This is a genomic window from Tenacibaculum sp. 190524A05c, assembly GCF_964036595.1.
Lineage (GTDB): Bacteria > Bacteroidota > Bacteroidia > Flavobacteriales > Flavobacteriaceae > Polaribacter > Polaribacter platacis.
In genome coordinates, this window is record NZ_OZ038523.1 from 1,132,915 (window position 1) to 1,190,585 (window position 57,671).

The following is a 57,671-nucleotide window of genomic DNA, read 5'->3' on the forward strand; positions in this document are numbered from 1 at the left end:
ATCAGTAAAACTTTCTAAACCTGTAAAATCTGCAATGTTAAGATTGTATAATCTTAGTACCAATACCGAATTAATAGCAGCAGTAGTTACGTAATTGTCATCTGCTATTCCGTTCCCCATACTTGTAGGATCTCCAATAGTAACAGTACCACCAGTAGCGTTATGGGTTTCTAAATAGTTTTCAAAATTATCATCTGGTACATACGTCCAATTACAATCGTCTCTAAAAACAGCTGTAGCATCTTTTAACCAAACTGGCGCAACTAAATAACTAGCAGTTGGATCATCGACTTCAATACAAGTTAAATTAGGACAACCATCTACTTCAAATTCAGTAAAGTTACTATTGTTTCCATTCTTTGCATTTAACTCCACTAACTCATTGATATCCTTTGCACTGAATTTTACTAAATTGGTATTATTACTAATATCAATTGAAGTGATATTAGTTTCATCTAAACTTAAATCTTGAAGATTTGCTAAGTGACTTACATCGTAAGAACTTAATGGGTTTCTACCTAAACTCAATGTTTCTAATAGTGTATTATTCTGAGTGTTTAAGGTTGTAAATTGATTCAACGAAGCGAAAATTCTTGTTAAATTTACATTTGTACTAATATCAATAGAACTTAATGTTGTTTCATGAATTTGTAAGTCTTCTAATAATACATTGGCACTAACATCTAAACCAGATAAATTATTTATTGAAATAATCAAATCTTTAAGAGCTGTGTTTGTAGACAAGTCAATAGAAGTTAAGTTATTTCTTGATACTTCTAATCTTTCTAAGCTTGCTAAGCCAGTAACATTGACACTTGTTAATCCCATTCCACTTGCTTCAATTCTTTTTAGATTTGTATTTGCAGTAAGATCTAAATCTGTATCAGTTAACATATTATTGAAAAGAAACACAACTTCTAAAGCAGAGAAAGCGTCTAAACCAGTAATATCAGTAACTCCTTGAAATCCGATAAATAAACTAGTAACGTTTTCAATATTAGCGGTTTTCACAAAATTATCATTCGCAATCCCGTTACCCATACTTGTTGGATCACCAACAGCAACATTATTATTATTAGCATCATGAGTTTCTAGATAATCTTCAAATCTATCATCTGGAATGTATGTCCATTTACAATCATCACTAAAATTAGCTGTAGCATCTTTTTCCCAACCTGATACATAACTGGCTGTAGGATCATCAACTTGAATACAAAATAAGTTAGCATTTCCCGTAGCGTATAATTCAATATCGCTACTATTATTTCCATTTTTAAGATTCAAGTTAGTTAACTGAGAATTTTGACATTCTACATATTCTAAATTGGGACTTGCACTAAAATCAAGTTCAACAATGCCAGTATTATTCGCATATACCTCAACTAACTTCGTAAGACTACTTAATTCTAGAACTGATAAACCAGTGTTACTTACTCCGATATCTTCAAGGTTTGTATTACTTGAAAAATCTAAAGAAGTTAATGTTGGCATATCTTCAAGAAATAAATCCGTCAAATTGTTTAATCCAGTTACATTAATAGTAGCTAATTGATTTTCTCCCGCACTTATTGTTTCTAATAAAGTGTTGTTCGAAACATCTAAAGTTGATAAGGAGTTTCCTCCCAAATACAAACTAACTAAATTCGTATTATTCGATATATCTATTGTAGCTAAAACAACGTTGTCTCTGATTCTTACATCCGATAATAAAGCATTACCGCTTATATCTACTGCAGTAAAATTATTACCATCAATATTGAAATAACTAAGGTTTAAACTCGAACTTATGTCAATACTAGATAAATTATTGTTTCGGAATTCAAGACGTTCTAATTTTAATAACCCAGAAACATCAACGGTATTCAATCCCATGTCTGAGCAATAAACTTCTCTTAAGTTTGTGTTCGCTGATAAGTCTAAACTTCCAGAAGTGATTGCATTGTTAAACGCTCTTAATTCTTCTAAACTTGTAAAATCTGCTAAACCAGTTAGATTTGCAATTCCCTGGTTTGAAATATTTAAATACGTGATATTTTGAATATTTTCCGTTGCAACTTTATCATCATTTGCAATTCCATTCCCCATACTTGTTGGATCTCCAACGGGAACAATTCCTCCTGTTGCATTATGAGTCTCTAAATAAGCTTCAAAATTATCATCTGGCACACTAGTTTCAGTACAGAATAACTTATACTCTGTTTGTGCATCTTTTCTCGGAAATGTTGTATTTGCGTAGGTTACATCATCAACAGTAACACAAGTTAACCCAGGATTATTACGGATATCAAAATCATTAGGATTTAAATTTGTATTGTTTCCATTCCTAATATTTAAATACGTTAATTGATTAAAAGCGATAGATAAATCCTCTAGAACAGTGTTTTTTGAAACATCTAAACTTGTAATACTATTACTCTCAGCAAATAATTCAACTAATTTTAAGTTGTTACTAACATCTAAACTCGTTAAGTTATTTTCATATACCTGTAATTCTACTAGCTCAGGGTTTTGCGAAAGATCTAAACTTATTAATCCATTACCTACACAATCTAAATCTTCTAATAAAGGAAGCCTAGTAACGTCTAAACTTGTTATGTTATTTTCATAACAGGACAAGCCCGTTAGCTTTACATTGTTAGAAACATCTAGGCTACTTAATTGATTTTGTGCACAATTTATTGAAGTTAATTCTAAGTTTTGAGAAAGATCTAATACAGTAATTTGGTTATTGAAAACATCAATACGAGTTAGTTTTGTGTTATTACTCACATCTAAAGAAGTCAACTCATTTCTAAAACATTGTATAAGTGTTAATTCTGTATTTTGAGAAATGTTCAAACTCTTTACACCAGATTTATAACAATCTAATCTTTCTAATGCTATGTTTTGTGAAAGATCTATATTTTCAATGGTATTATCATGGCAGAATAATGTTTTTAACGCCACAAATCCTTCAATACCTGTTAAGTCTGAAATTGATAAATTATCGATATCTAATTCTTCAACACTAGAAATATTAGACGTATATACTTTATTATCATTTGCAGTTCCATTACCCATACTACTAGCATCTCCTATTGAAACTACATTTCCATCCGCATCATGTGTTTCTAGATAATTCTCAAAATTATCATCAGGAACAGTTGTTTCTCCACAATCTAAGCGAAAAGTAGCTTCGCTATCAATATTCCAAGTATTTAAATACGATGCTGTTGGATCATCAACTTGAATACAAAACAATGTTGAATGGTTTTGCTCTGTATCAAAAAGTGTGATGTTTGAATTATTCCCGTTCTGGATATTAATACCAGACATATCCGAAGTTCTTGCTGAAAAACTTGTTAGAGCAGTGTTATTTGATAAATCTAAATAAAAACCAGAGGCTCTATCCATTGATAACTTTTCTAGTAATAAATTCTGACTTACATCTAAGTTTTGTAAGCTAGTATCATTAGCACTCAAATCCGTTAAATTAGCAAGGGGACGCACATTTAGGGGGAGGATTTGATAATTATCATCAATATTAAGAACCTCTATGGTTGTATATGCAGAGACATCGAAAGACGTAATATTATTTCCTCCAATGTTCAATTCTTTTATAACTGTATTGTTTCCTAAATTTAGTGTAGTACTATTGGCGTTATTATAAATTAACTTCTCGATTTTTAAATTACTCGATAAGTTTAATACCGCGAAAAATAAATCATGGATATATAATTCTTTTAATTCTGGAAGTTTAGAAAAATCAAACTCGTTAAAATTATTTTCAGAACAGTCTAAAATCTCTAGCGATTCAAAAGCTTCTAAACCATCTAATTCATCAATACTATTGCTTGAAATATTTAAATAAGTAACATTTTCAATTCTTGAAGTGAATACTTTTCCATCGTTTAGAATTCCGTTCCCCATACTATTCGGGCTTCCCACTGAAACTACATTACCATCAGCATCATGATTTTCTAAGTGATATTCAAAATTGGTATCTAATATATTTGTAGTACTACAATCTGATTCAAAAGAAGCTTTATTATCTTTTTGCCAAGTACTTAAATAACTTGCCGTTGGGTCATCTACTGCAATACAAGTAAACTGATTAAATCTAGCATCGAATGAAGTGATATTGTCATTATTTCCATTCTTAATATTTAGGCTGTTTAGATCACTACTGTTGGCTGAAAAACTGGTTAGAGCAGTATTACTAGATAAATCCAAATAAAATCCAGACATGAAATCTATAGTAAGTGATTCTAATAATACATTACTAGATAGGTTTAAACTTCCTAAGTTCGTATTACTAAAGTTTAAATTTACCAAACTTGTTAGTGGACTAAAATCTGTAACATTTAGATTATAGTTGGTATCACAATTTAAATCTGTAAGGTTTGAAAGGTTAGTTAGATTTAAAGTTGTTAAATTATTATTACTAGCATTAATGATTTCTAAAGTAGATACACTTCCCAAATTCAAAGAAGTGGTTCCATTAGCTGAAATATTTAGTTCTTTCAACTTTACATTTGTACTAACATCAATTGTAGTATTGCTGTTATCAGTACAATTTAAAACTTCTAGATTCACATTTGCAGCAACGTTTATCGAACTCATTCCGTTTGTTGCACAATACAATTCTTTTAAAGCAATATTGTTAGAAAGGTCAAAATTACCTACACCATTATTCGAGAAATCCAATACTTCTAAAGCTGTAAAATCTTCGATTCCCGTAATATCAGCAATCATGCTTGAAGAAATATTTAAAGAAGTTACAACAGAAATTTTTTCAGTTGCGACAAAACCATCTGAAGGAATTCCATTTCCTAAACTATTTACATCTCCAACTAATACAACGTTTCCATTAGCATCATGGGTTTCAAGATAATTTTCAAAATTATTATCTGTTACTGCAGTTAATGCACAATAATTCCTGAAAGTTACACCTGAATCTACTCCCCAACTTGAATAGTAACTTTGTGTTTCATCATCTACTTGAACACAAGTAAGACTTGGATTATTGGTTACATCAAAGGTATTTACATCGAAATTATGACCATTTTTAATGTTCACTTCAACAAGATTGTTGTTGCTTGCAAAAACATTAAAAAAACGTTTAAAGGATAAATCTAATTTAGTAATGCTGTTTCCGCTACAATTAAGACCAGATAAACTTGTAAAATCTTGTAATCCTGTTAAATCACTAATTCCTTGATTATTTATAATTAATGTTGTTACTGATTGTATGGCACTTGTTGTAACATAATCATCATTTGGAATTCCATTTCCCATTCCGTTCGCTTCTAAAAAAGCTTCGAAATTATCATCAGGAACATAAGTTTCCTGTGCAAAAAGAAATGTTGAACTAATTACTAAAAAAAAGACAAAGGATAATTTTACTTTCATTAATAGTAGCTTTAAAATTATGAGTACAAATAAACTTACATATCAACGATTTTGTAGTAAAAAGCACCCGACAAAAACCAGACAAATTAAACTACTGATTTTCATGTACTTAAAAACAAAACCGTTTCTATAAGCAAAACTCTTATAACTAATTTTAAATCCTATTTTTTTGAGGTGGCAAAAAGTGGCAAAAACAAATTAATTACTGATTTACAGTAACATAAATATCAAAGAAGATAGACATGATTTTTTTAAGAAGCTTCCAAATATTCTAACAAAGAACTTCCCTTTGGAGCATTAATTTTTTTACGAAGTCGTAGTCTACTTCTCGAAACACTATCTTGAGAAATGGCCAACATTCTTGCAATTTCTTGAGTATCTAAATACAACTTTTCCATTGCGATTAATCTTTCTTCAGCTTTTGTTAATTGAAAACCTTTATTCTTTATACTCGCGAAGAAATTAGGATATACCCTTCTAAACTTTTCTTTAAAATCATACCAGTCTTCATTGGTAAGAATTTTAATTGCTGTAAGATCTTTTAGTTTCTCTGAAGATTGATGAGCTCCTAGTTCATCTTTCAATTTTTCAATCTCAGAAGTTAATACTTCTTGTGCTTTACTTCTTTCTAAAAGTTGTTTTGTATATGCCTCAAGTTCAGCTTTATTTTTTTCAATTTTAGCTGCTAAAGCTGCCCTTTTTAATTTTCCTTGTTTCCAGATCACAGAAGAAATTATAACAGATAAAATAACTACAAATAGTAAAAGCATCCATAATACGTTTCTTTTACTTTTAGCTAATTGTTTGTCTTTTTCTAATAGTGCTATTTCAGATTCCTTTTTATAAATTTCATTATCTTTTCTTTCAGTTTCAAATTGAGACTGATAAAATAAAAATGTGTTCGTTTTTATTTCATTATCCAAAGAATCTTTCGCTTTTAAATACTTTGTAGTATGAATATGAGATTTTTCATATGCACCTTTAAGAGCATATAGTTCTGCAATCTCTTTCTCTGCTTCTAAATAAGTATTTACGTCATTGATTTTACTTTTTTTGCTGAGAATCGTTTTCAGTATTTCTTCTGACTTAGCATACTTTTTTGATTTGCTGTAAAACGAAGCTCTTGGTAACAATAAAATCGTATTGTAGTATTCAGGAGCACCAGTAAATTCTTTTTCTTTATCAGCAATATTTAGGTATTTCCTAGCATTTTTAAGATCATTTTTTTCTAAATAATAATCAGCATAAGCCGCTGCTCCATGTGTTTTTATTCTAGCAATATGAATTTTATGTGTAACGCTATCTAAGCGAATGAAGGCAGAATCTATATATTTTTTTGCAGTCTCAATTTCTTTCAAGCTTTGATAATTACTTGCTAGTTGAATACATGTTATACCTACTCCACTATGATCTCTTATTTGTTTTTGCTGTTCGAGAACCTTCTTTCGTTCTTCAATAGCTTTTTTGAAAAACTTATTTCTTCCATATAAACTAGCCAATTCTGACAATGAATAACTTGCATATCGCTGATCTCCTAGTTTATCATATAACACATAAGATTCTTCAAGACGATCAATTGCTAAAAGGAAATCTTTCAAATTCGTATATACTTGACCGGCGAAAAAACGTGCATCTGCGGCAAATATGGAATCACCTGATTCTAAAAATAAATCTGCAGAAAGGTCGTAATCTTTTGCCGCTTTATTTAATAATTCTTTATTGAAATAAGCTCCTCCTCGTTTTAATAATAAATGAGCCTCTGATTTTTTCTTTGTGAATTTCGGCTTGAATTTCAACATTTCCTCAATTATATAAATTGCGGAATCCTGATCGCCACCATATATATACTTTTGCGCAATAAATCTGGTCCTAGAAGCTGCTAAATCATAATCACCTAGTTTTTTTGATAAGTTTACTAGATCATTTAAATACTGGAACTGTTTTGGATGATTACTCTTAATCATTTCTTTCGCCAAGTTGTCTAAAATAGTAAGTCTATCCTTCTCAACCTTTGTTTTGGCTAATACTACTTGTAAGGAATCTATTTTGGTTTGTGAAAAACCTAAAAAGCAGTTTAATGTTATTACAATAACTATTAGAAGATTATTTTTATTCATGGGAAGATTTATGATTCAATAAAGTTAAATAGATTGAATGAAACGTTCTAATTCTTCTCCCGAATTTAATCCCATTTTTTTACGAATTCTATATCTAGTAGATTTTACGGCATCTAATGAGGAATTTCTCACTGTCATAATTTCTTTAATAGATAAATTGACACGCAAAAGTGCGCACACTTCTCTTTCAGTCTTTGTTAGTTTTGGATATAATTCTCTTAATTTAGCGTCGAATCCTTGATTAATATCCGTTATTTTCGACTGAATTTCCGATAATTTTCCTTCGGTAGTAACCTGTAACTGTAACTCTGAAATGAGTGAACTAAGTTTTACTTTTAATTCATCCTTAGCCTCTGGAAGAATATGCGTTTTAATTTGATCCAAAAGTTCTTGTTTAAACTCTAATCTCATGGTATTGTCGGCCACAAGCTTTTTAGTTTCTTCTTCTCCAACTTTTACCTTTGCATCTAATAACTCTTTTTGAGCTTTTTCTCTTTCTACCTTTTCCTCTAATATGATTGCTCTGTTCTTATAAATTCTGAAAATTAAATATGCTATTATTAATCCACTTACAAGAACCAATAAAAACAAAATTCTATATAATTGTTTCTTAGATCTTTCTTCTTTAGCTAGCAATTCAACTTCCCTTTTTTCTTGCTGAAATTTATAATTTAACTCAGAAGCTTGTATCCTTTTGATATTCTCAATATTAAAAATTGAATCAGAATACCTATTGAATTTTCTATAGTCAAAATAAGCAGTTTTATAATCTCCCATTTTATGACTTAAGAAACTCTTTCGTAAATACGCTTTTGAAATTCTTTTTCTAAAATTTTCTTGTTTAGCAACTGCTAGTGCCGAATCGGCATATAACATAGATTTTTCATACTCTTTTAACAACTTGAATAGCGTTGACATGTTGTAATATGCGCCAGTAAGAGAAAATAATCTATTCGCTTTTTTTGAAACAGTGATATTTTTTGAGGCTAGTTCAATAGCTAAATCGTATTTTTTTTGATCTCTATATAACGTAATCATATTGTTATTTACGCGTTGTATATCATCAAAACTATTTACAGATTCTAATAATTCTCTAGCTTTTTTATAGCAAACCAAAGCTGAATCGAGCTTTTTACTCTGTCTATAAGAAACTCCCATCATATTATAACCAATAGCTACTCCATGAACATCATTAATTGCTTTCTTTATAGCTATCGATTCTTTGTATAAGGTTATTGCTTTTTGATGTAATTTTTGAGACCTGTACACCATTCCAATATTATGCATGATGTCAGAACCTCTTAATGAGTCATTTAATTCTTCATAAATAGACTTGGCTTTTAAATTAAACTCTAAAGCTTCAGGATACCTTCCTTCTCTTCTATTTATAATAGCTTGTATAGTAAAGGCTTTAGCTAATTGTTCTTTATTAACATCACTTTGATTATTAATTAACTCGACTGCTTCCTCAACCATTCTTTTAGCGAAAGAAAAATTGTATTCATATTGCTTCTCAGCAAAATCAAGCATCAAATCTATCTTCTCTTTGTCACTTTCAGAAACATCAATTTTATCTTGAAATTTGATAAAAATTGAATCTCCTTCTTGAGCACAAAGCGAAAATATTAAAAGATTAAAAAAAACAAATATTATACCTCTCATTAGCATCAAATGTAATCATAAATTAATACATCATAACATATAAATTTTCTAAGTAAAAAAGCGATAACTTACATTAGGTTATCGCTTCTTTGTATATAATTTGACTACTTATTTTATTCTATTACCATTTTCTTTGTAGCTACTTTATGACCTCTTACATATAAAGTATAGAAGTACACTCCTACTGGTAAAGAAGAACTATTAAAGTAAATTTCTTGCTCTCCTAATTTTTCTAAATTAACTGTATCAATTACTTGTCCTGAAGTATTGCTAAATACAATCGCTGCATTTTCCATAGTTTCTGGAACGTAATATTTAATAGAAGTTGTACCATTAAATGGATTTGGAATATTCTGGTATAAAATTGGTTGATTCTTACCAGCTGTTAATCCTCCGTCAGAACTTAAAGTTCCATTACAAGCACAATTTTCTAATTGATCTAATCTTGATAAAACAGTATTCATCTCTGTCTTTAACTGAGCAACCTCCGCTTGAGCAGTTGATAAATCGCTTTGTAAAGTAGAAATTAATGGAGCTAAATCTACACTAACAGAAGAACCATTTTGGATTGCCACTGTTAAATCAGTTCCTGATAACGTAGCTGATGTTAAATCTTGATTATCTGTATTTACATATGCAGATAAATCCACTGATGTAGCATCATTTGTTAGACTTAAAGTATTTCCTGTTAAAGTTAAATCTTGGTTATCTGTTCCTGTACCATCTTGTAAACTTGATAAATCTACAGAATTACCATTCGCAATACTTAAGTTAGATCCTGATAGACTTAATGTTTGAGCATCTGTATTGTCCAAATATCCTGATAAATCAACTGAAGTCGCATCATTTGTTAAACTTAATGTGTTTCCTGATAAAGCTAAATCTTGGTTATCAGTTCCTGTACCATCTTGTAAACTTGATAAATCGACAGAATTACCATTTGCAATACTTAAACTAGATCCTGATAATGCTAAGGTTTGAGCATCTGTGTTATCTAAATAACCAGATAAATCAACGGTAGAAGCATCATTAGTTAAACTCAATGTATTTCCTGATAAAGCTAAATCTTGATTATCTGTTCCTGTACCATCTTGTAAGCTTGATAAATCAATAGAATTTCCATTTTCAATACTTAAACTAGTTCCTGTGAAAGTCAAGTTTTGTGAATCTGTATTATCTAAATATCCAGATAAATCAACTGTAGAAGCATTACCTGAAATACTTAACGTATTTGTAGATAAAGAAATTGATTGTGCATCTGTATTATCTAAATATCCTGATAAGTCAACCGAAGTAGCATCGTTGGTTAAACTTAAAATATTACTTCCTGATAATGATAAATCTTGATTATCTGTATTATCTAAGTATCCCGATAAATCAACTGTTGAAGCATTTCCAGAAATACTTAAGGTATTTGTCGATAATGAGATTGACTGTGCATCTGTATTGTCTAAGAAACTGGATAAATCAACAGACGTAACATCATTAGATAAACTTAAAGTGCTTCCTGATAACGATAAATCTTGGTTATCTGTGTTATCTAAGTATCCAGATAAATCGACTGTTGTAGCATCATTTGTTAGACTCAAAATATTACTAGCTGATAATGCTAAGTCTTGATTATCTGTATTATCTAAATATCCTGATAAATCAACTGTAGATGAATTTCCTGAGATTCTTAAGGTATTTGTAGATAAAGAGATTGACTGTGCGTCGGTATTATCTAAATATCCAGATAAGTCAACGGTTGTGGCATCATTAGTTAGGCTCAAAATATTACTGGCTGATAATGCTAAGTCTTGATTATCTGTGTTATCTAAATACCCTGATAAATCCACTGTAGATGAATTTCCTGAGATACTTAATGTATTTGTAGATAAAGAGATTGACTGTGCGTCAGTATTATCTAAATATCCAGATAAGTCAACGGTTGTGGCATCATTCGTTAGGCTCAAAATATTACTGGTTGATAATGCTAAGTCTTGATTATCTGTGTTATCTAAATACCCTGATAAATCCACAGTTTTTGCTGCTTCTCCATCTCCTTCTAACGATAGACTTAATGTATTTGTTGTTAATGAAAATGCATCTATCTTTTGATCATCTGTGTTATCTAAGTAACCTGATAAATCAACAGTTTTTGCTGCTTCCCCATCCCCTTCTAGAGATAAACTTAATGTATTTGTTGCTAATGAAAATGCATCAATTTTTTGATCATCTGTATTATCTAAATATCCTGATAAATCAACGGTAGAGGCATTACCTGAAATACTTAATGTGTTTGTAGCTAAAGAGATTGATTGTGCATCGGTATTATCTAAGTATCCTGATAAATCAACAGTTGTTGCATCATTTGTTAGACTCAAAATATTACTGGCTGATAATGCTAAGTCTTGATTATCAGTATTATCTAAATATCCTGATAAGTCTACAGTTTTCGCCCCTTCTCCGTCTCCTTCTAACGATAGGCTTAATGTATTTGTTGTTAATGAAAATGCATCTATCTTTTGATCATCTGTGTTATCTAAATACCCTGATAAATCCACTGTCGTAGCATCATTTGTTAGACTCAAAATATTACTAGCTGATAATGCTAAATCTTGATTATCTGTATTATCTAAATACCCAGATAAATCGACAGTTTTTGCTGCTTCTCCATCTCCTTCTAAAGATAAACTTAATGTATTTGTCGCTAATGAAAATGCATCAATTTTTTGATCATCTGTATTGTCTAAATAACCTGATAAATCAACTGTAGATGAATTTCCAGAAATACTTAAGGTGTTTGTAGCCAAAGAGATTGATTGAGCATCTGTATTTGCTAAAGCCGAAACATCTACTGTATGATTATCTGCAAATGTTAATTGATTTGTTGCTCCATTGAAACGAACTTGTTTAAAAATAGCTCCAATATCAAACAATCGGCGTTCACCATTAGCGAAGTCTATTCTCAATGAATCTAATCCTGAAATACCACCACCTGAGATGCTATTTAATCTTACAGTATTACCACCACCAATTGATAGATCTCCTGTATCTGTATCGTATGATAAATTTTTAGAAATCCATGTCATAGTTCCAGCTCCATCTGTTGTTAAAACCTGATTTGCCGTACCATCGGTAATAGGGAATTCATAATTCCCACCAATATTTAAGGTATTTGAAAGTTGCATTTTACCGCCAACACTAATTGCCGCAACCGGAGTTCCTGATGGTGTTCCCCAAGTCCAACCATTTGATGTATTAGTACTCATTGAATTTTTTATACTTACACCAGTTACCGGACCATAATTATAATTAGCACCAGAACCATATGAAATTTTATAGGTACTACGATTATTAAATTCAATTCCGTTATCTTCTCCACCAGCAAAACGGACTACATTGCTTCCCATATTCAGCATTGTTGTAGCTGTATGGTTTCCTAAATTATCAGCAGTAGCAGATGACCATTCAGTTCCTGTCCAAGTGTATAACTTTTTCTCGTCTGTATCATAAACTATTAAACCTGCTTCTGTTTCTCTAATTCCAGGCGAAGATGCATTTGTTGGAACTGCTGGCACCATTGCATTTCTCTGAGCCGTTGTCATTCTATTTACTAAAAACCCTTTATTAGTTCCTGTTAAATCCAAAGAAGAAAACGCGTTAGGACTATCAGTTCCCACTCCAACGCTTACTGGGTTTGTAGCCCCACCTAAAACTAAAGTATTGTCACTTGCCGCTGTTGCTCCGTTACCAATTGCAATAGAATTTGTTCCACTTACAATTGCATTATATCCAATTGCGATATTATTTGTTGCTTCAGTTGCACTTGGTGTTGGGCCACCAGGAGAACTATCAACTAAATCATTAGATCTTGCACCGTAACCTATTACAATAGCTCCATTATTTTGAGTGGCAGCATTTGCTCCTATTGCAACAGATTGATTACTAGAAACATTAACCACATCACCAATACCAATTGAAAATGGTTGTGAAATAACCGTTTGATGTCCCATACCAATAGAATTATCAGCATTAGCATCCATATTAATTTCGTTACCTATACCTAAAGCTCTCGTTCCTCTTACGTCATGATTCTGTCCTATGGAAATCGCATATTGACCTTCATTACGACCATTATATCCAAACATGGTAACATCATTCTGACCTACATAAGAATTTGCTCCAATAAATGTTGTTCTATATCTTCTTGTTGCATTACTTCCTCCTCCTCTATAATCTGCAAAAGCTCCCATCCCTACATTATCTTCACCTTCTCTGTTTGTGAAACCTGCTTGAAAACCAACATAGGTATTTCTATTCGCATTCGATGTTGAGTTAGTTCGGTTATTATCCCAACCAGACATACCACCAACAAAAGTATTATAATCGGCATGTTCAGTTGCCACACCAGAGGCTGCTCCAACCATAGTATTCCATCGTCCAGCACCTACATCTATACCTGCAGAATCACCAAGCGCTGTATTATGATCTCCTGTTCTAACATCACTTAGTGCTTCATCTCCAATACCCGTATTTCGAAATCCTGTTTCTGCAGAAATACCTGCTTCATTACCTACAAAAGTATTTTTATAACCTGTAGTATTTCCCATTCCTGCATCTTCTCCAATAAAAGTATTCTCATACCCTGTAGTATTTTTGGTCCCTGATTCTTCTCCTACAAAGGTATTATCGTAACCTGTAGTATTATTCTCTCCTGATTCCGTCCCTAAAAAAGTATTATCACCTCCAGTAGTAGTTAATCTACCTGCTTCAGCACCGATGAAAATATTATCGAATCCAGTTGTTACTGAGTAACCAGCATCATAACCAATGAAAATACTTTCATAAGCACCTCTTCCTGCTACTCCATCAACAACAGATCTTCCTGCTCGATAACCGATAAAAACCATTCGACTACCTGTGGTAATGTTAGCTCCTGCACTATCTCCATAAATTGTATTAAAATCTCCAGAAGTAATATTAGTCCCTGCAACAGAACCTGAGGTCTCATTAAAAGTTTGCGCATAAGATATGCTGGTATATAGCAATGCTATTACCATTAAAGAATGTAGGTTAATTCTCATTTGTGTATTAGTTTAGTGAGTGCAAAAATGTGATAAATTGTTCTTTTTGTGGCCTATTAGTAGGTGTCAAAAAGTGGCAAAATGAAATAATTTGAGTTTTATTAACTTTTCTATTAAAAGCAGTATCAAAAAAATGATACTGCTTGCAAAACTAAATAGTACATTACTATAAACCCTTCTTCTAAAGTTTTTAGAAAAAGTTCGTTGTAATTAAACTATTCAAAAACTATCTTCTTAGTTTTTATAACTCCTTTTGTTTCCAAACGAACTATATAAACTCCTGTTTCTAATGAATTAGCTTGAACAACTACTTTTGAACTTCCTTCATAGGTTCCGTTGAAAACTTCACTTCCTAACACCGAAAATATTTGAACTTTTGCAGGGTCAAGAGCTGAAATACCTAAAATTGTTACTTCTTGCTTGTTAGACTTGAATATTTTAATTGCATCTATATTAACAATTGTATCATTTAAACCTAAAGTTTTCGAAGTAGAATGTATGTAAAAGCGTCCAACTCCATTCATTTTTGAATCAAGAACTACTTTATATTCTTCCCCATCATTAAGAAGAATAAAAGTATTATTTGATTTATCTTCTAAGTATAGCTTTACTCCTTCAGGTAAATATTCACTTTGTAGCTTTATTCTTAGTTCTTTATTTTGTTCTGAGGTGATTCCTATTGGAATGATTATGTTTTCAAACTCATTATTTGGTAAAGATTGAATTGTATAATCTTGACCTTTTGAATTCTTTATCAAATGTGTATATATATCAAAAGAAGCTCCTTTGAAATTTCCAATATCATATCCAGGATCTAAGTCTTTAGTTGCTTTATCTGAGAAATTAATTGTTGTTTCGACTTGAACTCCATCTTGTTCTCCATAAACCTTAATCATTGGTGAATTTGTTCCTCTAGAAAATACTTGTACTCCAGTTGCATCCGATAAACGCTGATTTTCTTTAAAGCTTATTGAGGTAACTCCAGTTCCTGTTTTCATGAAGAACCCTTGTCCTACTGTTAATGATAATTCTGGATCTAATAATGATTTTGCAACATATTTGTTCTGTCCATTATCCCAAACATAAACACCAACATTAACAGGATCAAATTTGCTTAGGTTTTCCTGTAAAAAATTCACGTTAGCGTTATTATTTATTGGTAAATATGCAGTATATGGATTTCCTACTGCATTCCATTGATCTGCTGCAACAGAAATAGTTTCATCTTGTGTTGTTAAACTACCTGTGAAAATTACACTACCGTTAGAACCTCTTGAAATAATGTAACTTTTACCTTTTTCGAAAGTTATTGTATTTGTAATAATATCATCTGCGGTATAATACACCCATTTCGAACCAGCAGCTCTACTATCATCATAATATGCCACTGCATATCGATTTGGAGTTACCGTTGGATTTACTCGTATATCATTGGCTGGATTTTCAATAAAATCTTTAACACTTTGACCAGAAACTGGTGCAGTTACCAAACTCCACTTATTAGCTTCAAATCCAGTACGCTCAAAAGAAACATTACCATTAGATGTTCCTTTAACTATAAAAGTACCACTGGTAGAAGTTGATGATGTTAAAGAAACGGCTCCACTATTATTAAAGTTTCCATTTACAATTACAGCTCCATCCGAACTTACATCTAGAGAAGATGATGCTTCTACTAATAAATTCATGGTTTGAACTTCAATTCCACTTACTATTGGAGAATTCGTAACATTTGGAATTCTAACATTATTCGTAGTTAGAGGTAATGTATCATCCGTCCAGTTTGTTCCTAAGTTCCAAACTGTACTTGTACTTCCATCCCATACCGCTTCAAATCTTGTATGTAAATAAAATCGTCCAACTCCACTTTCATTATTTGTTAACTGAACTGTATATGTTGAAACTCCATCAAGAATAACAAAGGTATTTAATTCTCTATCTTCAATAATAACTTGAAGATTCGTTGGTAAGTTAGAGTTAGTAGTGCTAAACACAACCTCTTTACCAGAATTAGCAGTCAAACCAATAGGAACAACCATTGTTTCATAATTTGAATCTGGAAGGGATTGATAAGTAAAATCACTTGTCGAAGAACCATCAACTAAATGGGTATAAATATCAAAACTTGCGCCTCCAAAGTTTCCAACATCAAACCCTGGATCTAAACCAATTGTTGCTGTACTTCTGTAACCAACCGTTGTAATTACAGTAATACCATCAGCACTAGCCGATAATTCAATTGTAGGAACTGAAAGTCTTCCTTGCTGAAAACCTTGAGTTATAGCTGTATTTTCATCTTTTACTGTTGAAGTAATTGCTTGTCCTGAAGTAAATTCCATACTAGCAGAACTATTCGATATTATATTTCCTGATACTCCAATTACAGATCTTTCTATTGATTGTGCTCCAATAGATATAGCTGTTAATGTTATTAATGAGAATAATTTTTGTTTCATATTTTATTCTTAATACGTTGTAAAAATACTATTTGTATTCAAGTTTTATTGATTACATGTTCTAATTATTGTACAGGTAATTTTCTATTTACCCTATTTTATTTTTTAAAAACATAAGTCAAAACATTCCGTTCCGACCTATGCTTTAAAGAGTGTAATTTGAATGAACTAGAATCTGTTCCCCCTATATTTCTAGTAAGCTTATTTACTTTAAACATTCAAAATTACTCCTCCTTCTTTGTTTTTTCTTTAATCAATTCTGAATGAGACTCCATCTAGTGAAACCCAATTTTGTCCTCCATTATGTGATGGCCCATTAAAAACAACATTCCCATTAGCAGCAACATCTATTCTTACAATACCTGCTTCTGTTGAAACTGTAAAAATTCTTTGTTTTTGTGGTCTGTAACCAACAGGTAATGTTATCATAACCTCTCCTGAAGTAATTACGGAAGTTTTACGAATTAATCCTCCCAAATACACTCTACCATTATCTACATAATATCTTGCGTCCTCAAATCCGTTTCCGTGAATCACACTATAGTTTTGCCAGCCTGAACCAAATGTCGGACTTGAAACAGCTTCTAATCCATAGTTTATCCAAGTTATATTCCCTGCACCATCTGTAGTCATGACTTGATTTGCCGTTCCATCTTGTGCTGGTAACGTGTAACCTCTGCCAGTTCCAGTATTATCTCCATCAATAGTTAATAATGCGTTTAAGGTAGTATTTCCATTTTTAAGCATTACCAATGCATTACTTGGAGTTGATAAAGTTCCGTTACCAATTACAAATAAAGGATCTGTGTTAATAAACATATGATCACTACCAGCAATTGGCACATTATTAATTCCTAATGTGATTTGTGAACGAGAACTTGTTGAAACATTATCTCCAATTGCTATTGATGCCGCTCCAGAAGCAACATTTGATCCTCCAATAGCAATAGCTCCTAATGTATTTGCTTGATTAGAAGATCCAATAGTAACTGAATTATCTCCTGAAGCAGTATGATATCGACCTAATGCTACAGATTCATCTCCACTTGCAACACTCCCAATACCAGCTGCAAAAGAGGCAAATCCTACATTAGTATCATTCCATTGGCTTGCTATTTCTCCATCCTCAATATCATCTGGTGTTACTCCAACACGAAAAGCTGCCTTACTTTTATCGAAAAACATACGATTGTCATCATCATTAGTTGTTCCATTATTTGCCAATTGGATGCTACCAAACACAAAGTCATCAGTTGCTGTATTTCCAGAAGAATTACTCGTAACATTTGTAGCTGTAGAAAAAGCTCCATTTGAACTTGCATTTGTCCAACTCACATTTCCAGATCCATCTGTACTCATTATTTGATTCGCTGTTCCATCTTGAGCTGGTAAAGTATAAGAAGTTCCTGCTCCTTGGTTATCTCCGTCAATAGTTAGCTTACCATTTAAAGTTGTATTTCCATTTCTAAGCATTACTATAGCGTCGCTTTTATTATCGTATGTTCCGTTTCCGATTACAAATAATCTATCTTCAGAATATCTTAAAATATTACTATCTGCTTGTGATCCCGAATCAGGTGTATTATTATGTCCTAATGTAATTTGACTTCTAGTTTCTGAAGTTAAATGTTCTCCATGAGCAAAGGCATAATTCCCGGTTACTAAATTTTGATCTCCAAAAGCTACTCCATTTGATGCTCTAACAGTTAAGTTAGAACCTGATGCAAATCCATTAAAGCCATCTGTCACTATATTTTGGTACCCAAATGCTGCAGATCCAATTCCTAAATTCGCTTCATCCCAAGAAGAATCATTTGAAGTACCTGACCTAAAAGCACCCTTACTTTTATCAAAAAAGAATCTTCTATCATCATCATTAGTGGTATTATCACTTGAAAGTTGTGTACTTCCAAACACAAAATCGTCAGTAGTTAAATCTCCGGATGAATTACTAGTTACATTGTTTGTGGTTGAAAACACTTTACCTCCACTTTCAGCTGCATAACTAGCGTATGGAACTCCTTGAATTTGAGAACTTCCTAAAACGGTATACGCTGTTCCACCAGAAATATCAACTGCAACCTCTAACCAATGATTTTGAACTGACCAATTGATGCCAGTTATTGTTCCTGAAACAATATTTCCTGTTCCAACAAATAGGTTTATTACACCATATTCGTTTGTAATTGTTGTATGAGTTTCAGTAAAAACCGAATTTCCTGAAGCTCCACCTTCTAAAATTTTGAATTGAACACCAACGGACTGATTTTGTAAAACGTCACCAGTAGCATTTCTTAAAACTCCTTGATAACTAAAACTTTGCCCAAATAATTGAGTAGTTGAAATTAGTAGTATGAAAAAACTTATCGTTTTTATTTTATTCATGATTATTGACTTTCTAATTATTGTACAGATGATTTACTTTTAACCCTATTTTTTTATTGTAAATCATAAAAAAACACAAGTCAAAATTTGAATTCTGACCTGTGTATTAAGTAATTGCATAACTCTTTTTAGAAACCATCACCTGGTGCTTCTGGAGAAGCTGCCTGAGCTTTTTTTGGATTTAAAATTAAATACGTTCCTAAAGCTGTTAATGCTGTATACTTACCATAATCCCCTATTTTTTGTAGTGCTTCTTTTCTTGTAATATTTTTATTTTCTGATGTATTAGTTTTCATACTTTACTTTTTTCTCTAATTAAAATTTGCTTATATACTTTGTACAGTTGAATTTTAAATCACCCTAGTTTTTTTTTGAAAAAAATAAAAAAACACAAGCTGAGTAAAATTTCTCGACTTGTGTTTTTACTATTAAAGCAAACTTAATTAGAATCCATCTCCTGGTGCTTCAGGAGAAGCCGCTTGTGCTTTTTTAGGATTTAAAATCATGTAAGTTCCTAAAGCTGTTAGTGCTGTGTACTTACCATAATCTCCTATTTTTTGCAAAGCTTCTTTTCTACTAATTGTATTTTTATTTTCTAATGGTTTTTTACTTTCCATTTTGATCTTCTTATTTTTTGATAATGATTTTTTTATCTTTTACTCCTACCTCTGTTGCTATTTTAACAAAATAAACTCCAGTTTCTACTTGTGGTAAATTAATTCTGTTGTTTCCATTTCCTTGATAATTACCTTCAAATATTTTTGAACCTAAAGCATTATACATCGTCATATCAAACTTCATATCTTGAATTCCTTCAACAACTAATTCTGATGTTGTATTATAAATTCTGATGTTATCTAGAGTAAGCGTTGGAATGGTAAGTGTACTTGATTTTGCGTGTAAGTAAAATCTTCCTGTTCCATTTTGCTTTTCACTTAAGCTAACTGTATGAGACATCGATTCTTCTAATTTGATGAATTCATTGGTTAACTTATCTTCCAGATAAACTTCAATTCCGTTTGGTAAGCTCACAGATTTAGCGCTGAATTCAATTTCAGACCCAGCATTCGCTTTAAGTCCAACTGGAATAATGTATTCTTCAATATCATCATTCGGTAATGTTTGTTGAACAAAGTTTTGTCTTGATGTTCCATCTATCAAATGTGTGTATACATCTAAACTAGCTCCATCAAAGTTCCCTAAATCATATCCAGGATCTAATCCTAAAGTTGCTTTCGAGTTATAGTTAACTTTAGTATTTACTTGAACTCCATTTGAAGCTACAGTTAACTCTATGCTTGGATTTGGAGTAGTTCCTCTATTAAATACTCCACCAACACTTTGAGCAGATCTTAATGATTCTTTGAATAACACATCTGTTACTCCTGTTGTTGTACGGACAAAGAATCCTTGACCCGGAGCAATTGACTTTGCTGATCCTACTAATGAATTAGGAACATATTTATTCTGAGCACTATCCCAAACATAGACACCAACATTTACTGGATCGAACTTCGAAATATTATCCATTATAAAGTTATCTCCTCCATTACCATTTGCAGGTAAATATGCAGTATATGGATTCCCCACTGCGTTCCATTGCGAAGCTGCAACTGTTTTAGTTACGTTATCCGTTTCAATTGTACCTGTAAATGTTACCGCTCCATCTGTAGCTCTCGATACAATGTAACTTCTACCCTTTTCAAATGTTAACGCATTTGTTATGATATCATCCGTTGTATAATACGTCCATTTTGATCCTGCTGGTTTACTATCATCATAATATCCAATTGCAATTCTGTTTGGCGTAACTGTAGGATTTACTCTAATATTATTTGCAGCATTTTCTGCAAACTCTTTAATGCTTTGACCTGTAACTGGTGCTGTAACAATGCTCCATTTATTAGCTAACAAACCTCCACGTTCATAAGTTACGGTTCCATTTGCTGTTCCTTTAACAACTAAAGTTCCACTTGTAGCTGCTGTAGATGTAATAGTTATCGTTCCGCTGTTATCAAAGTTATTTTCTATAACTGCACCGCCATCTTCAGAAATAACTAATGATGATAAAGCTTCAACCGTTAAACTATTCATTTGTGCAACAACACCTGATGCAATATTTGGTGAAGTTGTAACATTTGGAATTACATAATTATCTGTTGCTAATGGTGTAACATCATCCTCAAAGTTTGTTGCTACATTCCAAACAGAACTTGTGCTTCCATCCCATCTTGCAACAGCATCTCTGTTAATAGTAAATGTATTTCCTACAAAAGTGATTGTATAATTAGCATTTAAGGCTAATGTTCCTTGAGAAATTGTATAATCTCCAAAAGTTTCTCCAGTGGCTCTAGTTAATGCTCCTGTGAATGCATCACTTCCAGCCAAAGTTCCTGAAGTGATTTGATACGTTAATGCTGGATCAACTTCTCCTTCAACTTTTGTCTTGGCATCCGCTGTTACTTCGATTTCTCTTTCGAAAATATCAAAAGTAGGAGATACAGGAAATGATATATTATAATTTGGTCCTGCAGTAAGTGTTCCTAAGTTAATAGCATAATCCCCCACATCTTCTCCAGGTTCTCTAACTAAGTTTCCTGAAAATGAATCTCCTGAAACTAAGCTTGAACCAGGAAATAAACTGTATCCAATATTAGGTTCTGGCTCTCCATATTCTTTTGATCCTGATGCAATTAACAAGACATCTTTTTTATTTACAGTTAAAGATTGTTGAACATCAGTAGCTGGATTGTAAGTAGCATCACCTGCTTGACTTGCCGTAATAGTTACTGTACCATTTCCAACTACAGTTACTACATCTCCTGAGACAGTAACAACTGAGGTATCAGAGCTAGCATAAGTAACTACTAAACCAGAATCTGATGTAGCATTTAAACTAAAATCAGCATCTCCATAAGTTACATCACTTAAACTATTAAATGTAATAATTTGATCTTGTAACGATACATAAGTAGCCGTAACTGTATTATTCATATTTACAAACCCACAAGGACTATCCGTAAATAAATCTTTAACCCAATTTGTAGCATCTCCTACAGCATTTTGTAATGTTCCAGTATTTGAATTACTTGACTCATCTGTAACGCTTGTTCCAGAAGTTTGATTGTAATTATAGTTTAACACTAAATTTGTTTGCGGAGTTGTATATTCGGCACCCATATTAGATGAAATTTCACTTTGTGTACGAACTCCATTCCAAATTCTTGTTTGTGCTAATTGTCCTCCAAATAATTTAGTACTATTAGATGTAGCCTCATAATTTCTCCCTAAACGGATATTAGATATTAAAGCAAAGGTCTCAAATGAAGAACTAATACCATTTGATCCTATTAAAACTCCATTTACATAAAAATTAATAGATGAATTATCCATAGTAGCAGCTACATGAATCCAAGTATCTACTGGATACGTATAACCTGGAGTATTTAAAGTTCCCCCATCGTCAGGATCAGCATTGTAATTCCCAGCAAAAATTTGCCCTCCTGAAATATTGATATAAAAAGGAATAATTGTTACGCCAAAAGCACCTGCATATCCTTCAGATGTAATAATTGAGGCATTTACATCGGTTGCATCTGAAGCCGGAATTTTAACCCAAGTTTCTATCGTTGCTTGCCAACTATTTGTTAAATACGAACTAATTGATGGTATACTTACATAATCATCCACATTATCAAAACTTAATGTATTTCTCAATCCGTTACTTGAGCTTGCATCTGTACCAATTACTTTATAAGTTTTATCTGCAGTTATCGCATCTGAATTAAATGAAACATCTGCTCCAGTTCCTGCTAATGGACCTTGTAACACTTCATTAGTAGTATTATCTTGTAAATAATAAACAACACCTGTTTGAGAATTCTCAACTGACACTACTGCGGATTGACCGTTTGGTTGAGATAAGTCAACAGTTTTTACATCTAAAGTTTGTACACTAGCTGAAGGTATAGTTGTCATTTGTAATGTATTCGTAGCAGTTGGTAACGTTTGATTGTCCTGTACTGCGATTACATTATATGCTTTATCGCTTGATAACTGTTCTGTAGCAAATGAAACGGCATTTCCAGTTCCCGCTACTGGTCCTTCAATAATAGAATTATCATTATTATCTCTTAAATAATAATTAACGCTTGTTTGCGAACCATCAATAGAAACTGTTGCACTAGTATTGCACAAAACAGATCCTGTTGTATCTAAACTTACATTCTGATTAACAATTGTAATAGGATTTACTGTTAACGATTGTACTACATCTGAAGCTGGAAAATATATACCACCACCAACTTGAGAAGCAGTAATATTAACAGTACCCGCTTTATGAATAGTTACTGTACTTCCAGAAATCGAAGCCACAGTTGGATCTGAACTTACATATGAAACCGCTAATCCTGAAGAAGCTGTTGCCGTTAAATTAAAGTTCGCATCTCCGTAAGTAACATCACTCAAAGCATTAAAAGTAATTGTTTGTGACGTACCTTCTATAGTAATAGTTACATCTTTAGAAGAAGCATTGTAGAAGGTACCGTCAGGTGAAGTAGCTCTTAAAGTTACTGCACCTGGATTACCCGCCGTAAAAACATTAGTTGTATTGTTTACGCTAGAACCAGTAGCATCTGGAGCAACTATAGTATATGTTACAGGAGCACTATTTTGAAAACTCTTAGCTTCTTGTAATTGTAATGTTTCTCCTGGTTGAAGTGTAGTATCAAAAAGATTGAATACGCGATCAAATTTAAAATTAGTTCCGTCCCAAATTAGTACCAATGTATAGAACTCTGTAGCAGCATACTGTGGTGTTGCAGCTTGAGAAACTTTTAATATAATACCACCCGGAGTACCTCCAGATGTTAAAATATTACCATTAATACTTGAACCCAACGGTTCACCTACAATAGAATAAGTTATAGGGCCATTTGAATTAGTAGTTATTTGTGTACTTAAATCTAGGGTAGAATTAATAAGTAAAAAAGGATCTCCACCTATTGTAGCATCTGGTGCCGTAATAGTAAGCGTAGCTGTTGTAGTTCCTCCAGCAAAACCTCCTGAAGGTTCTTGAGTTGCTTCTACTGTAACAGTTCCGGCTGTTCCTAAACTAACTGTAGCATTATTTGTTCCACTTAATGTAGTAGCCTGTAATCCAGTTTGATTTAAAATTTGATATGAAATAGCACCTCCTGAATTTGACGTGGCAACTAAATTAAAGTTTGCATCCCCTACAAACTTATTGATATCATTAAAAGTGATTGTAGGAGTTACTAAACTTGTATCATTGGTTTTTGAAAAAGTATAACCAGATTGTTGGTATAATATTCCATTTAAATGACACGAAGGATAATAAGCCACAATATTGAAATAATATGTTGTATTTGCACTTAGCCCTGTAATATTAAGGTTTGGAGAAGTTGAGTTTCCTGAATAAATAACTTGCTCTCCATTTCCTGAATAATTTGTATCTCCTGAAGGTACAGCTGTTCCGTTTGATATTGAAGAAAAACTGTTTGTCGTATTCATTCTGATTATATAACCATCTGGTGTTGTTGCAGGAGCAGAAGGCGATAACTCTGTAAAAGAATTTAACTCCATGCTACTATCTGTTATACTTCCAAAAACTGGGTTAGAAACTAAGTTATCTGAATAATTACACGTAGTTAGAGTAATCTCTTTGTAATCGTTCAGATTTACATAACTAGTTCCTCCACAAGTATAATATGCATAAGACCTAAAATAATACGTAGTATTAGGTATCAAATTATTAGCTGGTGCGAAAAAATTAGATGGCCCACCAGAAAGAATCAATTGTTGACCAGATCCTACATAGTCTGCATTTCCAGTGGGTATTGTTGTATATGATGATTCTGGATGGGTAAAACTGTTAACATCACTAATATAAACTAATATACCAGAAGGGTTTAAAGTATTCTGCCTATTGTAAATAGGACTTAAAGAAGTTGCAGTAACACTACCTCCTCCTGTAGCCATATACACATTATAACCATTCGGTGGTGGCCCACAGCTTAATAACGTAGTGCTATATCCTGTAGATTCAAAGTAGTTATTTCCACTACAACTATTGTAGGTATAAACTTTTACATAGTAATTCGTAAGTGAAGATAGTCCTGTAACAGTAAGATTTGGTGTAGCAGAATTCCCTACATATAACACTTGTTCTCCACTTCCAGCATAAACTGAGTTTGCTGTTGGTAATGTTACCCCATTAATAGGATTTGTGAATGAATTCACTGTGTTAATTTTAACCACATAACCCAAAGAACTACTTGCATGATTAGCAGATCCTCCAGTAAATGAGTTAATTCGAAATTGAGTTTCCGACTCTGGACTTAAATCTATCGAAGTAATTGGTGATGGAACAACTCCACATGTTGCTGCTGATAAAGTTTGACCTGTAGAATTTATATAATACCCTGTACAGTTTCTTGCAACCGTAGCTTTAATAAAATATTCTGTTCCTGCTGTTAATCCTGTAACAACAATATTTGGGTTTGTAGTAAGTCCGTCTGTTGATCGGTATACGACTTGGTCGCCAGAACCAGAATAAACTGTATTAACTGTATCATCCATAAAACCATCTTGATGATTTGTAAATGTATTTGAATCAGAAATACTTACTACAAACTGTTGACCAAAAGCTGCCATAGTAACATTATAACTTAAACCATTTAAGGTTAAGCTATTATCACTGGTTGCTGTTACAGAAATCCCTGTATCAAAAAACAATGATGAACAAGCTGTAAACCCGCTAAGTCCATAATTATATGAATCATAAAAATTAGCATGATCTATCCTTAATACATAGTAAAAATCACCTCCTGAGTAATCTATATTTAAATTATAATTAGAAGTACCATGACCTATATAATGTATTTGAGTTGTTGAAACTAAAGTACCATCATAAGCACCTTCTCTTTTTTCTAAAAAAACTGGTGCTCTATTTGAAGTTCCAAAATATGTGTTTAATACATAAGTATATACTCCTGTGTCTCCAGTAACTTTACTAATTTGCCAATAATCAGTATCTCCAGAGGCAACATCACCACTAAAACCAGTATCTGTATAAATTTTTTGTACACCTGAAGCTCCAGGTGTATTATTATTTTCACTCTCTACTAACTGACCGTAGGATAATACCGACGTCAAAAGAAGTAATAATAACAAACTTCTTGTTCTTAATAAGTTTGATATAGTGTAAATTCTTTTCATAAATGGGGTTATTAAATAGTTTAAAATTGGGTTCTATTCTTTGTACAGGTAATGTTTTGATTACCCTATTTTTATTTTGAAAAAAATTATGCTTTTTGAATATTGATGATCATCATCTTATAACCATTGAAGGCTTTTTCTAATTTTACATTTGACAACCAATGAAGTCTTCCTCTATGAACAATAGGAAGAAATAAAAATTTAATACTTGAAGTTCTTGCGCTGAATTTTTTCTTTAATTTATTTTTAAACATCATAATAGTATTGTTAGAATTATACTATTACTACAGTTCAATTTTCAGTAACCCTATTTTTATTTTGAAAAATATTCTTTGAAGTAGAATTTAATTATATGCTTTCTTGGACTCTAGAAAATCAATTATTGATACCTCTTTAGGAGCATTAATCTTTTTACGAAGTCTATATCTATTAACAAAAACACTATCTAAAGAAATCCCTAAAACTTTAGCAATTTGATTATTATCTAACCCTAATTTTTCCAACGAAACTAATCGTTCTTCTGAGTTTGTCAATTGCACTCCACTATCTTTTATTTTCTTAAAAAACAGTGGATAAACTTGATTAAACTTTTCTTTAAAATTATACCAATCTTCTTTAGTTAGAATTTTATTGGCTATACTATTATGTAATTTTTTATTTAGCGTATTTTCGTCTCTTTCCTGGTTTTTTTGAACCAGCTCTAACTCTTGCTCTTCAATTTTAGTTAATAACGATTGGGTATATTGTTTAAGTGCAATTTCTTTCTTTTCAAAACGCTCAATTATAAGCTCATTTTTTTTCTTGAAGTATATTCTCAGCAAAATACTTCCTAAAATAGAAAGTAACACAGCAACAATAAATAATAAAAAATACACTTGCTTTTTGCTCTCCTCCTTTTCTTTAGTTAATTCAAGTTGGTTTTTCTCTGCCACAAATCTTAGACTATCGGCCTGTTTTTGTTTATTGAATTTATATGTTAATTCTAACTTCTGTAACTTTTTTACAACTGAAACATTATATACAGAATCTGAATATTTTTTATGCTTTTTGTAATACTCCAATGCTGTTTTAAAATATCCTAAGTCCGACTGAAAAACACTTTTTCGTAAATAAGCTCTAGAAAGTTTATCTTTTAAATTTAACTTCTTGGCAATTTGGATAGCTTCATCAATATGAAAATTGGCTTTATTATATTGTTGAATTACTGAGTATGTTTTTGAAATATTATAATGACTACTAAATAAAGATGTTAGTTTGTTTATTTTACTGTAATACTCAATATTCACTAAATGAAGTTCTATTGATTTTTTATAGTTTTTTTGATAATGATATAATGCTGCTAAATTCGAATCGACTCGTGGTAAATTTCGTTTACTTTTCTCCTGAATAAAAAGTGTTTTTGCTCTATTGTAGGAAATCTCAGCCGAATCTAATTGTTTGTTTTTTCTGTAAACGACACCTAACATATTATAAGCTATTCCCTCTCCTACTTTGTCGCCTAATTTTCTTTTAATTCCAATTACATTCTTAAAATTTTTTATAGCTTTTTTATATTCTTTCTGACTGCGGTAAATCATAGCAATATTATGCATCAAATTGGCAACATTTGAAGAGTCTTCTAACTCTTTATAATATTGTTTAGACTTGAGATAGTACTCCATTGCTTTAGCGTAATCACCCTTTCTCTTGTAAATAACACCTAATTGTCCAAATACATTAGCCTTGTGAATACTTAAAATCTCCTTAGAATTTTTAAGCTCTTCTATTGCTAAATTGTAGGTCTTCTCTGCTTCATAAAAACTAGTGGTTAAAAAATAGTTCCCTAAGGATATATAAGATTGAATTCTAGCAGAATCATTAACCGCATTACTAATGTCTTTTTCAAATTTATCTACAATACTATCTCTTGACATATTTTGAGAAAAACATGGCTGAATTAATAAGCTAAACGTATAAAAGATGAAAATAAACTTAGTATTCATATAACAGTAGTTGGAGGTAGTATTTGACACAAAACTAGTGTATTTTTAAATAATCGACTTCAATAAACAATGAATAAACACTATACAAAACCATATACACAAAACAACACAAATCACTTAAAAACAACAATTTAACCTTAAAACCACAATGTATAAACATGTGAAACTCAAAGTAAATAAGCAATTCACCATTGATATTATTCTTAAGTTTTTATTTTTGTCATATATACCAGAAGTAATAATTCTATTGATTATATTGTAGGTAATTAATGTCTGATCAAAAAAAATCTCTTTGCGTAGAACGTAATTTCGATTCGCTGTTTAATTCACATTACGAAACGGCGAGAAATTATATATATTATAAATGCGGTAATTTACAGCAAGCTGAAGATATAGTGCAAGATGCATTTGTAAAAATGTGGAAAAAATGTGCTGAAGTAATTTTTGAAAAGGCTAAATCGCTTTTATATACCATTTGTAACAATGCAATGCGAAATGAATTTGATCATCAAAAGGTAGTTTTAAAGCATAGAAATACAGCTGTAAAAGCAGAAAAAAATAATGAAAGTCCTGACTTTTTATTAGAAATGGAAGATTTTAGAACCAAACTAGAAACTGCAATAGCTAATTTATCTGATAAAGAACGAGAAGTTTTCTTATTAAGTCGAATTGATAAAAAGAGTTACAAAGAAATAGCAGCCATTACAAACATTTCGGTGAAGGCTGTAGAACGTAGAATGAGTAATGCATTTATCAATTTAAGAAAAGTGTTAGGAGACCATTTAAAATTTTAAAATAGGGTAAAGAGCAATTATCCTGTACAATAATAAAGAGACATCATCCCATTATTGTATCAAATAAATTCTATTTTAAAAAATGAGCGAACAAAATACATACGAATCAGATTCTTCTTTTTTAGCACGTTGGGCTGAAAATAAGTTGAGTAAAGAGGAACTTTCTGAGTTCCAGAAAACTGAGGCTTATAAAGATTTTCAACGTATTAATGAAGTAGCTCAGCAGTTTGAAGCTCCTACCTTAGATTTAGAAGCTGCTTTAACTAAAACGAAACTTAAAACACATCCTAAAACAAAAGTTATCTCCTTAAAAAAATACTGGTATGCGGCAGCCGCATCTGTTGTTATTTTACTTGGAACAATTAGCTTTTTAAACTCATCAATATCTTACACCGTTCCAAATGGAGGAACTGCACTCGCTGTTAGTTTACCAGATGGCTCAAAAGTGCAATTAAATGCAGGCTCTAAATTGTCGCATAAACGATTTTTCTGGAAGAACAATAGAGCTCTTAATTTAGATGGTGAGGCTTATTTTGAAGTAGAAAAAGGAAAGAAATTTAGTGTTGAAACTACCTATGGTACTGTGTCTGTTTTAGGAACAAAATTCAATGTAAAAGCAAGAAAAAGCAATTTTGATTTAAAGTGTTTTGAAGGTGCCGTTAGATTTGATCAAAAAAATACAAACAACTACAAAATATTATACCAAAACGATAGAATTTCTATAACCAATAGTACTACTATCAAAGAAGAAAAATCAACTGAAAGCTTACCGAATTGGTTACAGCAACTAAGTATTTACAAAGCGCAATCTTTACAAATTGTATTAGATGATTTAGCTATTCAATATGCAATTAAGATTGAAAATAAATCTACAGATTTATCTCGCTTATTTTCAGGAAGTTTTATTCATAACAATCTAGAAACGGCTTTAAAAACTACCTTGACTCCTATGGGGATTTCGTATACCTTATCAGAAGACAAGAAAACTGTTTATTTACCCTAAAGATTATTAAAACAACTAATGCACATACGTATATTCTCCCTACTATTCTTATTCATTAGTCTTTTTGCGAATGCACAAAAAGAAATTACTGTAAACTACAACGATACTCCTTTAAGTAAAGTTTTAAAAGATATCGAGACAAAATCAGGTATCTTATTTTCTTTTGCTCCAGAAGTTATTCTAAATCAAAAAGTAACGTTAACAAAAAAAATCACCTTAAAAGATTTACTCATTGAAATTGAACAACAAACGGATTTAAATTTCGAAAGAATTTCAGATCAACAGATAATAATTACAAAAGAAGTAACTATTTGTGGTTATGTTATTGATGCAAATACAAAAACTCCTGTTGCCTATGCTGATGTGATTTTAGACGAAAAGAACTATACAACAACAGATGAAAAAGGATATTTTGCATTCAACAATTTACCTTATACCAAATCTTCTGTAACACTAAAATTCAATTTAATAGGATATCAAAACACCGAGATTCCTTTAAAAACTGGTACTAATTGTCCCACTATAGAACTTCAATCACAAATTAACGAGTTAAACGAGGTTGTAGTTCTTGGTTATGTGACGTCTGGAATTGATAGAAAAAAAGATGGTTCTATTGCTGTTGACAGTAAACGATTAGGAATTTTACCAGGATTGGTAAGTCCTGATATTTCTCAAAGTATTCAATTAATTCCAGGGATTTCTACATTAGACGAATCTGCCACGGGAATTCAAATTCGAGGAGGATCACCAGATCAAAACTTAATATTATATGATGATATAAAGCTATTCAATACTGGATATTTTTACGGAATGTTTTCTTTGTTTAATCCATTTGCAACACAAAAAGCAACAATCTTCAGATCTGGTACAAGTGCAAGTTATGGGGATAGAATTTCGGGAATTATAGATATTTCTAGTGGAGATCTTATTCCGAAAAAAACAGAAGGTGGATTTGAAATTGATGGTCTTTCTGTAAACGGTTATATCAAAACTCCTTTATCCGATAAACTTGCTATTTATGCATTCGCTAGACGTTCGTATAACGATATTATAGAAACACCAACTTACAATAGTTATGAAGACAAAATATTCACCAATTTTGGTGTTGCTCAAGATGTAAATGGTAATATTTTACTTTTAGAAACGGATGATGATTTTAGTCCGGATAGTAGTAATAATGACTTTTCTTTTGCTGATGTAAACTCAAAGATTATTTATAAACCAAACGATAAAAATACACTCGCTGTGAGTGGTTTATACACAAGAAATCGTTTAGATTTTGATTTTTTAGGAGGTGATGAATTAGTAATTGATTCATTAAAAACTCAAAATAAAGGTTTAAGCTTCAAATGGAATCATATCTCAAATGAAAAGCAACAAGAGAAATTAACTGCTTATTATTCAGAATATAATTCGTTTTACCAAAATAACGAGATTAAAGACGAAACTGGAGATAATATTCCTGAATTGGCTGAAATTAATATTCGTAAAAACGATATTCTGGATGTTGGTGTAAACTTCACCTCTACTACTCAAATTAAAGATTTTCAAAAGTTAACTTTGGGATATCAATTCTCTTATACAGATTTAGATATCTTATTAAGCAAAGAAAACCCTGTTGATGCAGAACTTGAACAATCAATTCAAGATGATGAAAACTATAAAAATGCACTATTTGGAGAATACACTATTAGCTTTGCCAATAAGGGATTTATAAATGGTGGATTACGTTTTGTACATTATAGTTCTTTGAACGAGTTTTTAGTTGAACCACGCGTAAACTTTGAATATCCATTAAGCAAAACATTACGTTTTAAAACTGCCATAGAAAGAAGAAACCAACCTATCTCTCAATTGGTTGAATTCAATCATACTGAATTACGTCTAGAAAATGAATTATGGCGTTTATCTGACGATGGACAATTTCCTTTATTAACTAGTAATCAAATATCGGGTGGATTATTGTATCAATCAAAAAATGTAACTATTGATGCTGATGCTTACTATAAAGAATTGGACGGATTAACAACGTTTACTAACGGTTTTAGCAATCCTTTAGAGAATTTAGAAAATGGAGAAAGTACCATTAAAGGTTTAGATGTTTTACTAAAATATAAGTACAATAATTATAAAGTTTGGGCTGGTTATACTTATAACGACATTACTTTTAAGTTTCCTAATTTAGAAGATACACCAGACCGTTTCCCAGGAAACAACGACATTACACACCAATTTAGAATATCTAACACATTAAAGTTAAAGAACTGGCAATTTTCTTTAGGTTGGCAATTTCGTTCAGGAAAACCAATTACTCCTGTAAATAGTTATACGATTGAAATTGATGCAGATGGAGAAAATGCTGGAGTGGTAGATTTTGGAGCTGTAAACAGTGATCGTTTACCAGACTTTCACCGATTAGATGCTTCTATTCTCCATGACTTTAAAATTAATTTAGGAAGTAAGAAATTAAATGCTCAGTTCGGGTTGTCGTTTTTAAATATTTATAACAGAGTTAAGCCTTTAAATTTAATTTACAAAGCTGAACGCAAACCTTTAGATGATGGAGGAATTGCTATTCCTGGAACTACAGGATCTAACCCAGATGAATTAGAGGTTATTTTAGAACAAGTGATACAACGATTTTCTTTAGGCTTTACTCCTAACGCGGTATTTAGAATTCAGTTTTAAATTATAAGAGAATTATATATAAAAAGGCTACACTTTTTTAAGGTGCAGCCTTTTCGTCTAATTTATAATAGACTTGATTTGCTTCTTAGTCTCTACTTCTTACCATTCTAGATCTTGATGTTTTTCCCTTCGATCTACTTGAACTTACATTTCTACTTGCTCTTGAATTGTTTGATCTTGAAGAAGTACTTCTTGACTTGTATCTGTTATTTTGAGCTCTTTTTGTTGAACTGGCAGAACGATTCTTTGTGTAGCTTCTCGTATTTTTAACTTTAGCATTTCTACTCGTTCTACTTTTCGTAGCTCTGTTATATGTTGATGTTCTATTATTAGATCTGTTTACAACAGAATTTCTATTTCTATCCCTAGTTTGAGTTCTGTTTCTAGTAATATTTCTAGTTGTTGATTTATTCTTAGAAACTGTTCTTGAATTTCTAGCTACTGAACGATTTCTATTTACACTTCGAGTATTATTACTTGCAACTCTCGATCTGCTTCTATTGATTTTTCTATAGTTACGATCGTTTCTTTGATACATTGTTCTTCTGCTATCTCTTGATCGGAATCTAACATCTCTTGCATTTGCTACTCTTCTTCCTCTATTAAAGTTATGAATACGAGCTCCTGGCCTATAATAAGTACGGTTTCTATATGATCTTCCATAATATCCGTTATAATAGTTGTTTCTATATACGGCATATGAAAATCTATATGGTGAATAGAATCTTCTATATGGACTGTTCCAAACTACACATCTATCAACCACTGGAACTGCGAAAAATCTGTGATATGGTCTGTATACATAACGTCTGTTTAACGTATTGATATATCCTGTACAGTTTAAAAAATTACCGTAACTATTATAGTTTACAAATAATCCACCAACTCGAGAAACACGTCCCCAACGGTTATATCTGATAAAAACATCACCAGCCTGCACAATTCTACCATAGTGATCGTAAAAAACAGGAACATCTTCAATTTGAACTACTGCTCCGTAATCGTCATATTGTACAAAAGCATCGTAGTTATACCCCGAGTTAAAACTGATATTAACTCCTGGCGTATTGAAATTAACGCTTACTCCATTTCTTGGACCATTTAAATAAAAATCAAATTGTCCGTCTGGATATACAGCAAACTCCACTCCACATTCTGAGAAGATGAATGATTTACCGTAGTTGTAATAACGCGCTGTTGCCTCTGTACCTGTTTCTGCTGCATTTACTGAAAATGTAGCGAACATAAATCCTGTAAGTAGTAAAACAAATTTTTTCATAATATTTGATTTTAGATGTACATCATTTTTTTGATACACACTTACTGTATAACAATCAGCGTGCCAAAAATTAGAATCTCTAAAAATCAAAAGTTAAAATTGATAGACTTATAAGTCCAAAATATTAGAAAAGACAACAGCTCAGAAATGATTTCTGAGCTCGTGTTTTTAAAATTATTTGAATATTGTTTCTCCTTTTTTACAATATCGATCCCAAGTGGTATTAGGATTTCCGTCTACATCTCCAGTACAAAGTTTTGGTAATTCTGGCGTCCAAGGTTTATGGCCACCTTTACCTTTTATGTCTTGTAATTCCCTTTTACTTAAAACTTTGAAATTTTGAATATTTATCATTTGTATTGAGTTTAAATATTAATACATTAACTATCAACACGTTCTTCCAACTCATTAAATGTTACTACTATTGTTTCAATCTCAATAATATTATTACAAAAATCTTTTCAGCGTAAAAAATACAATTAGTACTATTATTATGGCTAATCCTATTTTAGTATATAACGAAAACTGAAATTGCGGTTTTATAGTAGATGTATTACCAATTACAATTAACGACGCCCAATAATATGGCGAAGCTTCAGCATCTGAGTTATTATTTAAATAATTCAGTTTTGCGTTACGTAGAGCTTCTGATTTTGATTTTCCATTACTTAAGTTTTTGTAAAACTCTGAAGTAATATTAGTTGTTGCTTTATCATTTACTTCCCATAATGAAGGAATAACAGTTTTAGCTCCTGAAGCAAAAAAGTTTCTAGCCAAACTTAATACTCCCTCTCCTCTATTTAGCTTTCCAAGTGAAGTATTACAAGCACTTAATACGACTAAATCAGCATTTATCTTTATGGAGTCTAGTTGTGAGGATTTTAATTTAGCATTTCTAAACGCAATCCAAGGATTAATCGTATCCGATGCATTCGCATGAGTTGCTAGGTGCAATATTCTATAATCTTTTGCTTTTTCTTTAAAGTTTTCAATCGTTGCTTTATTTCCTGATAAAATTTTCCCAGAATATAAATCTTCACCTAATGAAACTTCTTTTTCACTTTCTTTTAAGGATACTAATTTTCCAAAAAAATCAACGGGTGCAATTCCAATAAAATCATTTGAAGCAGATGTTTTAATGATCTTATTTTCCTTTTTAAAAGTTAATGAATAGTCATAGGCAATCTCATTAAATTCAATCAGATATTGCTGCTTATCTCGAAAAGGAACTAATGATTCAAAAGGAATAAAATTAATCACATGATCTCCTAAAATCGTTATCTTTTTGTTTGAAAGTTCTCCTTGTACTTCTTTAGGAATTACCAAGTTAAATAATTCATTTCCTAAGCTGAAATACGTCTGTTTATCATTTTCAGTTTCGAAAGGTTTATCTAATAAAAGTCTAAACGCTTTAACTTTATTCGTTAACTTATCTGTCTCCTTAATTTTGAATAATTGCCGCTTATTATCAGATAAAAAGATTCCGTAAGCATCAGGAATTTTACCAGCCAAACGCTCTGCCATTATATAGTTAATTACCACTTCATTTTCATTTAAACTTACGTCCTTTAATTTTATTATTTCAATAGTATTTGGGTTATTAAAGTAGCTCTTAGTAATGACTGTTGATGAATCTTTTGAGACGTTATTTCTTTGTTTTTTTAATTTTCCTATTAAAAGAATTGCTTTGTTTTTTTCAATAAAATAAAAAGCATCCTCCACATTATTTGTTCTATAACAAGCCTCTAATGCCAAAATATAGACTTCAGATAATAAATCTCTTAATAGTAATTTAGAATTATATGATAAATCATCTCTTAACATAATGCTTACTAAATCATCTGATTGTTTTGCCTTACGAATAATCAATTGAGAAATATATTCATCATTTTTTTTCTCTAACATTCGATCCCAATTTTCCATTTGAGTTCTAAATAACTCTAAAAGAAGTTCTTTGTTACCTGCTTTTTGTAACTCTTCTTTGGTTATAGTTTGTGGTTCATTATCAAAAGTTTTACCAAGGAATTGAGATAATGATTTTAAATAATATTTTTGAGAGTCTTTATAAAACCCATGTAATGATGAAGTTTCGCCTAAGCCCAAAAATATTCTCGTTCTGAAAGGATCATTTTGGTCTGAATACTCTAATGATTTTAAACAGTACTCCTCAGCCTTTTTATAGTTTCCCTCCTTGTAAGAGTAACCCAGATTAAAGTAGAATTTTTTTATCTCCTCTGTATTGGTAACTTTATGAACCAGCTTTAGAGCTTTGTCATAATACAAAGATGCCTTATCCAATTCCTTCCCGTTCTGTAAATACTGACCTGCTATGGTATAATAAATTCCGAATTTATCTTCTTCTTTAAACTTTGGAAGTTGATCATAAAACGATTCTGCAATAAAGAAATTTTCCAATGCCTTTTCACCTGACTTTTCTCCTCTTAGAGACTTATATACTCTTCCTAAATTTAAATGTGTGTTGATTTTTAATACTAATCGTGTAGAATCTATATATGGTATTGCTTTTTCATAATTCTCCGCAGCATAAAAATAATCCTCTTTATTCACAAAATCTTCTGCTATAGCGCTATATGAAAGAGCAATATTTCTTCTAGAGCTTCTATCAAAATTCCTACAATCAGGAAATTCTAAAGATTTTTTATATCCTTCAATTGCAATTTTATATGCTTTTTTTCTCTTGTTGTAATACCCTACATTAAAGTAGCTAGTTTTTAATAAACAAGTATCAATAGGAACAACTTTACTTTTAGCTTCTAATCCTATCTGATTATAATAAATAGCTTTATCTAGATCCTGCTTAAATATTTTCTTTGCTAGTTCGTGAGCATCATTACCGAGGAATTTATAATCTTTTTTCTCTTTATGAGAACTTAATAGCTGATCGTATAATTCTAATTTCTCAATATACGCTCCAGGTAAAGAAACTATAGAGTCAAAAGCTTTAGAAACTTCTTGACTATATGTATTAGTGAAACTATATAAAAGCACAAAGAGGAAAATTACTTTTCCTCTTGTAAATATTGTAGTATGATTTGATTTTATATCCTTATTCGATTGGTGTATTAGCATTATTTCCCTTATTTGGGTCTAAGATAACAACATTTGCTGGTTTTAGAAAAGGATCAAATGTCAGCCCATCATATATCGATGGTAATGGCACTTCATCACAACTAGAATAAGTCTCCGTTTCAACACCTCCAGGACCACCATCCTCTTGATCCAAATTATCTAAATCGGTATTAGTTGTTGTAGCGGCTACTACATTTTTAGATTTGTTTTTCCCAAAAGGAAACGTTCTAATTACTTGTATATACCATGTATCTACAAACTGACAATCATCCGTAACTACAAAAACTTCACGGTGCTGTCTTACTTGTTGTAAATAATTTAATCTTTGAGCCATCCCCCAGTCTGGAGGGTATAATACAAAATACTCTTCATATACATACACTAGATTCGGCTCTAAACTTTTTGATTTTACAACAATTTCTTCTTGTTTTTTATTTAGAGTAATTCCATTATCCATTAAAATCTTTTCTGCACTAATTGCATTTTTTGGGAGCTGATCAACCTCCAAAATTTGAGATTCAATAGTAATGTCATCTTCTGTAATGGTTATGGTTTCTCTTTCTTTTGAACAACTAGCTAAAAGTAAAACAAACATAGCCTTTGCTACATATTTGAATATATTTTGATTCATTTTGAAATTTATTTTAATTAAAATCTAACTCAACTTCTTGACATGAGTTATAAACAATTCTCTCTCCTTTTGGTCCATCTTCTTCTTCATCTTCTTCTTCATCTGATACTTCCTCTGTTGTAGCTACAATTATATTTTTATTCTTATCCTTTTCAGGAACGAAAGCATTTTGTGGAAAATACCAGGTATCAACATCATCACATGAATCTTGAACCATAAAAATATGAGGAGTTACAGCTCTCACTCTTGAGAAATAACCAATTCTATCGGCTTGTGTCCATTCAGTTGGAAAAACAACAAAGATTCTTAAGTAACCTGAAAAAGTGACTTCATTATCTTCATCACCTGTATTAATAACACCATCACTTAATCTACGACTTGAATTTTCGAATACTTTTGAATTGGGTACTATACCATTGTTTTTAAGAACATCATCAATATGTACTGCATTTTTAGGCAGGCTATAAATAATGCTTTCAGATTGTTGATTTGAAGTTGAAACTTCCTCAATAAGTTCTCTTTCGTTTGAACAACTTGCTATCATTATTGTAATAATAATTAAGCATAAACTTTTCACTATCTTTTTCATATTAAAGCATTTAATTTAATATCAATATTAAATTTTATTGTTGAGGCTCATTAATACCATCACCAGATCCCGGTCCTGGTCCACTCGGACCATTATTTGAGTCATCTTCAGTATATAACGGTGGTAAAGGTACCTGACTACAATGCGTGTAATATCTTAATCCATTATTATTAGATCCAGATACTTCACCAGGACCTTCATCTGCACCAACATTTGTTTCTTGTGGATCTACATTAGTTGTAGAGGCTACAATTACATTCTTCTTTTTATCCTCTATCCCAAATGGTGGAGTATTTTTTGAAATCTCAACGTACCACGTATCCACAAACTTGCAAATATCAAGTACTGTATAAATATCTTTACCCGTATGAGTTCTTACCGAATTTAAATAATTAAGCTTTTGAGTTTCATTCCAATCATAGGGATATACTACGAAGAATCTTTTGTAATAAATGATCTCTTGTAAGTCGCCACCAAGTCCTGATTGAGTATCAATCTTATTTGATTTTGACTTAGTTTCATATCCATGGTCAGATAAAACCTTATCAGCATGAATTGCATTCTCTGGTAATTCTGTTACAATATTTACGAAACTATCAACATCAATTTGATTATTATCTATTACCTCTTTTTCTTCAGTGCAGTTGACTATAGTCAAAGTCAATAACACTAAAATCATTTTAGCATAAAACTTTTTCATTTTAAAAATTATTTAGGGTTTTATATTATTTAGGTTTTATTGTTGTGGACCGTTTGAATCTCCATTCGGGCCATCATTAGAATTATCTGAACCAGAATTACCTGAATCAGTATCGAAAATTATTCCCGAATAGTCTGATGACAATGGAATTTCATCACAGTTATTGTAGTATCCAAAGCTTTTCAAAATAACCGTATTATCACCAGTTGCTCCTGGGCCATCATCACTTTCCATTGAATCATCAGGGTCTACATTAGTCGCGGACGCTTCAATAACATTTTTTCTCTTATTCTTATCTATTGGATCAGTTGTTAATACCTCTATATACCATGTGTCAACATATTCACAAATATCTACGGCTAAATAAATGTCTCTAACAGTAAAATTTTTGGCTAAATTCAAATAATTTAACCTTTTACTGTAATTCCAATCCGGAGGAAAAACAACAAACATTTTCCTATATGTACCAGTTCCTAAATCTCCTCCATCGCCTAATCTTTGAGATTCTTTCGGTGTATTTTTCGATTTGAAGGAGTTTTGAGCTAAAAATTCTGTTGCTGAAATGACATTTTTTGGGAGTTCTGTTATAATGTCTGATGATGTCTCTGTAGTTATATCTTTTTCGGTTACTACTTCGTTTTCATCGGAACAGCTTATATTTGCTAATAGTAATGCTGTTGTAGCAATTTGTACGATTATTTTTTTCATTTTATTTTGCTTTATATTTATGGAGTTCCCCAACCCATTAAAATGTTAATGTCAAAACTAAAAAAATTAATATAATTTTTTGTTTTTTAATTATATGAGTGATGTCACTATAGATCAACTTAGCGAGTTAGCCAAAGGAAATAGAAAGATTATAAACAATCTTTACATTAACGTATTTCCAAAAATTAAAAGCTATGTAATGAAAAATAACGGCTACAGTGAAGATGCAGAAGATATTTTTCAAAAAGTACTAATTCAAGTTATTGCTAGGTATAAAAACAAACCATTTGAAATAAAAAGCACTTTAGATGGATTTTTATATGTAGCTGCGAGTAATTTATGGAAAAGAGAATTAAATAAAAGAAAAAGAGAAGTAACAAATGATAAAGTTATTGAACTACTAAGTGAAGAGGATGATATAGTAATGGCGTCTTTGGAGCAAGAAAAATGGGAGCTTTTTCAAGAAAAACTGAATGATATTTCAGAGAATTGTAAAGCTCTTTTAAAACTTTTTTTCAAGAAAGTACCTTACAAAGAAATTGTTGTACAACTAGGTTATAAGACTGATAACGTGGTAAGACAGCGTATTTTCAATTGTAAATCACAATTAACAAAGGCCATTCAAAATGATGCAAGGTTTAACGAATTCAATTAAAAAATGGACACTAATTTTTTAGATATTGACAAATATCTTGATGGAGAAATGGACACTAGTGAAGAAAGAGATTTTAAAAATCGACTTCAAAAAGATCCTGATTTATCAAAAGCTTTTGAATTACAAAAAGAAATGAGACAGGTATATAGTGATGATGAATGGAAAACATTAGATCGTGCTGTACTTAATACTGAAAAAGCAAAAGCTTTAAAAACTTATTTAAAAAGTGATGAATTAGCCGCAATCAAAGAGACTATTTCAGAGGTAGTTTCAGAAAATAAAAGTACTTTTTCTAGAAAGAGTTTTATTCAGAAATTAGCAATTGCCGCCTCGATAATATTGATATCCACAATCTCCTATTTTTCAATTAAAGGTAATAACGATTTATTTAGTACAACCATTCAGGGAGAATACGAAAATTTACCATCGTTAGTTAATAGGAGTGAAAATGCTGATGAATTACTAATAAATGGGCAACAATATTTTGAGAGTAAAAATTATAAGCAAGCAGTTATTTCTTTTAGCGAATACCAAAAAATAAATAGTGAAACTAATAGTATAAATTCATTAAGCTACATATATAACGGTTTGTCGTATTTAGCTTTAGATAATTTTTCAAAGGCTATTGAACAATTTTCTCTTTTAGAAAAATCCGAGTCTTTACAAGCCAAAAAGGCCAATTGGTATAAAGTGCTAGTTTATCTTAAACAGGATAATAAAGAACTACTTAAAAGTAGCTTACAAGAAATTACTTCTGATTCTAAGAGTTATAATTACGGTAAAGCTAAATCACTATTATCAGAACTGTAATACTGAAAAGCATAAAAAAAGAGTACTGTTACAGTACTCTTTTTTATTTCTATTAATTTGTAGTTACCGGTTCTGGAACATAAATTAAATCTTCAAATGCTGGTTGCCAATCTACCTCAACATTTCCAATACCGAAATAAACATTTCTAATAATAATTGTTGGTTTAGATTCTGGAACATCTATAGTTACTTTACACTTTAAATCTGAAATTAGTGTGTCTCCAAAAAAAGATCTAACCGCGCTAAATCTTTTAGGAAGAACGGTTTTAGTTCCTACTAAAGTATTTGTAATGTTATCTGGTTGGAATCCTATTTTTTCAGTGAATATAGTATTAGATCCATCTGCTGCTGTAGCTGAAAACTCTAAACTAACTTCTCCATCTGGTACCGTTTTGCCCACAACAATAAAATCTGCCGCCATATAATAATGTGTACCTCCTGCAATTTGTCCGTTATCATTTTCTCTTGATTTCTGAGTAGGTAACACACAAGTAAAAGTTTGTTGATCTACACCTGCATCTGTATCACTTTTTAGTACATAGTTTCTTGTAGGAACTTTTACGATTGGTTTATTATTAATAAAATTTGGTTGTGAACTATCAGATTGATTCCAATCAGATTGTTGATTTCCTAAACCAACTTCTCCATTAGCGTTGATAATAAAAGTTCTATTCGCATCACCTGTTGGTTGCTGTGCATCGATAAAGCTATCGATTAAGTCTTCATAATTTTGTTGTGTTGGTTTATCTCCTGATTGAAAATACGTTTTTAACTCTGTTTTACTTTTTTTCATAATACTAATTTTTAAATTGTTTCTTTTTTATATTAATTGTTTACTTGCATTTTTCACCTGCAATTATTCTCGTTTTTACTTTTTCTTTTTTATTTAAATTTCACCTTCATGAAAACCGTTAATAAAATCCTCAAAAGATTCTGCTAGCAATTCAGGTTCCCATTCAGAATAAGCTACATAAATACCTCCAGATTTTTCTTCTTTCAAACTCATGAATATAGTTCCGCTAGTAGTTCTAGCAAAAGGAATTTCACCTTCATTTAAAACATGTTCTAATGATTTAATAGATTTTTCTATTGTTTGAGTACCATTTTTCAATGATAAAAAAGAATCAATAGGAACATTAAAGTTTCCAAAATAAATATCTAAAGCTGGAAATCCTCCATTATATTTTAAAAGATGGTTTTTATAAGATTCAGGTAATAATACTTTATATTCCGATTCAAAGTTATTTAAATCTTCTAGTGTAATTGCTTCTTTAGAATTTTCAAATTCCATTAATGACTTTTTCTTTTTAAACTAGTTTTACTAAAAATATGTTTCTGGATTAGCTTTAAACAATCCGTTAATGAAATCGGTAAATGAATTTGCAATTTTCTCAAGAATTACATCTTCATAGTAAATTGAAATACTACCGTAATCAGACTGATTTAATGAAATACAAATACTTCCACCTCTTATGGAACCTATTTCAATTTGATTACTTGGCAATACATTCCTCATCATTAAGTAATACTCCATTGCCGAATCTCCATATTTTATTGGGTGTAAATAATCTACTTTTATAACTTTTTCAGGGTGTTTAAAACAAACATAATCTCCTTCAGGATATCCCCCATTATAAGTTAACATATGACTTTTATAATCATCTGGAAATTTCAAGCCTTCTAATAAAGCTTCAAATTGGTTAAACTCTTCAATGGTTATTGTTTTTTCATCTATTTTAAAATTCATATCTAAACAAAGGAATATTCTATATCCATTTCGTAATTTGATGGTTTATTCCATTCATTTTTTAACATTAAAATAAGTGCATCTACAATTTTTATGACTTCTAATGTTTTAATAGGTTTAGGCCACTTAGATGCTACATCTTCTTTTTTATTTTCATAACTGTTCAATTCCCTTACTGAAATGAATTCTTCCTTGGAGTTTAACAATTTTTTTGTTTCCTCTAAAACAAATATCATTTCAGATTCTTGATCCTTATCTTTAAGAAAGCTTTGCCAAGTTAAAGTTAACATTCCTTTTGCTAAACCTGTAATATTAAAATTTATATCATCTTCTAACTCTTCACGAATACTTATTTTCTCATTAATATTGTTTAAAGCCTGTAAAATATACTCATAGGTTAGCTCCATATAAATTTCAGCTATCCAAAATCCCTTATCTCTATTATAATCTATAAATGTAGTTGCCATTATTCATAATAAAACTCTATCTATATTTAGCATTCTTCTAAATACAATCATCTACCATTTTCCTTTAAAAAATCTCTGAAAGATTTCATAAAATTTAAAAACTTCGCTGTAGACCATCTAAAATCATCTTCCGTGGATTCCGTTCTCCAATCAAAAAACAAAACATATTCGTTATCTATGGAGATCCTTAACTCACTTCCTTCAACTATATAATCAAAAAAATCTTCTCCCTCTAATACCTTTGTTTTATTAATAATCTTGTTTACTTCAGATACTGTCCAACCATCCCAAGCTATTTCTAACAATGACTTTTCATCATCCTTTAACGAATCATAATCAACCCCAAAAAAATTATTTATTCCTTCCTGATTATAAGGGTTCATTGTAAATTTAAATTCCATTAATTAATGTTTCCTTTTGCTTTTTTCACTAAAAATAAGAGTCTGGGTCAGCCTCAAACAATCCGTTAATAAACTCAGTAAATGAACTTGCTATTTTTTCAGGAATTACATCTTCATAGGATATATACACCGAACCATAATCTAATTCGCTTAATGAAAGACTTATCCTTCCTCCTGAAATAATACCTATTGATATATGGTTTTTAGGAAGAACCTTTCTCATAAACAAATAATATTCCATTGTATCACTTCCATACTTTATAGGGTGAAAATATTCTAATTCAATTATTCTATTTGGATTCCTAAAACACACATAATCTCCATCTGGATAACCTCCATTATAAGTTAACATATGACTTTTATAATCATCTGGCAATTTCAAGCCTTCTAACAAAACTTCAAATTCGTTAAACTCTTCAATGGTTATTGTTTTTTCATCTATTTTAAAATTCATTTACTTTATATTGAATTTTAAATATCAGCTTCTTGTTCTTCTATATTATCTATAAAAGCACCAAAAGAATTAGCCACTTTAAAAGGTAAGCTATCTGAAAAATAAACATAAACTTCTCCATAGTTTTCTTCTTTATATCCTAAGGCTAAATACCCACCTACAATAACTCCAATAGGTAATAATTTTGGATACAAAAAACTATGTTTATTATTATAATAATCTTCAATATTACTTACTCCGTGTTTTAATGTATAAAAACCACTTAAAAAAAAATCTTGATTATTATAATTGATAATATAATCTTTATCATGAGGAACTTTTCCTCCATTAAACTTTAGCATATGCTCCTTATAATCAGAAGGTAATCTTGCTCCTATTAATTTTTCTAATTCTTCCAATTCAATCGTACTAATATTATCGTAATAATTATTAAATTCCTTCATTATACTTTTTCCTTTAAATCATTCAACTCTTCTCTAGAATTAAATTTTGCTATCCATAAGGAAGTTTTTCCTTCCATTTTAAATTACTTTTTTCAAAGTTTACTAATCTTCTTTCTTTTCCCATGGAAAACTTGTTGAGGTATCATCTGTTAGCAAACCAAATTCTTCATTTTCCATAAAAGCTTTAAAGTTTAATAAATGCCTATATATTTCATCTTTTTTAAACTTAATTTTTCTAACGCTTGGTGCATCTTGCATTATATATACAAAATTATAATTTGGATTATCATTAGCCCATACAAGACTTTCATATATATCTTTTCTCTTTTTTAAATTATAACCTCTTTTGATATATTCAGATAAATTTATATCGAAAACGATGTCATTTATACTTGAAACATTATATAACGGCCACATAGGTATCATAAGTAGTCTCTTATTTTCTTTTTTCATTATATCATTCTAAAACAATTTAAAAGACTAACCTGGTTGATAAAAAAACCTCTACCACAGAAATATAAATACCTGAAATACAATATATTAAAAACACCATTGTTATTTATTCTTTTTTATCTTTCATGAAGAACTCAACTCCCTGTTAATGCTTCTTTAGCTTCTTGAACCTCATCTTTAAAACCATTAATATCTGGTGAAAATTTCTCAAGTAAACCTTCTAAACACTCCACTAATTCTTTGCTTTGTAATTCATAAGATATTTTTTCAAACCTAGAACAAATCCATTCTATTGATAATAAATCTAAACCATTTATTATTTCTATAGTAGAATCAGAGTCTTTCAACAAAAGAAATTCAATCTCATCAAGAAGAACATCAATCTTTGGATCATTAACATGAGAATTCTCCATATATTGAGTGTCTTTTCTAATTTTTTCTATTAAGTTATTCATATTATATAATTTTTAAAATGGGTTCTGTTCAAAATCTTTTGAATTTAATTTTGGTTGAATCGCATTATCTGGGAAAATTGTTGCTGGCTTTCCTTTAGTCTTTAATACTCCAACTCTAACACCTTCATATATATCAAATAATGGTGGAGGTCCGTCTTGTAATTCTATAAAATCTTCAAGATTATTCCTTACAACATGTTCGAAAGCTTCAATAATTTTAGCTTTATCCCAGTTTATTGGGAACCATGATTGTCCTGTATTATTTCTACCTTCGATTAATCTTTTAACTTTTTTATCATGCTTCTCAACACCACCTATTCTTACTCCATTTTCAAAAGTATGTTCTATCTTATACTTTCTCCCTATACTATCTAAGAAATCTATGTTATCCTGTCCATGTCCTCCAACTTTCATTTTTCCTGGCAATAAACTTTTCTTAGGATTTGCTGGTAACGAAAATTCTCCTTCATTAGCATGTTTAACTACATCGTCTGTGATTTCAAGTAATATTCTTTTTATATTTTGAATTTCATCCAAATACTTCTTAACAAAATCGTCAGATTTATCTTTAAGTTTTAAAAGAATATCTTTTAAAAACTCTTCAGCTTGTTTTTTGGTTAAACCTTCTTCAATATTCTTACCATTATAGAAAAAAGCATAAACTCCTTCTTCATTTTCCAGCATGGCAACACCAATTCTTTTTAGTTTATTCCAAACATTGGTTCTAACAGCATTAAAAAATGCTTTACCTAAAACTGAAATTGGGTCAACAAATGTATAAGCAACTTTACCTACTAATATAACTTTTGCTTGTAAACCAGCAATAAACTCATTTATCCAAGTTTTTAAGGTATCTATATGCTTACCAATATTCTTAGAAAACTCAACAAGAGTGTCAACTAGTTTTACAAATGTATCAATACCAAAGTTTACAGTTTTTCTTACTCTACTTACTGTACTGTTTAATAAATCCTTATATGATTTTAATACAAGTTTTAAGGCCTTTGCAACATTTGCCGTACCTCCTGTAGCCATAAAAGTTACTACTTCTGAAGCTATAAAACCAACAATTGCTCCTAAATGATAACCAATTGCCCCTGGATCAATTTTAATATTAGCAATACTATTAGCTGCGCTTACTACAGCTGCATAAGCTAACCTTGGTAAGCTAGCTAAAAAACCAGTAAATTTAAACAGGTTTTCTAAAGTAAAAGCATTGTTGAAAGCATCTATCAATCCTTCAAAACTTTCTGCCAATAAACTAAAATAAGTACCTGGTGATTCAAAGAACTTAGTACTACCTTGTATTACTGCATTTAATACATCAAATAGTAATGCCAAGATATCAAAAACAGATTTTATAAAATCTATAATACTGTTAATTAGTCCAACTATTAAACCATTGATGAAGTAATATAAATCTATCCAATTATCTAAAACAGCTTCAAAGAAATCTTTTAATATTCCAGGAATACCTTCAAGAACTTGTATTACTTTATCTAAGTTAAAAGGAACTATTTTTCTTATCAGTTCATTTTCTAAAATTGTTTTTACTGCATTAGTCGCTTTAACACTTAAAGGTTCTATATAAGTTTTGAATATTGATTTAGCAAAAGCTTCAATATTAATCCCATCGTCACTATCTATTTTAGGTAATAAAGAAGTAAATTTTGCATTCTCCTTGTCATTATCAAGCGTTTTCCAATACTGTTCACCTAACTTTAATGTATTTATTTCTTCACTAATCGTTTTAAAAGTGCCTGAGACAGCCGAAAATACTTCGTTTGATCCCCAGCGTAATACTCTACCTCCTATTGACAATAATTCGGTGGGTGTTATAAAGTAAAAAATACTAGTCTCATCTTTTAACTCCTCTCGAATCATTGTAGAAAGGTCATTAGTCTCTAAACTAACACCATAAGCCCTAGCTACTTGTGATATAGAAATTCTATCTACCTCTGGTAACGTTTTTACGTTCTTACCTTTCTTAATTCTAAATACAGTTCCAAACGCATTTGTTCCACCAGCCGATTCAACAAAAATTACTACCTGATGCGCATTTATATCTGCAACACTTTGGTAAGCTCTTTCTAACTTTGCTCCGTTATCACTAACAAATAAAGTTACAAATGCATCAAATTCTACACTTTGTTCAGGACGTGGTTTAGGAGAAGGGTTAGCTTGAATTATAATTTCATCCAAATCTAAACTACCATCTATTTTAATGTAGTATTTATCATTTATTTTATAATAAGGTACAGGTTCATTAGAAAAGTCAGCAATGTATTCATTAACAAATGCTAATACTTCTTCCGTAGGAATTGACTCTAACGGTTCACTAATTACTCCAGTAGGTCCATTGTTTTCAAGAAAAAAATCACCGTACTCTCCTGATAATCTACTATTAAAATGAATGAACCATCTATCTGGACTTTTAAAACCTTCCTCTATTTCAATATAAATATTCTCACTAGGTGGTTTTGTTTCTTGTATTTTATCCTGTAAAACATCTGAAAACACTACCAAATTTTCAAAATTGGTTTTATGCTTAAAATGTTTTACACCATATTCATATGCGTACATAGCTTTCTTTTAATTCCAATTCATAACAGCTTACCCTAGAGCTCTTCTTTTCAGAAGAGCCCAGTTTTACTGGGTAAGTTTTTTTATTTTAAACTATTGTGTTTGTTTCTCCAACAATGTCAAAATCAATTCCATCTTGCGTTGAAGTTGTAGATGTATCTCCTAGTTTTACATTAGAAGCTAAGAAGGTATTTCCTTCATTACATTCTGTACTACATGGTAATCCGTCTTCGTTTAGAACAACAGAACTTGCTTGTAAAACAGTTAAGGAAGTAGGCACTCTTGTTTCCCAAGGTTTACCTTCTACTTCACCAATCGTGCTTTTTAACTCTTCTGCAATAGAAAGATATAAATCGTCATTAATATCTGTTACTAAGCTTTCTCCGTTCCAAATTTCACCAGTTTCCATGAACCAGTTTACTGCATGTTCAAATCCTGGACGAACTGGCACTACAGCTCTTGCCATTCCACTCTGTAAAAAGGCTTTAAATATTGGATCTTTACCGTCTAAATAATCAAAGCTCTCTGCCCAGCTAGAACTAGCTTTGTAGAAATATGGATAAAAAGTATAAGCCATAATTTCCCAATCGAATGCTTGTTCAAAAAACTTAACTACAGAAGCATGTTGCTCTAAAGATTTTCTATCTTCAATTTTTGTTGCATCTGTTCCATAATGACTTTCACTTACTGATAAATCCTCAAAAGGTGAAGTCATTAATTCGATAGCCGTACGTTTAATCTCACGTTTTTCGATACCTCTATTTAATTGAGAACTAAACTCTCTCTGCTTTTCTTCTCCAGTTTCATCAACATCTTGGTTCTGGAAATCATTATATTCACTTACACGTTCATTATAAGCTTCCATAATGGCATTAAATGTTTCTGTTTGCCATTGCTTTTTCCCTTCTTCAGAAAGTTCAAAATCAAGTGCAAAACTTACATTGCACTCTTGCTCCATATCATATGCCATTGCAGCAACAGAGATTTTATCAGAGTAACTAAAGTCAAAATTATGATACTCTACATCATTTTTTTTCACATTTCCTCCGTTAGCATTAGTTACATCAGCTACACATAAATGTTCTTTTGAAATGTTTCCAACTGTTGCTATAATTTTTGGCCACTCTCTACCTGATAAGTGATACATCATTTGTCCTGTTGACTGTGCTTTTTTACAAACAAAACCTTGTGGAATTTCTATTTCATCTGCCATAGAAGCATATTTTTGACTATCACGAGTTCCAGTTATTGAAATTTTATAACTTTTACTTATCGAATAATCTTCAGGATATGCATTAACTTCAGCGTTATAATAAGATGCAATTTTTTGATAGTTAGCCTTTGTCAACTGACTAGGTTCAGAAAGCCCTCCTGTCAATCCAAAAGCTTCAATTTTCTTTGGATTTACAGGCATTTTTGGAGAAATTAACTTGTTCGTATTTTCCTCATCAAAATTTAAATACTTATCAATATAGAACTTAGCTGGTTCTGGTATGGCAAATTCATACATTAATCGCTTACCATAGTTTACTAAGGTATTTTTATAAATAACATCTACCCAACGATATACTCCAGTAACATGCTCGTCTCCTTTTCTATTGTCAAAACCATGTGTGTTGTTTTCTTCAAATTCCTTTAAAATTCGAGACGTTCTTTTGGTACTGATTTTTTCAACTACACGTTCTAAAGCTCGCTCTGTAACTTCCTGTGCGTAATTTCTTGCTTGTAAATTAGAATTTGAAACTGCACTACTTGAGGTATTTGCTACATTAGTTCCAGCACTATAACTACCGTTACCAAGAGGAAAACTTCCAGTGACACTTGCACTGGCTCCAACACTTGTTGAATTATCTTGATCTACTATTGAAGAAGCCTCTGTTTGCAACTCATTACGCTCCGTAGTTGTTGTATCTGTTAAGTTTTCAACTTCTCTTTCTGAAGATCTTTCTGAAGTTACTTCAGACACTCTTAAATTACGAGTAGCACGTTCTTTATATTCACGAGCCATTACATTTTCAATATGAGAAACTTCACCAGGCACATAACAACATACTTCTTGTTCTACTCTTCTAAAATCAGCAATTCCTAATTGCGATACTCCGTATATATTGGTATCCTTCCCTTCAGAACTATCAACATCGCCTCCACTAGTATCTCCTGAGGTATCACCCGTAGAATCCGTAGCAGTTTTAAACTCGTAAATACCTCCTATTTGCCTCGACTCTAAAAAACCTACATCACTATATACAGTAATATCGCGTTCATTATCGAATGAAATAATTTGTTCATTATTTAAAGTCAGTTCACCTTTTAGCTTATAGGTAGTTTCGCTAAGTGCAATTCCTTCTGGAAATAATTTTACATAAAGTAAGGTATTTCCAGTATCTCTATTGATAGTACCAAATGTAGTTCCAGCAAAAGCAACATCTCCTCCTACACTATTTGTTAATTCGTAATTAGCGGCAGTTACATATAAACTTTTCGCATTTGGAATTGTAAACCACATCATGATAAACTCTTGTCCTCTTTGTATAGAGTTTACATAACCACCATAACTTCGTAATAATTCTGTACTTGTATTTGGTAAACTTATTGTTTCACCTCCAATAGTTGCAGTTTGTGAAGTATTTGGTGTACTATCAGAAATTACTTGCAATTGGTTGTTGATATTCTGTTGTAACACCGTAGAAACTTCCGAAAATGTATCATAGATTTCAAACTCCGAAGAGTTGATTAACTCTTGAGTTTCAATGGATAACTGTGCATATGACTTGTTTTGAGGATCTAATGATTTTCCTGCTGTTTCATCATCTACTCTGATAAACTCGTCTGATTTCGTATAATTTACTTGAAGCCCTTCCAAAGCTGGATACGTTTCTATTTGCGTAGTTTCTCCAGTTTCAGGATCTGTAATCGTTACAAGAGTTGGATCTCCTGAAGTAATTGTAGCCACTTGCTGTTCATATGCAGCAACCGCTTCTTGGTATGCTTTTTCTTCTTCTTTTTTATAAACAACTTCTGCTCTTTTAATTTCTTTTAACGCATTTTCATACGTTGAAATTTTTTCTTGTGCTCTTTCTACTGTATTAACCTTACGTATATATTCAGTTGTACTAGATGAAGCTACTGAATTAGTGGTAGTATTATTTATATCTTTTTTAGTATATAATACTTCCTTTGGAATTACAACACTAGCATTTGCAATAATTGATAAAGTATCTGAATCAAACGTAATACCTGTAGTTGGCTGCCCAATTACGGCAACAGGCACTGTATTGGTATGCTTTAAAAAATGATTTGCAATTAGCATTTGAATTAATGCTTCTCGTACACTTGTAGATTTCTTATTAATTGTTTGATAAAATAAATTATTCCATACTACTATTTCTTCTTCAGTAGTTAAAATAATATCAGAAACTGGTGGGAAAGCTTCAGCATAATTGCTTCTTATGATTGTATCTAAATTACTAGCTACTAATTCTTGAGATAAATTGTATTTATTTCTTAATAACCATTTTGAAAACTGATACAATACCCCGTAAGAACCAAATAAAGGTGTTCCTTTTTCTTTTAATTGATATGTACTTTCTATTGGTGTAAATGTATCTTCGGTATAAGCTCCTTTCAATGCATTTACTTTTTCTTCTTCTGTAGTAACACTTCTTGCAGCAACATGAGCCTTACTATCATCCTCTCTACCTTCTGGATACGTAACGAAATATAGATTTTTTTTACTATCATCAGCTAATTGCGGTGAGCGTAATGTTACGAATCTAAATAGATTAGACTTAATCGGTTTTTTTTCCATATGATAACTTTTTTAATTGTTTTTACAGCGTTGTTTTTAAAATTACGCACAGCACAAAACACTTATAACAAAAAATCGTTATAACTGGTAATATTCGAAATTTTAATAGTGTGGTGTTCTATAGCAATTTTTAAACAACACTTTAATTAGTTGAGTAGAATACTCTTTTTCTCGCGAAGCCAAATTACAAAAAAATCATTTCCTAAATGTTAAAAGTAGGACTTAACGAAGTGTTAAAAAATATAAGAAACTGAAAGTCAGAATTTAAAAATCATAAAATTTGATTACACCGCATTTTTTAAACTCTCTATCTGATTCAGTATACGTTGAGCTTCATTATATTTAATGGAGCTTTCTTTTTGGTTTATTGATAATAAACGCTCTCTTTCTTCCATCAATCTATTATACTGATCACGTAATTTATCCTCAACTGATTTCTTTTTAAAAAAAGTAAACATGATCTTTGTTTTAGTTAGTATTATGACGATTTCTTCAGGAAAAACAAGTTTGTTTAACCTATTTCAAATATAAGTTAAACAAAAATTAAAAACAAACTGATTTTCAAAAAGTTATAGAATTATTAACCTATGTAAATATTTAAACTAAAAACTCAAACAAATTAGGTTTATCATTTAAGTACTCTCCAAAAAAGTTTAAACTTTTCATTCGTTCAATAAGTGGTGCTAAATCTTCACTTTTAACTAGTTCAATACCTACAACAGCCGGACCATTTTCTCGTGTAGTTTTTTTAGAGTATTCGAAAAACGTAATATCATCATGTTCTCCGAGTACGTTCATAACAAATTCTTTCAGGGCTCCTGCTCTTTGAGGGAATCTTATAATGAAATAATGTTTTAAGCCATTATAAAGTAATGCTCGCTCTTTTATTTCTGCAGTTCTTGTGATATCGTTATTACTACCACTTACAACGCAAACCACATTTTTTCCTTCAATTTCCTCTTTGTAAAAATCAAGTGCACTTACAGTTAAAGCTCCTGCAGGTTCAACAACAATAGCTTCTTTATTATACATCTCCAGAATCGTTTGACAAACTTTACCTTCTGGAACGGTTATCATTTTTTCTAAATTCTCTAAACAAATTTTATGCGTAAGTTCTCCTACCTTTTGAACAGCTGCGCCGTCCACAAACTTGTCTATAGAAGGTAATTTTACAGCTTCTGATTTTTCAATTGCTAATTGCATGGATGGAGCTCCAGATGGTTCAACTCCAATAATTTTGGTTTGAGGTGATATATATTTAAAAACTGAAGACAATCCCGAAGCTAATCCTCCTCCACCAACTGGAACAAAAACATAATCAATAATATCATCCGATTGTTCTAATATTTCTAAACCAACCGTAGCTTGACCTTCGATTACTTTTTCATCATCAAAAGGATGAACAAAAGTTTTATTTTCTAATTCAGCATTTTGTATTGCCTCATTATAGGAATCATCAAAAGTGTCTCCAACTAATTTGATGGTAACATAATCAGCACCAAATATTTTTACTTGTTCAACTTTCTGTTTTGGCGTTGGAGCTGGCATAAAAATAGTTCCGAAGATTTTCTTTTTATTACATGCCAAAGCCACCCCTTGCGCATGATTCCCAGCACTAGCACAAACAATTCCTTTTTCTAATTCTTGACTTGATAAGGAGCTAATTTTATTAAAAGCACCTCTAATTTTGTAAGATCTTACTTGTTGTAAATCTTCTCTTTTTAAAAGAACATTTGCGTTGTATTTATTTGATAAATTAAAATTTTGCTGCAAAGGAGTTACTACCGCAACATTTTTCAATGTAACGGCAGCTTCCTTTATTGCTTTTAATTCTGGAAAATATATTTTACTTACAACTGATTCCATTGTTTATGATAAGACTAGTTCCTCCTCTACTTTCTCTTCTTTTATCGCTTTCATAGAAGTCATAGCTTCTCTTAATCGCTCTCCTACCTTTTCTATTGGATGATTTCTAATGGCTTTATTTACTTTAATCAATTGTGCATTATCTACATGGTTTGAACTTGAAAACTCTTTTCCGACTAAATCTGTAGTCACCGTTTTCATAAAATCAGTTAGTAATGGCTTAGCCGCATGATCGAATAAATAACATCCATATTCCGCAGTATCAGAGATGATTCTATTCATTTCATATAACTTCTTTCTTGCAACTGTATTAGCAATTAATGGTAGTTCATGTAAAGACTCGTAATACGCTGATTCTTCAATAATTCCTGAAGCAACCATAGTTTCAAAAGCCAACTCTACTCCAGATTTTACAAAAGCAACTAATAGCGTTCCTTTGTCGAAATATTCTTGTTCTGAAACTCCAACTTCTGTAGCTTCTGTTTTTTCAAAACCAGTTTCTGCTGTAGCTGCTCTCCAAGACAATAAATCTTTATCATCTTTCGCCCAATCTTCCATCATTGTAGATGAAAAATGACCAGACATAATATCAGACATATGTTTGTCAAATAATGGTTGAAGAATTTCTTTTAATTCTTCAGATAATTGATATGCTTTAAGTTTGGCTGGATTCGAAAGACGATCCATCATATTTGTTATTCCTCCATGTTTTAAAGCTTCGGTTATCGTTTCCCAACCGTATTGAACCAATTTACTTGCAAAATGAGGTTCTACACCTTCTTCTACCATTTTGTCAAAACATAAAATTGAAGCTGTTTGTAATACTCCACAGAGTATTGTTTGTTCACCCATTAAATCAGATTTTACCTCAGCCACAAAAGATGATTCTAAAACTCCAGCTCGATGTCCACCTGTTGCGAAAGCATATGCTTTTGCTTGTGCTAAACCTTTTGATTCAGGATCATTAGCTGGATGAACTGCAATTAATGTTGGAACTCCAAATCCTCTTTTATATTCTTCTCTAACTTCACTCCCAGGACATTTAGGTGCAACCATAATTACTGTTAAATCCTTACGAACTTGAGTTCCTTCTTCAACAATATTAAATCCATGAGAATATGATAATGTCGCTCCTTCTTTCATTAATGGCATCACAGCTTTTACAACATTACTATGTTGCTTATCCGGAGTTAAATTACATACCAAATCCGCATTTGGAATTAACTCTTCATAAGTGCCTACAACAAAATTATTATCTGTTGCATTTTTATACGACTGACGTTGTTCTTTAATTGCAGATGGTCTTAAAGCATAAGATACATCTAAACCAGAATCTCTCATGTTCAATCCTTGGTTCAAACCTTGTGCACCACAACCTACAATAACAACTTTCTTACCTTTTAATGCCTCAATTCCTTCAGAAAACTCTTCAGATTCCATGAATCTACATTTTCCTAATTGTTCTATTTTTTCTCTTAATGATAACTGGTTAAAATAATTTCCCATGATGTTATTTTTTTCTACTTAGTGTTTGTTTATTTTTTGATTGATTCTAATAATTCCGATACTGGCATTTCTTCTTTAGTGATTGCGATACGACCAGATCGAACGAATTGCATTATTCCGTGTTTATCTAACAAATGATATAGCTCTTCAACTTCTTCTTTTGTACCCGATTTCTCTAATACGAAAAAGTCTTTATTTATATTGATTACTCTAGACTTACTTCCATTAATAACCTTTTGAATTTCATCGTTCTCAGTAAGTAAATCTGTGCTTAATTTGAAAAGACATGATTCCTGATAAACTGTATCTTCATCAGTGTGATAATAAGCTTTGATTACTTCAATCTGTTTTTCTAACTGACCCAATATTTTTTTAATCTGATCTTCAGTTACTCGAACTAAAATTGTAATTCTTGAAACACTTTTAATTTCAGATTTTGAGACATTGACACTTTCAATATTGATATGTCTTCTTTGAAATATTGCTGAAATTCTATTTAAAACTCCGATGTTGTTTTCAGTATATATGGATACTGTAAATGTTTTTTTGTCGCTCATAACCTTTAGCTTAATCTAACTTCTGAAACTGATGATCCTGTTGGAATCATTGGAAATACATTATCTTCTTTCTCTACACATACTTCTAAAAAGTATGCATCTTCAGACTGCATCATTTCTGAAACAGCACTTGCCAATTCCTCTCTTTTCGTAACTCGAGTTGCAGGAATATGATATCCTTTCGCGATAGCTACAAAATCAGGATTCGTCATTGTAGTTGACGCATAACGTTTATCAAAAAACAACTGTTGCCATTGACGTACCATTCCTAAGAATTCATTGTTAAGAACTACAATTTTCACCGCTGCTTTAGTTTGTAAAATGGTTCCTAATTCCTGAATAGTCATTTGATAACCTCCATCTCCAATTATTGCAACAACTTCTCTTTCTGGAGTTCCCATTTTTGCTCCAATGGCAGCTGGTAATGCAAACCCCATGGTTCCTAATCCACCAGAAGTTATATTACTTTTTGATTGATTAAAATCTGCATACCTGCATGCAATCATTTGATGTTGCCCTACATCTGAAACTATAATTGCATTTCCTTTAGAAGCCGTATTGATTTCTCTCATTACTTCTCCCATTGTTAATCCTTCCTTGGTTGGGTACAAATCATTTTTAATGACTTTATCAAACTCAATTGCGTCGTGATTTCTAAACTCTTGAAGCCAGTCTTTATGATCTTTATTTGCTAACAAAGGAAGTACTGCTTGTAAACTTTCTTTAGCATCTCCAAGCACGGCAACATCCGCTTTAACGTTTTTATCTATTTCAGCTGGATCAATTTCAAAATGAACAACCTTGGCCTGTTTTGCATAACGATTTAAATCTCCTGTTACACGATCGTCAAAGCGCATTCCTACTGCGATTAATACATCACATTCATTTGTAAGTTTATTTGGACCATAATTTCCATGCATTCCTACCATTCCTACATTCAGTTCATGCGATGTAGGTAACGCTGATGCTCCTAAAATTGTCCACGCAGAAGGTAATCCTGCTTTTTCTATAAATGCTTTAAACTCTTCTTCTGCTTTTCCTAGAATTACTCCTTGTCCCCAAACTACAAAAGGCTTTTTAGCATTATTAATAAGATCTGCTGCTTTTTGTACTGATTCTAATTCTAACTTAGGAACAGCTTTATAGCTTCTAACAGAAGTACATTGCTCATAAGAAAATTCGAATTCTTCGAATTGCGCATTTTTTGTAATATCGATTAATACTGGTCCTGGTCTTCCAGAACGAGCGATATAAAATGCTTTTGCAAATACTTCAGGAATTTCTGAAGCTTTTGTAATTTGATAATTCCATTTTGTTACTGGTGTAGATATACCTACGATATCTGTTTCTTGAAACGCATCAGTTCCTAGTAAATGCTCGGCAACCTGACCTGTAATACAAACCATAGGAGTAGAATCTATTTGCGCATCTGCAATACCTGTAATTAAATTCGTAGCTCCCGGTCCAGATGTAGCAATAGCCACTCCTACTTTTCCTGTTGCTCTGGCATAACCCTGAGCAGCATGAGTTGCACCTTGTTCATGACGTGTTAACACATGATGTAATTCTTCTTGATACTTAAATAATTCATCATAAACAGGCATAATTGCACCTCCTGGATAACCATATAACAAATCGACTCCTTCTGCCAACAAACATTTAATGACCGCTTCAGCACCCGAA

Annotated in this window: 39 protein-coding genes (2 of these 39 only partly in view); 5 read left to right on the forward strand and 34 right to left on the reverse strand. The window is 31.3% G+C overall.

What is annotated here, in order from left to right; translation table 11 throughout:
* From ABNT61_RS04880 to ABNT61_RS04930, 11 genes are all read right to left on the reverse strand, one after another.
* Positions 1-5,391: the 5' portion of a T9SS type A sorting domain-containing protein gene (locus ABNT61_RS04880; RefSeq protein WP_348745071.1), read on the reverse strand. 4,635 nt of this gene lie to the left of the window's left edge; only the first 5,391 of its 10,026 coding nucleotides appear in the window; it begins with the start codon at positions 5,389-5,391; the stop codon falls past the left edge of the window.
* Positions 5,392-5,642: 251 nt separating this feature from the next.
* Positions 5,643-7,508, reverse strand: a complete 1,866-nt coding sequence (locus ABNT61_RS04885; protein WP_348745072.1) for a hypothetical protein — start codon at positions 7,506-7,508, stop codon at positions 5,643-5,645.
* 24 nt (positions 7,509-7,532) lie between these two features.
* Positions 7,533-9,170 (reverse strand): tetratricopeptide repeat protein, encoded by a 1,638-nt coding sequence (locus tag ABNT61_RS04890; RefSeq protein WP_348745073.1) that lies wholly within the window; start codon positions 9,168-9,170, stop codon positions 7,533-7,535.
* Positions 9,171-9,283: 113 nt separating this feature from the next.
* Complete coding sequence (locus tag ABNT61_RS04895; protein WP_348745074.1) at positions 9,284-14,239, reverse strand: T9SS type A sorting domain-containing protein; 4,956 nt, start codon at positions 14,237-14,239, stop codon at positions 9,284-9,286.
* A gap of 215 nt (positions 14,240-14,454) precedes the next feature.
* Complete coding sequence (locus ABNT61_RS04900) at positions 14,455-16,695, reverse strand: T9SS type A sorting domain-containing protein (RefSeq protein WP_348745075.1); 2,241 nt, start codon at positions 16,693-16,695, stop codon at positions 14,455-14,457.
* Positions 16,696-16,944: 249 nt separating this feature from the next.
* Positions 16,945-19,080: a hypothetical protein gene (locus ABNT61_RS04905; protein ID WP_348745076.1), complete on the reverse strand. Its 2,136-nt coding sequence runs from the start codon at positions 19,078-19,080 to the stop codon at positions 16,945-16,947.
* A 128-nt stretch (positions 19,081-19,208) separates the two neighbouring features.
* Positions 19,209-19,376: a hypothetical protein gene (locus tag ABNT61_RS04910; RefSeq protein ID WP_348713723.1), complete on the reverse strand. Its 168-nt coding sequence runs from the start codon at positions 19,374-19,376 to the stop codon at positions 19,209-19,211.
* A gap of 147 nt (positions 19,377-19,523) precedes the next feature.
* Positions 19,524-19,697 carry a hypothetical protein gene (locus ABNT61_RS04915; protein WP_348745077.1) on the reverse strand — a complete coding sequence of 58 codons (174 nt, stop codon included), beginning with the start codon at positions 19,695-19,697 and terminating at the stop codon, positions 19,524-19,526.
* 10 nt (positions 19,698-19,707) lie between these two features.
* On the reverse strand, positions 19,708-26,319 hold the full coding sequence (locus ABNT61_RS04920; protein ID WP_348745078.1) for an MBG domain-containing protein: 6,612 nt from the start codon (positions 26,317-26,319) through the stop codon (positions 19,708-19,710).
* A gap of 86 nt (positions 26,320-26,405) precedes the next feature.
* Complete coding sequence (locus tag ABNT61_RS04925) at positions 26,406-26,576, reverse strand: hypothetical protein (RefSeq protein ID WP_348713729.1); 171 nt, start codon at positions 26,574-26,576, stop codon at positions 26,406-26,408.
* Between the two features lie 87 nt (positions 26,577-26,663).
* A complete protein-coding gene (locus ABNT61_RS04930; RefSeq protein ID WP_348745079.1) occupies positions 26,664-28,301 on the reverse strand; it encodes a tetratricopeptide repeat protein in 1,638 nt (545 codons plus the stop codon).
* Positions 28,302-28,570: 269 nt separating this feature from the next.
* Between ABNT61_RS04930 and ABNT61_RS04935 the strand changes: the two genes are divergently transcribed.
* The 3 genes from ABNT61_RS04935 to ABNT61_RS04945 all read left to right on the forward strand — a co-directional run bounded on the left by ABNT61_RS04935 (position 28,571) and on the right by ABNT61_RS04945 (position 32,786).
* Entirely contained in the window at positions 28,571-29,095 is a 525-nt protein-coding gene (locus ABNT61_RS04935) for a sigma-70 family RNA polymerase sigma factor (RefSeq protein ID WP_348745080.1), read from the forward strand.
* Between the two features lie 82 nt (positions 29,096-29,177).
* Entirely contained in the window at positions 29,178-30,098 is a 921-nt protein-coding gene (locus ABNT61_RS04940; RefSeq protein ID WP_348745081.1) for a FecR family protein, read from the forward strand.
* An 18-nt stretch (positions 30,099-30,116) separates the two neighbouring features.
* On the forward strand, positions 30,117-32,786 hold the full coding sequence (locus ABNT61_RS04945; RefSeq protein ID WP_348745082.1) for a TonB-dependent receptor: 2,670 nt from the start codon (positions 30,117-30,119) through the stop codon (positions 32,784-32,786).
* An 85-nt stretch (positions 32,787-32,871) separates the two neighbouring features.
* On the opposite strand, the gene ABNT61_RS04950 is transcribed toward ABNT61_RS04945, so the two are convergent.
* The 7 genes from ABNT61_RS04950 to ABNT61_RS04980 form a co-directional block, all read right to left on the reverse strand.
* Positions 32,872-34,065: a hypothetical protein gene (locus tag ABNT61_RS04950; protein ID WP_348745083.1), complete on the reverse strand. Its 1,194-nt coding sequence runs from the start codon at positions 34,063-34,065 to the stop codon at positions 32,872-32,874.
* Positions 34,066-34,239: 174 nt separating this feature from the next.
* Positions 34,240-34,419 carry a hypothetical protein gene (locus ABNT61_RS04955; RefSeq protein WP_348745084.1) on the reverse strand — a complete coding sequence of 60 codons (180 nt, stop codon included), beginning with the start codon at positions 34,417-34,419 and terminating at the stop codon, positions 34,240-34,242.
* A gap of 93 nt (positions 34,420-34,512) precedes the next feature.
* Positions 34,513-37,155: a CHAT domain-containing protein gene (locus ABNT61_RS04960; protein ID WP_348745085.1), complete on the reverse strand. Its 2,643-nt coding sequence runs from the start codon at positions 37,153-37,155 to the stop codon at positions 34,513-34,515.
* Positions 37,133-37,786: a hypothetical protein gene (locus ABNT61_RS04965; RefSeq protein WP_348745086.1), complete on the reverse strand. Its 654-nt coding sequence runs from the start codon at positions 37,784-37,786 to the stop codon at positions 37,133-37,135. The genes ABNT61_RS04960 and ABNT61_RS04965 overlap by 23 nt, the downstream gene beginning before the upstream one ends.
* 13 nt (positions 37,787-37,799) lie before the next feature.
* A complete protein-coding gene (locus ABNT61_RS04970) occupies positions 37,800-38,375 on the reverse strand; it encodes a hypothetical protein (RefSeq protein WP_348745087.1) in 576 nt (191 codons plus the stop codon).
* A 34-nt stretch (positions 38,376-38,409) separates the two neighbouring features.
* Positions 38,410-39,075 (reverse strand): hypothetical protein, encoded by a 666-nt coding sequence (locus tag ABNT61_RS04975; protein ID WP_348745088.1) that lies wholly within the window; start codon positions 39,073-39,075, stop codon positions 38,410-38,412.
* A 36-nt stretch (positions 39,076-39,111) separates the two neighbouring features.
* Positions 39,112-39,783: a hypothetical protein gene (locus tag ABNT61_RS04980; RefSeq protein WP_348745089.1), complete on the reverse strand. Its 672-nt coding sequence runs from the start codon at positions 39,781-39,783 to the stop codon at positions 39,112-39,114.
* Between the two features lie 94 nt (positions 39,784-39,877).
* Here ABNT61_RS04980 and ABNT61_RS04985 point away from each other — a divergent pair, with 94 nt between their 5' ends.
* Together ABNT61_RS04985 and ABNT61_RS04990 are read left to right on the forward strand one after the other, a co-directional pair.
* Positions 39,878-40,438 carry an RNA polymerase sigma factor gene (locus ABNT61_RS04985; RefSeq protein ID WP_348713757.1) on the forward strand — a complete coding sequence of 187 codons (561 nt, stop codon included), beginning with the start codon at positions 39,878-39,880 and terminating at the stop codon, positions 40,436-40,438.
* Positions 40,439-40,441: 3 nt separating this feature from the next.
* Positions 40,442-41,248 carry a hypothetical protein gene (locus tag ABNT61_RS04990; protein ID WP_348745090.1) on the forward strand — a complete coding sequence of 269 codons (807 nt, stop codon included), beginning with the start codon at positions 40,442-40,444 and terminating at the stop codon, positions 41,246-41,248.
* A gap of 52 nt (positions 41,249-41,300) precedes the next feature.
* On the opposite strand, the gene ABNT61_RS04995 is transcribed toward ABNT61_RS04990, so the two are convergent.
* The 16 genes from ABNT61_RS04995 to ilvB all read right to left on the reverse strand — a co-directional run.
* A complete protein-coding gene (locus ABNT61_RS04995) occupies positions 41,301-42,041 on the reverse strand; it encodes a hypothetical protein (protein WP_348745091.1) in 741 nt (246 codons plus the stop codon).
* Positions 42,042-42,134: 93 nt separating this feature from the next.
* Positions 42,135-42,539: an SMI1/KNR4 family protein gene (locus ABNT61_RS05000; RefSeq protein WP_348745092.1), complete on the reverse strand. Its 405-nt coding sequence runs from the start codon at positions 42,537-42,539 to the stop codon at positions 42,135-42,137.
* 30 nt (positions 42,540-42,569) lie between these two features.
* On the reverse strand, positions 42,570-42,995 hold the full coding sequence (locus ABNT61_RS05005) for an SMI1/KNR4 family protein (RefSeq protein ID WP_348745093.1): 426 nt from the start codon (positions 42,993-42,995) through the stop codon (positions 42,570-42,572).
* A 2-nt stretch (positions 42,996-42,997) separates the two neighbouring features.
* A complete protein-coding gene (locus tag ABNT61_RS05010; RefSeq protein ID WP_348745094.1) occupies positions 42,998-43,462 on the reverse strand; it encodes a hypothetical protein in 465 nt (154 codons plus the stop codon).
* 47 nt (positions 43,463-43,509) lie between these two features.
* Positions 43,510-43,863, reverse strand: coding sequence for a hypothetical protein (locus ABNT61_RS05015; protein ID WP_348745095.1), 354 nt, complete (start codon positions 43,861-43,863; stop codon positions 43,510-43,512).
* 28 nt (positions 43,864-43,891) lie between these two features.
* Positions 43,892-44,317, reverse strand: coding sequence for an SMI1/KNR4 family protein (locus tag ABNT61_RS05020; protein ID WP_348745096.1), 426 nt, complete (start codon positions 44,315-44,317; stop codon positions 43,892-43,894).
* Between the two features lie 17 nt (positions 44,318-44,334).
* Positions 44,335-44,760 carry an SMI1/KNR4 family protein gene (locus ABNT61_RS05025; protein WP_348745097.1) on the reverse strand — a complete coding sequence of 142 codons (426 nt, stop codon included), beginning with the start codon at positions 44,758-44,760 and terminating at the stop codon, positions 44,335-44,337.
* A 102-nt stretch (positions 44,761-44,862) separates the two neighbouring features.
* Positions 44,863-45,213, reverse strand: a complete 351-nt coding sequence (locus tag ABNT61_RS05030; RefSeq protein WP_348745098.1) for a hypothetical protein — start codon at positions 45,211-45,213, stop codon at positions 44,863-44,865.
* 134 nt (positions 45,214-45,347) lie between these two features.
* Positions 45,348-45,668 carry a hypothetical protein gene (locus ABNT61_RS05035; protein ID WP_348745099.1) on the reverse strand — a complete coding sequence of 107 codons (321 nt, stop codon included), beginning with the start codon at positions 45,666-45,668 and terminating at the stop codon, positions 45,348-45,350.
* 12 nt (positions 45,669-45,680) lie between these two features.
* The gene (locus tag ABNT61_RS05040) at positions 45,681-48,251 is read right to left on the reverse strand and encodes an EndoU domain-containing protein (protein WP_348745100.1); all 2,571 of its coding nucleotides are present in this window, start codon (positions 48,249-48,251) and stop codon (positions 45,681-45,683) included.
* Positions 48,252-48,339: 88 nt separating this feature from the next.
* Positions 48,340-52,059 (reverse strand): hypothetical protein, encoded by a 3,720-nt coding sequence (locus ABNT61_RS05045; protein WP_348745101.1) that lies wholly within the window; start codon positions 52,057-52,059, stop codon positions 48,340-48,342.
* A gap of 284 nt (positions 52,060-52,343) precedes the next feature.
* Complete coding sequence (locus tag ABNT61_RS05050; RefSeq protein ID WP_348745102.1) at positions 52,344-52,517, reverse strand: Lacal_2735 family protein; 174 nt, start codon at positions 52,515-52,517, stop codon at positions 52,344-52,346.
* Positions 52,518-52,656: 139 nt separating this feature from the next.
* Positions 52,657-53,925: a threonine ammonia-lyase gene (gene ilvA / locus ABNT61_RS05055; RefSeq protein WP_348745103.1), complete on the reverse strand. Its 1,269-nt coding sequence runs from the start codon at positions 53,923-53,925 to the stop codon at positions 52,657-52,659.
* 3 nt (positions 53,926-53,928) lie between these two features.
* A complete protein-coding gene (gene ilvC, locus ABNT61_RS05060; RefSeq protein WP_348745104.1) occupies positions 53,929-55,431 on the reverse strand; it encodes a ketol-acid reductoisomerase in 1,503 nt (500 codons plus the stop codon).
* 29 nt (positions 55,432-55,460) lie between these two features.
* A complete protein-coding gene (gene ilvN, locus ABNT61_RS05065) occupies positions 55,461-55,988 on the reverse strand; it encodes an acetolactate synthase small subunit (protein WP_348713766.1) in 528 nt (175 codons plus the stop codon).
* Positions 55,989-55,993: 5 nt separating this feature from the next.
* Positions 55,994-57,671, reverse strand: the 3' portion of a protein-coding gene (gene ilvB / locus ABNT61_RS05070; protein WP_348745105.1) for a biosynthetic-type acetolactate synthase large subunit. It continues 56 nt past the right edge of the window; the window shows 1,678 of its 1,734 coding nt (coding positions 57-1,734); its start codon lies off the right edge, out of view; it ends in the stop codon at positions 55,994-55,996.

Bases quoted from the DNA above. Each gene is read 5' to 3' on its own strand.
- ABNT61_RS04970 (WP_348745087.1), bottom strand. From the start codon at position 38,375: ATGAAAAAGATAGTGAAAAGTTTATGCTTAATTATTATTACAATAATG.
- ABNT61_RS04925 (WP_348713729.1), bottom strand. From the start codon at position 26,576: ATGATGTTTAAAAATAAATTAAAGAAAAAATTCAGCGCAAGAACTTCA.
- ABNT61_RS05050 (WP_348745102.1), bottom strand. From the start codon at position 52,517: ATGTTTACTTTTTTTAAAAAGAAATCAGTTGAGGATAAATTACGTGAT.
- ABNT61_RS04895 (WP_348745074.1), bottom strand. From the start codon at position 14,239: ATGAGAATTAACCTACATTCTTTAATGGTAATAGCATTGCTATATACC.
- ABNT61_RS04900 (WP_348745075.1), bottom strand. From the start codon at position 16,695: ATGAAACAAAAATTATTCTCATTAATAACATTAACAGCTATATCTATT.
- ilvA (WP_348745103.1), bottom strand. From the start codon at position 53,925: ATGGAATCAGTTGTAAGTAAAATATATTTTCCAGAATTAAAAGCAATA.
- ABNT61_RS04905 (WP_348745076.1), bottom strand. From the start codon at position 19,080: ATGAATAAAATAAAAACGATAAGTTTTTTCATACTACTAATTTCAACT.
- ABNT61_RS04920 (WP_348745078.1), bottom strand. From the start codon at position 26,319: ATGAAAAGAATTTACACTATATCAAACTTATTAAGAACAAGAAGTTTG.
- ABNT61_RS04985 (WP_348713757.1), top strand. From the start codon at position 39,878: ATGAGTGATGTCACTATAGATCAACTTAGCGAGTTAGCCAAAGGAAAT.
- ABNT61_RS04955 (WP_348745084.1), bottom strand. From the start codon at position 34,419: ATGATAAATATTCAAAATTTCAAAGTTTTAAGTAAAAGGGAATTACAA.
- ilvC (WP_348745104.1), bottom strand. From the start codon at position 55,431: ATGGGAAATTATTTTAACCAGTTATCATTAAGAGAAAAAATAGAACAA.
- ABNT61_RS04930 (WP_348745079.1), bottom strand. From the start codon at position 28,301: ATGAATACTAAGTTTATTTTCATCTTTTATACGTTTAGCTTATTAATT.
- ABNT61_RS05040 (WP_348745100.1), bottom strand. From the start codon at position 48,251: ATGTACGCATATGAATATGGTGTAAAACATTTTAAGCATAAAACCAAT.
- ABNT61_RS04940 (WP_348745081.1), top strand. From the start codon at position 29,178: ATGAGCGAACAAAATACATACGAATCAGATTCTTCTTTTTTAGCACGT.
- ABNT61_RS04885 (WP_348745072.1), bottom strand. From the start codon at position 7,508: ATGAATAAAAATAATCTTCTAATAGTTATTGTAATAACATTAAACTGC.
- ABNT61_RS04990 (WP_348745090.1), top strand. From the start codon at position 40,442: ATGGACACTAATTTTTTAGATATTGACAAATATCTTGATGGAGAAATG.
- ABNT61_RS04995 (WP_348745091.1), bottom strand. From the start codon at position 42,041: ATGAAAAAAAGTAAAACAGAGTTAAAAACGTATTTTCAATCAGGAGAT.
- ABNT61_RS04960 (WP_348745085.1), bottom strand. From the start codon at position 37,155: ATGCTAATACACCAATCGAATAAGGATATAAAATCAAATCATACTACA.
- ABNT61_RS05030 (WP_348745098.1), bottom strand. From the start codon at position 45,213: ATGAAAAAAGAAAATAAGAGACTACTTATGATACCTATGTGGCCGTTA.
- ABNT61_RS04980 (WP_348745089.1), bottom strand. From the start codon at position 39,783: ATGAAAAAAATAATCGTACAAATTGCTACAACAGCATTACTATTAGCA.
- ABNT61_RS04910 (WP_348713723.1), bottom strand. From the start codon at position 19,376: ATGAAAACTAATACATCAGAAAATAAAAATATTACAAGAAAAGAAGCA.
- ABNT61_RS05025 (WP_348745097.1), bottom strand. From the start codon at position 44,760: ATGAAGGAATTTAATAATTATTACGATAATATTAGTACGATTGAATTG.
- ABNT61_RS04945 (WP_348745082.1), top strand. From the start codon at position 30,117: ATGCACATACGTATATTCTCCCTACTATTCTTATTCATTAGTCTTTTT.
- ABNT61_RS04935 (WP_348745080.1), top strand. From the start codon at position 28,571: ATGTCTGATCAAAAAAAATCTCTTTGCGTAGAACGTAATTTCGATTCG.
- ilvN (WP_348713766.1), bottom strand. From the start codon at position 55,988: ATGAGCGACAAAAAAACATTTACAGTATCCATATATACTGAAAACAAC.
- ABNT61_RS04915 (WP_348745077.1), bottom strand. From the start codon at position 19,697: ATGGAAAGTAAAAAACCATTAGAAAATAAAAATACAATTAGTAGAAAA.
- ABNT61_RS05000 (WP_348745092.1), bottom strand. From the start codon at position 42,539: ATGGAATTTGAAAATTCTAAAGAAGCAATTACACTAGAAGATTTAAAT.
- ABNT61_RS05010 (WP_348745094.1), bottom strand. From the start codon at position 43,462: ATGGCAACTACATTTATAGATTATAATAGAGATAAGGGATTTTGGATA.
- ABNT61_RS04890 (WP_348745073.1), bottom strand. From the start codon at position 9,170: ATGAGAGGTATAATATTTGTTTTTTTTAATCTTTTAATATTTTCGCTT.
- ABNT61_RS05005 (WP_348745093.1), bottom strand. From the start codon at position 42,995: ATGAATTTTAAAATAGATGAAAAAACAATAACCATTGAAGAGTTTAAC.
- ABNT61_RS05015 (WP_348745095.1), bottom strand. From the start codon at position 43,863: ATGGAATTTAAATTTACAATGAACCCTTATAATCAGGAAGGAATAAAT.
- ABNT61_RS05020 (WP_348745096.1), bottom strand. From the start codon at position 44,317: ATGAATTTTAAAATAGATGAAAAAACAATAACCATTGAAGAGTTTAAC.
- ABNT61_RS05035 (WP_348745099.1), bottom strand. From the start codon at position 45,668: ATGAATAACTTAATAGAAAAAATTAGAAAAGACACTCAATATATGGAG.
- ABNT61_RS04950 (WP_348745083.1), bottom strand. From the start codon at position 34,065: ATGAAAAAATTTGTTTTACTACTTACAGGATTTATGTTCGCTACATTT.
- ABNT61_RS04965 (WP_348745086.1), bottom strand. From the start codon at position 37,786: ATGAATCAAAATATATTCAAATATGTAGCAAAGGCTATGTTTGTTTTA.
- ABNT61_RS05045 (WP_348745101.1), bottom strand. From the start codon at position 52,059: ATGGAAAAAAAACCGATTAAGTCTAATCTATTTAGATTCGTAACATTA.
- ABNT61_RS04975 (WP_348745088.1), bottom strand. From the start codon at position 39,075: ATGAAAAAGTTTTATGCTAAAATGATTTTAGTGTTATTGACTTTGACT.